Origin of the sequence: Paenarthrobacter nitroguajacolicus (assembly GCF_029952445.1) — a bacterium.
Lineage (GTDB): Bacteria > Actinomycetota > Actinomycetes > Actinomycetales > Micrococcaceae > Arthrobacter > Arthrobacter nitroguajacolicus_B.
The window spans coordinates 115344-171394 of record NZ_JAQPPK010000004.1 but is presented as its reverse complement, the minus strand read 5'-3'; the positions used below and the strand labels follow the sequence as shown (position 1 = coordinate 171394).

57 protein-coding genes and 1 pseudogene (2 of these 58 cut by a window edge) are annotated in these 56051 nt (G+C 63.1%); 27 read left to right on the top strand and 31 right to left on the bottom strand.

The features are described from left to right. The 3 genes in view from PJL15_RS04420 to PJL15_RS04410 are tightly spaced (at most 4 nt apart) and all read left to right on the top strand, a layout consistent with a single transcriptional unit that may run on beyond the window. Positions 1-1415, top strand: partial view of a CHAT domain-containing protein gene (locus PJL15_RS04420; protein ID WP_281449997.1) — the 3' portion only. Its footprint begins 1126 nt before the window's first position; only the last 1415 of its 2541 coding nucleotides appear in the window; its start codon lies off the left edge, out of view; the stop codon is at positions 1413-1415. Further along, a complete protein-coding gene (locus PJL15_RS04415) occupies positions 1412-1771 on the top strand; it encodes a CU044_2847 family protein (RefSeq protein WP_281449996.1) in 360 nt (119 codons plus the stop codon). Before PJL15_RS04420 ends, PJL15_RS04415 begins: the two co-directional genes overlap by 4 nt. A gap of 4 nt (positions 1772-1775) precedes the next feature. Beyond that, positions 1776-2282, top strand: coding sequence for a universal stress protein (locus PJL15_RS04410; RefSeq protein WP_281449995.1), 507 nt, complete (start codon positions 1776-1778; stop codon positions 2280-2282). A 326-nt stretch (positions 2283-2608) separates the two neighbouring features. Here PJL15_RS04410 and PJL15_RS04405 read toward each other — a convergent pair whose 3' ends face one another. Genes PJL15_RS04405 through PJL15_RS04390 form a run of 4 tightly spaced genes read right to left on the bottom strand, consistent with a single transcriptional unit; the run spans position 2609 to position 7615 of the window. Beyond that, the gene (locus tag PJL15_RS04405) at positions 2609-4000 is read right to left on the bottom strand and encodes a GntP family permease (RefSeq protein ID WP_281449994.1); all 1392 of its coding nucleotides are present in this window, start codon (positions 3998-4000) and stop codon (positions 2609-2611) included. A 23-nt stretch (positions 4001-4023) separates the two neighbouring features. Beyond that, positions 4024-4659 carry a bifunctional 4-hydroxy-2-oxoglutarate aldolase/2-dehydro-3-deoxy-phosphogluconate aldolase gene (locus tag PJL15_RS04400; RefSeq protein WP_281449993.1) on the bottom strand — a complete coding sequence of 212 codons (636 nt, stop codon included), beginning with the start codon at positions 4657-4659 and terminating at the stop codon, positions 4024-4026. Next, positions 4656-6293 (bottom strand): N-acyl-D-amino-acid deacylase family protein, encoded by a 1638-nt coding sequence (locus PJL15_RS04395; protein WP_281449992.1) that lies wholly within the window; start codon positions 6291-6293, stop codon positions 4656-4658. Before PJL15_RS04395 ends, PJL15_RS04400 begins: the two co-directional genes overlap by 4 nt. A gap of 8 nt (positions 6294-6301) precedes the next feature. Then, complete coding sequence (locus PJL15_RS04390) at positions 6302-7615, bottom strand: alanine racemase (RefSeq protein ID WP_432443793.1); 1314 nt, start codon at positions 7613-7615, stop codon at positions 6302-6304. A 166-nt stretch (positions 7616-7781) separates the two neighbouring features. Between PJL15_RS04390 and PJL15_RS04385 the strand changes: the two genes are divergently transcribed. From PJL15_RS04385 to PJL15_RS04375, 3 genes are read left to right on the top strand one after another with little or no spacing between them, the layout of a single operon-like run. Next, positions 7782-8795: a sugar kinase gene (locus PJL15_RS04385; RefSeq protein WP_281449990.1), complete on the top strand. Its 1014-nt coding sequence runs from the start codon at positions 7782-7784 to the stop codon at positions 8793-8795. Next, complete coding sequence (locus PJL15_RS04380) at positions 8792-9553, top strand: IclR family transcriptional regulator (RefSeq protein ID WP_281449989.1); 762 nt, start codon at positions 8792-8794, stop codon at positions 9551-9553. Before PJL15_RS04385 ends, PJL15_RS04380 begins: the two co-directional genes overlap by 4 nt. Then, positions 9550-9954, top strand: coding sequence for a RidA family protein (locus tag PJL15_RS04375; protein WP_281449988.1), 405 nt, complete (start codon positions 9550-9552; stop codon positions 9952-9954). The genes PJL15_RS04380 and PJL15_RS04375 overlap by 4 nt, the downstream gene beginning before the upstream one ends. Before the next feature lie 248 nt (positions 9955-10202). Here the strand turns inward: PJL15_RS04375 and PJL15_RS04370 are convergent, their stop codons facing one another. The 3 genes from PJL15_RS04370 to PJL15_RS04360 form a co-directional block, all read right to left on the bottom strand. Continuing rightward, a complete protein-coding gene (locus PJL15_RS04370; RefSeq protein WP_281449987.1) occupies positions 10203-10961 on the bottom strand; it encodes a polyprenol monophosphomannose synthase in 759 nt (252 codons plus the stop codon). A 224-nt stretch (positions 10962-11185) separates the two neighbouring features. Beyond that, the gene (locus tag PJL15_RS04365) at positions 11186-12505 is read right to left on the bottom strand and encodes an LssY C-terminal domain-containing protein (protein WP_281449986.1); all 1320 of its coding nucleotides are present in this window, start codon (positions 12503-12505) and stop codon (positions 11186-11188) included. Between the two features lie 4 nt (positions 12506-12509). After that, positions 12510-13478 (bottom strand): NAD-dependent epimerase/dehydratase family protein, encoded by a 969-nt coding sequence (locus PJL15_RS04360; RefSeq protein ID WP_281449985.1) that lies wholly within the window; start codon positions 13476-13478, stop codon positions 12510-12512. Between the two features lie 214 nt (positions 13479-13692). Between PJL15_RS04360 and treS the strand changes: the two genes are divergently transcribed. Continuing rightward, the gene (gene treS / locus PJL15_RS04355) at positions 13693-15999 is read left to right on the top strand and encodes a maltose alpha-D-glucosyltransferase (RefSeq protein WP_281449984.1); all 2307 of its coding nucleotides are present in this window, start codon (positions 13693-13695) and stop codon (positions 15997-15999) included. Positions 16000-16083: 84 nt separating this feature from the next. On the opposite strand, the gene PJL15_RS04350 is transcribed toward treS, so the two are convergent. The 11 genes and pseudogenes from PJL15_RS04350 to PJL15_RS04295 form a co-directional block, all read right to left on the bottom strand. Beyond that, on the bottom strand, positions 16084-16791 hold the full coding sequence (locus tag PJL15_RS04350) for a hypothetical protein (RefSeq protein ID WP_281449983.1): 708 nt from the start codon (positions 16789-16791) through the stop codon (positions 16084-16086). Next, on the bottom strand, positions 16788-17285 hold the full coding sequence (locus PJL15_RS04345) for an RNA polymerase sigma factor (protein WP_281449982.1): 498 nt from the start codon (positions 17283-17285) through the stop codon (positions 16788-16790). Before PJL15_RS04345 ends, PJL15_RS04350 begins: the two co-directional genes overlap by 4 nt. A 181-nt stretch (positions 17286-17466) precedes the next feature. Further along, on the bottom strand, positions 17467-18003 hold the full coding sequence (locus tag PJL15_RS04340; protein ID WP_281449981.1) for a GNAT family N-acetyltransferase: 537 nt from the start codon (positions 18001-18003) through the stop codon (positions 17467-17469). A 20-nt stretch (positions 18004-18023) separates the two neighbouring features. Further along, entirely contained in the window at positions 18024-19034 is a 1011-nt protein-coding gene (locus PJL15_RS04335) for a YdcF family protein (protein ID WP_281449980.1), read from the bottom strand. Between the two features lie 9 nt (positions 19035-19043). After that, the gene (locus PJL15_RS04330) at positions 19044-19706 is read right to left on the bottom strand and encodes an alpha/beta fold hydrolase (protein ID WP_281449979.1); all 663 of its coding nucleotides are present in this window, start codon (positions 19704-19706) and stop codon (positions 19044-19046) included. A gap of 14 nt (positions 19707-19720) precedes the next feature. Beyond that, positions 19721-20119: a rhodanese-like domain-containing protein gene (locus PJL15_RS04325; protein WP_281449978.1), complete on the bottom strand. Its 399-nt coding sequence runs from the start codon at positions 20117-20119 to the stop codon at positions 19721-19723. Beyond that, positions 20116-20931 carry an IclR family transcriptional regulator gene (locus PJL15_RS04320; protein WP_281449977.1) on the bottom strand — a complete coding sequence of 272 codons (816 nt, stop codon included), beginning with the start codon at positions 20929-20931 and terminating at the stop codon, positions 20116-20118. Before PJL15_RS04320 ends, PJL15_RS04325 begins: the two co-directional genes overlap by 4 nt. Beyond that, positions 20932-22542, bottom strand: coding sequence for a beta-N-acetylhexosaminidase (locus PJL15_RS04315; RefSeq protein WP_281449976.1), 1611 nt, complete (start codon positions 22540-22542; stop codon positions 20932-20934). It abuts the gene before it with no gap. Further along, positions 22539-23434, bottom strand: a pseudogene (locus PJL15_RS04305) (carbohydrate ABC transporter permease). Before PJL15_RS04305 ends, PJL15_RS04315 begins: the two are co-directional and overlap by 4 nt. Then, a complete protein-coding gene (locus PJL15_RS04300; protein ID WP_281449973.1) occupies positions 23431-24414 on the bottom strand; it encodes a carbohydrate ABC transporter permease in 984 nt (327 codons plus the stop codon). Before PJL15_RS04300 ends, PJL15_RS04305 begins: the two are co-directional and overlap by 4 nt. A gap of 34 nt (positions 24415-24448) precedes the next feature. Then, positions 24449-25741: an extracellular solute-binding protein gene (locus tag PJL15_RS04295; RefSeq protein WP_281449972.1), complete on the bottom strand. Its 1293-nt coding sequence runs from the start codon at positions 25739-25741 to the stop codon at positions 24449-24451. Positions 25742-26044: 303 nt separating this feature from the next. Between PJL15_RS04295 and PJL15_RS04290 the strand changes: the two genes are divergently transcribed. The 3 genes from PJL15_RS04290 to PJL15_RS04280 are packed head-to-tail and all read left to right on the top strand — an operon-like array spanning position 26045 to position 29023. Beyond that, a complete protein-coding gene (locus PJL15_RS04290; RefSeq protein WP_281449971.1) occupies positions 26045-26410 on the top strand; it encodes a metal-sensitive transcriptional regulator in 366 nt (121 codons plus the stop codon). A gap of 49 nt (positions 26411-26459) precedes the next feature. Continuing rightward, entirely contained in the window at positions 26460-26693 is a 234-nt protein-coding gene (locus PJL15_RS04285; RefSeq protein ID WP_281449970.1) for a heavy-metal-associated domain-containing protein, read from the top strand. A gap of 8 nt (positions 26694-26701) precedes the next feature. Continuing rightward, positions 26702-29023 (top strand): heavy metal translocating P-type ATPase, encoded by a 2322-nt coding sequence (locus PJL15_RS04280; RefSeq protein WP_281449969.1) that lies wholly within the window; start codon positions 26702-26704, stop codon positions 29021-29023. Between the two features lie 18 nt (positions 29024-29041). Here PJL15_RS04280 and PJL15_RS04275 read toward each other — a convergent pair whose 3' ends face one another. Further along, positions 29042-29314 carry a DUF2277 domain-containing protein gene (locus PJL15_RS04275; protein ID WP_281449968.1) on the bottom strand — a complete coding sequence of 91 codons (273 nt, stop codon included), beginning with the start codon at positions 29312-29314 and terminating at the stop codon, positions 29042-29044. 158 nt (positions 29315-29472) lie between these two features. Between PJL15_RS04275 and PJL15_RS04270 the strand changes: the two genes are divergently transcribed. Further along, on the top strand, positions 29473-29736 hold the full coding sequence (locus tag PJL15_RS04270; RefSeq protein ID WP_018779397.1) for a WXG100 family type VII secretion target: 264 nt from the start codon (positions 29473-29475) through the stop codon (positions 29734-29736). A 59-nt stretch (positions 29737-29795) separates the two neighbouring features. Here the strand turns inward: PJL15_RS04270 and PJL15_RS04265 are convergent, their stop codons facing one another. Then, the gene (locus tag PJL15_RS04265) at positions 29796-30827 is read right to left on the bottom strand and encodes an EamA family transporter (RefSeq protein WP_281449967.1); all 1032 of its coding nucleotides are present in this window, start codon (positions 30825-30827) and stop codon (positions 29796-29798) included. A gap of 71 nt (positions 30828-30898) precedes the next feature. On the opposite strand from PJL15_RS04265, the gene PJL15_RS04260 reads away from it, so the two are divergent. Continuing rightward, positions 30899-31447 carry a CGNR zinc finger domain-containing protein gene (locus PJL15_RS04260; protein ID WP_281449966.1) on the top strand — a complete coding sequence of 183 codons (549 nt, stop codon included), beginning with the start codon at positions 30899-30901 and terminating at the stop codon, positions 31445-31447. A gap of 74 nt (positions 31448-31521) precedes the next feature. On the opposite strand, the gene PJL15_RS04255 is transcribed toward PJL15_RS04260, so the two are convergent. Then, on the bottom strand, positions 31522-31944 hold the full coding sequence (locus PJL15_RS04255) for a hypothetical protein (RefSeq protein WP_281449965.1): 423 nt from the start codon (positions 31942-31944) through the stop codon (positions 31522-31524). Between the two features lie 198 nt (positions 31945-32142). Here PJL15_RS04255 and PJL15_RS04250 point away from each other — a divergent pair, with 198 nt between their 5' ends. Continuing rightward, entirely contained in the window at positions 32143-33144 is a 1002-nt protein-coding gene (locus PJL15_RS04250) for a hypothetical protein (protein WP_281449964.1), read from the top strand. On the opposite strand, the gene PJL15_RS04245 is transcribed toward PJL15_RS04250, so the two are convergent. From PJL15_RS04245 to PJL15_RS04235, 3 genes are all read right to left on the bottom strand, one after another. Beyond that, positions 33141-33488 carry a hypothetical protein gene (locus PJL15_RS04245; protein ID WP_281449963.1) on the bottom strand — a complete coding sequence of 116 codons (348 nt, stop codon included), beginning with the start codon at positions 33486-33488 and terminating at the stop codon, positions 33141-33143. The two genes, PJL15_RS04250 and PJL15_RS04245, sit on opposite strands and share 4 nt — an antisense overlap. Positions 33489-33556: 68 nt before the next feature. Beyond that, positions 33557-34129 carry a hypothetical protein gene (locus PJL15_RS04240; protein ID WP_281449962.1) on the bottom strand — a complete coding sequence of 191 codons (573 nt, stop codon included), beginning with the start codon at positions 34127-34129 and terminating at the stop codon, positions 33557-33559. A 9-nt stretch (positions 34130-34138) separates the two neighbouring features. Then, a complete protein-coding gene (locus PJL15_RS04235) occupies positions 34139-35479 on the bottom strand; it encodes an MATE family efflux transporter (protein ID WP_281449961.1) in 1341 nt (446 codons plus the stop codon). Between the two features lie 41 nt (positions 35480-35520). On the opposite strand from PJL15_RS04235, the gene PJL15_RS04230 reads away from it, so the two are divergent. Continuing rightward, positions 35521-36087: an antibiotic biosynthesis monooxygenase gene (locus PJL15_RS04230; protein ID WP_281449960.1), complete on the top strand. Its 567-nt coding sequence runs from the start codon at positions 35521-35523 to the stop codon at positions 36085-36087. 68 nt (positions 36088-36155) lie between these two features. After that, positions 36156-36590, top strand: a complete 435-nt coding sequence (locus PJL15_RS04225; RefSeq protein ID WP_281449959.1) for a DoxX family protein — start codon at positions 36156-36158, stop codon at positions 36588-36590. Between the two features lie 135 nt (positions 36591-36725). On the opposite strand, the gene PJL15_RS04220 is transcribed toward PJL15_RS04225, so the two are convergent. From PJL15_RS04220 to PJL15_RS04200, 5 genes are all read right to left on the bottom strand, one after another. Then, positions 36726-37364, bottom strand: a complete 639-nt coding sequence (locus PJL15_RS04220) for an HAD family hydrolase (protein WP_281449958.1) — start codon at positions 37362-37364, stop codon at positions 36726-36728. A 52-nt stretch (positions 37365-37416) separates the two neighbouring features. Continuing rightward, positions 37417-38460 carry an NAD(P)-dependent alcohol dehydrogenase gene (locus PJL15_RS04215; RefSeq protein ID WP_281449957.1) on the bottom strand — a complete coding sequence of 348 codons (1044 nt, stop codon included), beginning with the start codon at positions 38458-38460 and terminating at the stop codon, positions 37417-37419. A gap of 29 nt (positions 38461-38489) precedes the next feature. Beyond that, positions 38490-39257 carry a carbohydrate ABC transporter permease gene (locus tag PJL15_RS04210; RefSeq protein ID WP_281449956.1) on the bottom strand — a complete coding sequence of 256 codons (768 nt, stop codon included), beginning with the start codon at positions 39255-39257 and terminating at the stop codon, positions 38490-38492. Positions 39258-39382: 125 nt separating this feature from the next. After that, entirely contained in the window at positions 39383-40243 is an 861-nt protein-coding gene (locus tag PJL15_RS04205; protein ID WP_281449955.1) for a carbohydrate ABC transporter permease, read from the bottom strand. A gap of 81 nt (positions 40244-40324) precedes the next feature. Continuing rightward, positions 40325-41707 (bottom strand): ABC transporter substrate-binding protein, encoded by a 1383-nt coding sequence (locus PJL15_RS04200; protein WP_281449954.1) that lies wholly within the window; start codon positions 41705-41707, stop codon positions 40325-40327. A gap of 97 nt (positions 41708-41804) precedes the next feature. On the opposite strand from PJL15_RS04200, the gene PJL15_RS04195 reads away from it, so the two are divergent. After that, positions 41805-42746, top strand: coding sequence for a sugar-binding transcriptional regulator (locus PJL15_RS04195; protein ID WP_281449953.1), 942 nt, complete (start codon positions 41805-41807; stop codon positions 42744-42746). Positions 42747-42786: 40 nt separating this feature from the next. Here PJL15_RS04195 and aztD read toward each other — a convergent pair whose 3' ends face one another. Then, positions 42787-44100: a zinc metallochaperone AztD gene (gene aztD / locus PJL15_RS04190; protein ID WP_281449952.1), complete on the bottom strand. Its 1314-nt coding sequence runs from the start codon at positions 44098-44100 to the stop codon at positions 42787-42789. Positions 44101-44196: 96 nt separating this feature from the next. Between aztD and PJL15_RS04185 the strand changes: the two genes are divergently transcribed. The 5 genes from PJL15_RS04185 to PJL15_RS04165 all read left to right on the top strand — a co-directional run bounded on the left by PJL15_RS04185 (position 44197) and on the right by PJL15_RS04165 (position 48763). Then, entirely contained in the window at positions 44197-44607 is a 411-nt protein-coding gene (locus tag PJL15_RS04185; RefSeq protein WP_281449951.1) for a hypothetical protein, read from the top strand. Beyond that, positions 44604-44936, top strand: a complete 333-nt coding sequence (locus PJL15_RS04180) for a PEP-utilizing enzyme (RefSeq protein ID WP_281449950.1) — start codon at positions 44604-44606, stop codon at positions 44934-44936. The genes PJL15_RS04185 and PJL15_RS04180 overlap by 4 nt, the downstream gene beginning before the upstream one ends. Continuing rightward, a complete protein-coding gene (locus PJL15_RS04175) occupies positions 44933-45502 on the top strand; it encodes a hypothetical protein (RefSeq protein ID WP_281449949.1) in 570 nt (189 codons plus the stop codon). Before PJL15_RS04180 ends, PJL15_RS04175 begins: the two co-directional genes overlap by 4 nt. Before the next feature lie 37 nt (positions 45503-45539). Continuing rightward, positions 45540-46514, top strand: coding sequence for an acyl-CoA thioesterase (locus tag PJL15_RS04170; protein WP_281449948.1), 975 nt, complete (start codon positions 45540-45542; stop codon positions 46512-46514). A gap of 233 nt (positions 46515-46747) precedes the next feature. Next, on the top strand, positions 46748-48763 hold the full coding sequence (locus PJL15_RS04165) for a twin-arginine translocation signal domain-containing protein (protein WP_281449947.1): 2016 nt from the start codon (positions 46748-46750) through the stop codon (positions 48761-48763). Between the two features lie 36 nt (positions 48764-48799). Here PJL15_RS04165 and PJL15_RS04160 read toward each other — a convergent pair whose 3' ends face one another. Continuing rightward, entirely contained in the window at positions 48800-49984 is a 1185-nt protein-coding gene (locus tag PJL15_RS04160; protein ID WP_281449946.1) for an ROK family transcriptional regulator, read from the bottom strand. Between the two features lie 137 nt (positions 49985-50121). Here PJL15_RS04160 and PJL15_RS04155 point away from each other — a divergent pair, with 137 nt between their 5' ends. The 6 genes in view from PJL15_RS04155 to PJL15_RS04130 are tightly spaced (at most 24 nt apart) and all read left to right on the top strand, a layout consistent with a single transcriptional unit that may run on beyond the window. Continuing rightward, a complete protein-coding gene (locus PJL15_RS04155) occupies positions 50122-51150 on the top strand; it encodes a hydroxyacid dehydrogenase (protein ID WP_281449945.1) in 1029 nt (342 codons plus the stop codon). A gap of 3 nt (positions 51151-51153) precedes the next feature. Then, positions 51154-52509 carry a sulfatase family protein gene (locus PJL15_RS04150; RefSeq protein WP_281449944.1) on the top strand — a complete coding sequence of 452 codons (1356 nt, stop codon included), beginning with the start codon at positions 51154-51156 and terminating at the stop codon, positions 52507-52509. Between the two features lie 7 nt (positions 52510-52516). Further along, positions 52517-53806, top strand: a complete 1290-nt coding sequence (locus PJL15_RS04145; RefSeq protein WP_281449943.1) for an extracellular solute-binding protein — start codon at positions 52517-52519, stop codon at positions 53804-53806. Between the two features lie 24 nt (positions 53807-53830). Next, positions 53831-54769 (top strand): carbohydrate ABC transporter permease, encoded by a 939-nt coding sequence (locus PJL15_RS04140; RefSeq protein WP_281449942.1) that lies wholly within the window; start codon positions 53831-53833, stop codon positions 54767-54769. Further along, positions 54766-55626, top strand: coding sequence for a carbohydrate ABC transporter permease (locus PJL15_RS04135; protein WP_281449941.1), 861 nt, complete (start codon positions 54766-54768; stop codon positions 55624-55626). The genes PJL15_RS04140 and PJL15_RS04135 overlap by 4 nt, the downstream gene beginning before the upstream one ends. After that, positions 55623-56051: the 5' portion of a Gfo/Idh/MocA family protein gene (locus tag PJL15_RS04130; RefSeq protein ID WP_281449940.1), read on the top strand. 591 nt of this gene lie beyond the right edge of the window; 429 of the gene's 1020 nt are visible here — the first part of the coding sequence; it begins with the start codon at positions 55623-55625; its stop codon lies beyond the right edge, outside the window. The genes PJL15_RS04135 and PJL15_RS04130 overlap by 4 nt, the downstream gene beginning before the upstream one ends.

Here is a 56051-nt window from a genome sequence, read left to right as displayed (position 1 = left end):
CAGCGGAAACCACGACGGCGGCACGCACCGCGGCGGACACCGGCACCTCACGCGTCGGGTACCCGACGCCGTCGGCCGGGTCCGCTGGCACGGACGCCTCCCGCGAGCCAAGCCCGACGCCGGCCGGAGGCACCGCTGGCACGGCAATCCCCGCTGGCCAAACCCTGAGGCACGCCCAACTCCGGGCTTTGTACGTCCAGGCTTCCGCGGAGTTGCGGGCACGGCGCTACGAGCAAGCCGTTGAGTTGTTCAACGACCTCCTCACGCTGGAGCCCGGCTACCGTGATGCCACCGGTCTCCGGGATACTGCGCAGAAGCGGCTGGAACTTTTCCGGGCATATCGTGATGCCTTGGCCGCCGAGGAAGCCGGCGACTGGTTGGCTGCAGCAGATGGATTCGCCGCTGTCCAGGACGACCCTGCCTACCCCGACGCTGCAGCCCGGAAGCAGGATTGTGAGCGAAAGCAACGAATCTCTGATCTCCAAGGCGAGCTGCGCTACCACTCATCGTTGGGTTCGTGGGAGACGGTGCTGGACGTTTCCCGGGAGCTGGCGACACTGGATCCCGGAGCCGCCGACCCCGATGGACTCGCTACCGCTGCACGGGCCGAAACCGAACGCGCCCGGCGGGAAACAGCGAAGCCGACGGCAGCCTCTGACGAGGCGGTCAAACCCCGCGGCTCGTATACCTCCGTCGCCTCGCCTGAACCCCCTCCCGCGCAGGTCCCTCAGCCGCGGACGCCCCAACCACTGGCTCATGCAGCAATCCCGCAACCAAGCGGGACCCTCGCACCCGGGCAAGCACCGCCGTCGAACGCTGCACCCAACCGGCTCCTAGCCGGGGCCGTTGCCTGGATGCCGCTGGCGTGGGGCGGGACTGCTTTGGCGCTGGCCGGCGGGGTGGGCGCAGCGTTTGTGGTGTTCTTCCTGTGGTTCGACGAGAGCTCCTGGCAGGACAATGGCGGCGACATCGTGCTCAGGATCCTTTACGGCCTGGTGACACCGCTCGGGTACCTGCTCGTCCTGGTGGCGGGCCTGCCGGACAGGACCACCCGCGCTCGACTGGCCATGGGCGGCGTGATGGTTTCGCAGGCCGTGTTTGGCCTCGCCGGCCTGAACTACGCGGTGGAAGCGGCCGCGGTGGTTGCGAGCTTCCTTGTGGCGGTCTTCGGACTGTGGGCGGGAATTCTGGCTTTCCGCGCCTGGAATGCGTCCGGCGTCGCCTGGCTCCTGCTGCTGCCCACCGCGCTGCAGCCCATCATATGGTTCCAAAAAACGGGAGTATTCATGCAGACCTGGTACATGTCGCAGGCGTTGTCCCTGCTGTTCCACCTCACGCTGCTATGCGCGATAGGCGTGGCGTTCCTTGTGATGGCCCGCCGGCTTCGTCCGGCCGCTGCCGGGACCACGACATGACGCACCTGGTGGAGTTCCCAACGGACGACGGCGGCACGGTTGTTGTGGAGGTGGCGAGCACGGCCGGGAGCCTGGTGACCCGGGGTGGTGATCACTCGGCTGATCATTCCGGGGTTTTCGCGCGCGCCCAGGAGACGTTCCAACGGGCACTCGAGCATGTCCGTCCCGCAGTCCAGGGCGTCATTGACGAGTTGCTCAGCCTGGAAAACCGCCCCGATGAACTCAGCGTGGAATTCGGGATAGACCTGCATGCGGAGGCGGGTGCGTTCATAGCGTCGGCCAGCACGGCGTCCAACTTCAAGGTCCGGCTGACGTGGAACAAGCCTGTTCAACAGCCCCGCGCGGCGCAACAATAAGGGTATGGCTGACGAGGCTTTCAGCGGCCCGATCCCTTTGGTGGTCGGCGTCCTTCCGGACCAACACGTGGAAGTGCTGCAGACTGCCAGGACCCTCGCCGAACAACTCGGCGTCCCGTTGGTGTGCGCCTACGTGGACGAGGCAAGCTACTTGGTGGAGTGGGACCCCTCCAGAGAGGCCCACAGGATGTCGCTGCACCCGGAGAAGGATGATGCCGAGGTGGAGGCCGTCCGCGGAGACCTCGGGAAGGTGATCGCTGAGGCTATGGACGGTGGGACGGCCGATTGGACCCTGCGTCTCTTGGCCGGCGACCCTGCCCGCGCCTTGGGCAGGTTGGCCTCGGACATCAATGCTTCCATGATCATCGTGGGCTCGCCGGAACCCGGTTTGGGGCACCGCATTTCCGAGGCCCTGAACGGCTCAGTGGCTGCGTGGCTCAGCCATCACCAGCGCCGGCCGGTGCTGATTGTGCCCCAGAAAAAACGCCACGACGCGGCCCGGAGAAACTAAAGCGAAAGTACTTATTCGAGGTGGTGGCAATGGGGTCCAACGCAACGTAGAGTGATGAGTGCAGGAAGCGAGAGCGCCTGCTCAAAGACCGCTCCGGAGTGCGTATCCCCCAATAACGCACTCCGGAGCTCTTTGCTTTAACGCGGGGGTTGGACCGCGTGCGGCCACCACCTTCTTTGACGCAAAGAACGGCCCCGACACACCCTGTTACAGGCGTGTCGGGGCCGTTTTGATTTCAAAGTGGGTGGCGACGGTACAAGCTCACGACGCCGGCACCCGGCTTGGGTGCCGGAACCTCACCAGCCGGAACCTCACCAGCCGGCACGTCACCTCACGAACGTGTACAGCAATGCCGCCATCCCGAAGCCCACAATGGACAGCACCGTTTCCAGGACGGTCCAAGTCTTCAGGGTGTCCTTGACGGACATGTTGAAGTACTTGGAGATGATCCAGAATCCACCATCGTTCACATGGCTGGCAATGATGGAGCCTGAGGAGATGGCCACCACGATCAGCGCGAGCTGCGGCTGCGAATATCCGGTGGCGAGGCTCGGGGCGAGGATGCCGCCGGTGGTCACGATTGCCACGGTCGCCGAACCCTGGGCGATGCGCATGCCCGCACTGATCACGAACGCGGAGAGAATGATGGGAAGGCCGGCTTGGGCCAGCGAGTCTGCCACCGCCTTGCCAACACCGGTGGCGGAAAGGACAGCGCCGAAGAACGCACCGGCGCCGACCACCAGCAGGATCATGCCCACGGGACGCAGCGAGGAGCCCGTGATTTCGCTGAGCTCGGCGGAGGTCATGCCGCGGCGGATGCCCAGCAACCACATGGCCAGGAGCACGGCCACGGTCAGCGCGATGGCAGGGTTGCCGAAGAACTGGAGGACGTCGCGGAACACGCCTGCCGGAGCAAAGATGTTGCCGAAGGTGCCGCCGAGGATGAGGATCATGGGCAGGCCGATGGCGAGCAAAACCAGGCCAATGGAGGGCTCGTTGCCCTTGGCGGTGTCGGCTTCGGCCACGATCCGGTCTTCCGGAACGGACACCATCACGCGCTTGCCGATGTAAGTGCCCCACAAGATACCGGAAGCGAACCACGCCGGAATACCGCAGATGAGGCCCATGAGGATGATCCAGCCGAGGTCCACGTGGAACAGGCCGGCAGCGGCGACGGGGCCGGGGTGTGGAGGAAGGAAGGCGTGGGTCACGGAGAGGCCGGCCAGCAACGGAAGGGCGTACAAGGCCAGGGACTTGCCACCGCGGATGGCAGCAACGTAGACCAGCGGCGCAAGGACGAAAATGCCGATATCGAAGAACACCGGGATACCCAGCACGAAGCCGGTGATGCCCATGGCCAGCGGCGTCCCCTTCTCGCCGAAGATCTTCACCAGCCGCCCGAGCAGCACTTCGGCACCACCGGACCGCTCCAAAATGGCACCCAGCACGGTGCCCAGGCCGATGATCACAGTGATGTGGCCGAGGATGCCGGCGAAGCCCTTCTCAATGAGGGCGTCGCTGCTCTTGGTGGCCGAACCCACCAAGGCCTCCACCGAGATGCCACCTACCAGGGCCACGATCACACCGGTCCCCACCAAGGCGATGAACGGTTCGAGCTTGACCTTGATGATCAGGAACAGCAGCAACGCGATGCCCGCGCCTGCCAGGAGGAGCAGGCCGGCGGTGTCGTGCCGCAGCCATTCAAGAAATTCATTCATGGGCGTTTCTTTCTGGGTGAGTCCTACTTGAGGGTGCTGGTGAAGGCTGCGGCACGTGCCGCGATGTCTGCCCAATCGCCTGCAGCGACTGCGGCGGGCGGAACCACACTGGTGCCGCAGCAGACTGCGGCAGCACCGGCGTCGAGGTAGCTCTTGGCGTTGGAGGCGTCGATGCCTCCCGAAGGCAGCAGGCGGATTCCCGGGTACGGGCCCTGCAGGTCCTTCAAATACGCCGGGCCGAGCTGCCGGGCGGGGAAGATCTTGACGGCGGCGGATCCCAGGTCCAGGGCCTGCGCCACCTCGGTAGGCGTCATGGCGCCAAGGCTGAACGGGATCCCCGCCGCTGCAGCAACTGCCGCGACCTCAGGCCGAAGCCCCGGGGTAACCAGGAACTGCGCACCGGCGTCGATCGCGGCGCGGGCTTGGTCGCCGGTCATCACAGTGCCGATTCCGACGGCGGCACCATGGTCCGCGGCCGTCTCGGCGGCGCGCTTGACGTGCTTGAGTGCGTCCGGCGTTGTGAAGGTCAGTTCGACGCTGCGGATGCCGCCGTCGGCCAGTGCGCGGCAGAGATCCGCGGCGTCCGTGATGGAGGGAGCGCGGACCACAGCCAGGGTGCGGTCGGCCTCGAGCTGCCGGACGAAATCTTCGGGGGTCATTGTTGTCCTTCTTTGGTGAGGCCGTCGCTGTGGCGGCGGAGGGCACGGCCGGCACGAGCGCCGGTGGGTTGGCCGCCGTCGACCGCTGCCGTGCCGTTGACGAACACGAACTCGATGCCGCTGGTTGCTTGGCGGGGATTCTCGAAAGTGGCGGCATCGCGGATGGTTTCCGGATCGAAAAGTACGACGTCGGCGGCGAACCCTTCGCGGACCAGTCCCCTGTTGTGGAGCTTGAGTCGTGCGGCGGGGCGCCCTGTGAGGTGGTGGACCATCTCTTCAAGGCTGAGGAGTCCGAGGTCGCGGGAGTAATGCCCGAGGTAGCGCGGGAACGTCCCCCAGGCACGGGGGTGAGGTTTGGCACCGACCAAGAGTCCGTCGCTGCCGCCTGTGTGGGTGCGGTGCTTCATGATGGCCTGGACGTTTTCCTCGTGGCCCACGTGCTGCAGGATGCCGGTGCCCAGGCGGTCTTCGGTGAGGATCCTGACGAACACCTCGAAGGGCTCTTCTCCGGTTTCCGCTGCAATGTCCTTGATGGTTTTGCCCACGTAGCCTGCGAGCGCCGGGTTCTGGACACCACTGATCTCCAGGGTTTCCCACTCCGCGACGACGCCGTGGCAGCCGTCCGATCCGTAGATTTCCACGGCTTCCCGGATGCGGGCCCGGGTGTCCGGGTCCGCCAGGCGGGCCAGGGTTGCCTCCGTTCCGCCGGACGACGCCCAACTGGGCAGGATCGCAGAGAGGGTAGTGGCGCCCGGGAGATACGGGTAGGTATCCAGGGTGATGTCGACGCCCTGGTCCAGTGCCTCATCGATGAGGTCCAGGAGCTCGCCGGCCCGTCCCTTGTTTTCCGCGAAGTTCATGGTGGCATGTGACAAGTGGAGCGCGCAGCCCGTGTCCCGGCTCAGTCCGATCATCTCCGCGTAGGCATCCAGCGCGCCCTTGCCGTAGGAACGGTGATGCGGGGCGTAGAAGCCGCCGAGTTCGCCAACGGTCCGGCAGAGTCCGGCGAGCTCCTCGGTCTGCGCGTACATCCCTGGCGTATAGGTCAGGCCCGAGGACATGCCCACGGCGCCTTCCTCCATCGCGGTGCGGATGACGTCCTGCATCTGCTGCTGTTGTTCCGGGGTGGGGTCGCCTTCGGCGAAGCCCATCACCATGGCGCGGACGGTTCCCTGGGGTACCAGGTACGCGGCGTTGGTGGAGATGCGGCCGCCGTCTTGCTGGGAGTCGAGCCGGTCGAGGTACTCCCCCACGCTCCGCCAGTTCCAGTCGAAGTCCACTGGATTGTCGTTCCAGCCGGCGATCTTCTCGCGGACGCCGGCCAGCGTGGTGTCGTCCACCGGAGCGTAGGAGAGCCCATCCTGTCCGAGCAGTTCCGTGGTGACGCCTTGGCTGAGCTTGGCGTAATGCTCCCGGTTGACCAGCAGTTGCAGGTCCGAGTGTGCGTGCATGTCGATGAACCCCGGGCTCAGGACCAGGCCGGTGGCGTCAATGATGCGATCGGCGGCCGCGGCGGTGAGGCTACCGGCGTCGACGACGGCGGCAATCACCGGGCCGTCCAGCAGGACGTCCGCTGCACGGCGGTCCGCTCCGGTTCCGTCCACCAGGGTGGCGTTGCTGATGAGGGTCTTCATGGTGGGTCCTAGAAGAAGGTATGGATGAGGTCGACGACGGTTTGGTCGCCCGGGCGTTCGGCGGATCCGGTGCTGGCGAGCACTGGGATGACGGTCCATTTGTCGAATGCGGTGCACGGGTGGGACAAGCCCAGCCGGACCACGTCGCCGGGACGGACCGTGGTGGTTTCGGGGTTGAAAGTCATGAAGGAATGCTGGTCGTTGACCGAGGTTATCTCCGCGCCGACCAGGGGCTCCATGGCTCCGCCGAGGACCGGGCCGATGAACTGCGGTTCGGGCAGTCCCTCATCGAATGGCAGGTCACGTTTGCCGGCGTCGAGGATCGCCAGCCCGGGTTCCGGCTGCGACACAACCCGCGCCCAGCCGTACATTCCGGGGGTGAAGGGCTCGTTGCCTTCCCGGGAGAACGGCGAGATTCCGCGGTAGAAGCCGTCGTCATGGATGATGTAGGCGCCGCTGCGGATCATCACATCGACTGCTGGATCGCCCATTTCCGCGCCTGTACTGATGCAGGGTGAAAGCACTGTCACGACGTCGTCGAAGTATGCGCTGCCGCCCGCGGTGATGAACACCGAGGCTGATCCGTACAGCCTTGCCGCGAGCAGTTCCTCGTGGAGCAGCCGCATGTCGGCGAGATAGCCACGAACGGCGGCCAGGCCGGCGTCGTCCGCTGTGTGCGCGAGCGAGCCTTCATACCCGCTGACGCCCACCAGGCGGAGGTGCTCCGCGGCATCCACGGCCCAGGCGACCTCGAGCGCGGCATCCACGCCGCGGGCTCCTGTCCGGCCACCGTGCGCACCGAGTTCCACCAGGACATCGAGCACCGAGTCCGTCCCGGCCAAGGTGCGTTCGATCACGGCGACCGTCTCCACGGAGTCAACCCAGGACAGGATGGTGGAGTCCTGGTCCGCTACCCAGCGAACCGCGTGCGGGTCCGTGAGGCTGTTGGCGAGCTGCAGGTTCTGCACACCGAATTCGCGGGCCACGCGGAGCTGCGCGAAGTTGGCCAGGGTGATGCCCCAGGCTCCGCGGTTGAGCTGCTCGGTCCAGAGCTGCGGGGACATAGTGGTCTTGCCGTGGGGAGCGAGCAGTACGCCCTTATGGGCGCACCAATCCGCGAGGCGGTCAGCGTTGGCGTCCAGTGCCTGGGCATCGAGCGTGAGCAGAGGCGTCTGCAAATCGGCCAGCGTGTGCCGGGCAGCCAGGAACTCTGCGTGCGTGTTCCCGTTGGCGTTTGCGGGGACGGCCTTGTGACGCCAGTCGAGCCGGCGGTCGGCCAAGGCTGCCACGGCGGTTGCCGAGATGGCTTCGGAAGTGTCCACGCGTTGATTCCCTTCGCGGTGCTGCGGCGTTGAAGCTGCGTAGTGGGTCATTTTGCTTGCGTTGCGTATTTTGCAACGCTGGTTGCAAACCTGCTGGTGATATGTCTAACATGGTGGCGGATCGAGAGTCAAGGCCGCTGCGAAGCGCGTGAACATGGGAGAACGAGTGCTTTCAGCTGTATGTATTGGCGAAACCATGGCCATGCTCACCCCCGTCAAGGCAGCCCCCTTGCACTTGGCCACGGAGCTTCACTTCGGGATCGGCGGCGCGGAATCCAACGTCGCAATGGGCTTGGCTGCCATGGGCCTGGAGACACACTGGGTCAGCCGGGTGGGCCACGACGGCTTCGGCACGCGCATCCTCCACGATCTCCGCGACCACGGGGTGGGAGTCTCCGGCGTCGAGGTCGATAACCAGCGGCCCACCGGCCTCTACGTGAAGGTCCCCGCCCAGGAGTCAGACCCCGACGGCGGCAGCTCGGTCCTGTACTACCGGCAAGGATCCGCGGCCTCGGCCATGGGACGGGACACGCTCGCCAATCCCGCAGTGTCTTCCTTGCTGGAAAATGCTTCACTCATCCACTTGAGCGGAATCACCGCAGCGCTCTCCCCCGATTGCCTTTCCCTGCTGGAAGCGATCCTCACGGCACCCCGGAACGGCCGGACCATCAGCTTCGACGTCAACTGGCGGGAAGCGCTTTGGGCAGGCCAGGACCGCGCCGTCCTGCAGCGGTTGGCGAATCTTGCCGACGTCGTGCTTGTAGGAAAAGACGAGGCCGAGCATGCTTTCGGAACCACCGACGAAGCTGAACTCCGCCGCCTCATGCCTGATCCCAAGGTGCTGGTCATCAAGAACGAGGCGATCAGCGCAATCTCCTTGAACCGGAACGGCACCCGGGAAGAGGTTCCCGCGCTGTCCGTGGCCGTCGTCGAGCCCGTTGGCGCCGGCGACTCCTTCGCCGCCGGCTACCTCAGCGGAATGCTGTTCGGGCTCGGGCAAAAAGAGAGCCTGCGCCGTGGCCATGTCGCGGCCGCGTGCACGCTAACGGTCCCCGGCGACCGCGGCCCACTGCCCGCACCGGACGAGCTCGCCGGGATCCTCGATTCTTCGGATGCCGTTTGGGCTGCTATCCATGTTGAAGACGGACAATTCAACACCAACCGGAGCGTGACACCTTGAGCCAGAGCCTCATGCGGGCCATCGACCTGCTCGCCGAACTCGCCGCGAAGCCAGCTACCCTGGACGAGCTCTCGTCCAAAGCGGCCGTGCACAAGACCACCGTGATGCGACTCCTGCACACCATGGAGGAAAAGCGTTTTGTGGTGCGCGACGAGGAGCAGCGGTTCATGCTCGGCTCAAAGCTGTTCGAACTGTCCTCGCTGGCACTGGAACAGCGCGACATCCGCAAAGTGGCCCACCCGCACCTGGCCGAGCTCAACGGCAAGACCGGGCACACCGTGCACCTGGCTGCTTTTGAAGGCAGCGAAGTGGTGTACATCGACAAGTTCGAGTCGCACCACCCCGTCCGCATGTACTCGCGCATCGGCCTGACTGCATCGCTGCACTCGGCCGCTGTGTCAAAAGTCCTCCTCGCCGATATGCCGCGCAGCCGGCAGGAAAAAATCGCGGCGGGACTGGACTACATCAAAGTTACCGAGAACACCCTGACCTCGCCGGAGGCCTTGCTGGCCGAACTCGAACAGGTCAAGGAACAAGGCTGGGCACACGACAACGCCGAGCACGAAGCCTTCGTGCACTGCATCGCGGCCCCCATCCGCGATGCCAGCGGAGCCGTTGTTGCCGCAGCCTCTTGTTCGGTACCGGTAGTGATGCTCAGCTATGAAGGCTTGCTTGAGCTGCTGCCCGATCTCAAAGCCAGCACCGAGGCCATCTCCAACGACCTCGGCTGGATCAGCCACGAAAGGAACCCAGCATGAGTGAAAAGACCGTAGTACTGACCGAGAACGCCCCCGCCCCCGCGCACGTTTTCTCGCAGGGAATCAAGAAGGGCGGCATGTTCCAGGTGTCCGGCCAGGGCCCCATGGATCCCGCCACCAACCAGTACATCGGCGAGGGCGACGTCCGCGTCCAGACCCGACAGACCCTGGAGAACGTCAAGGCGATCCTTGAAGCCGGCGGATCCTCCGTTGAAGACGTCATCATGTTCCGCGTCTACCTCACCACCCGCGACGACTTCGCCGCCATGAACGAGGTCTACGGCGAGTTCATCCGCGAAAACGTCCCCAGCGGCCAGCTCCCCAGCCGCACCACCGTGTTCGTGGACCTGCCGCACGAGGTCATGCTGGTGGAAATCGACGCCTTGGCCGTCACCGCGTAACTCCCCAATTTGGGATGGTATGTGAGAGAGGGCTCCCCACTTTGGGGTGGTACGTGAGAGAGCGTCCGTCAACCACAAACCCTCTCGCACATCCGCGCCGTTTGAGCCAAACCCTCTCGCACATCCCACCCGCTTCAGCCAGACCCTCTCCCACATCCGCGCCGCTTGAGCCAGACCCTCTCGCACATAGCGGAGCCCGACGGCGGCACTCACCTGGAGTGCCGCTGTCGGAACCTTAAATCAGGGCCTTAAGAGACGGTCATCCGGGCGGGCGTGTCCGCCTTCCGGAAGCGGAGCTTCCAAGGAGTGAGCGCCGACTCAAGCTGCTCGCGGAGATTCATCTTGGAGGCCCCTTCCACGCGCTCCTCGAAGTGGATGGGAACCTCCATGATGGTGAGGCCATGCCGGGCTGCACGGTAGTTCATCTCGACCTGGAATGAGTAGCCGTCGCTTTGGATGGACGCTACATCTATCTGGCGCAGGGCAGATGCCGTCCAGGCCTTGTATCCCGCCGTCGCATCTTTGACTTTCAAGCCCAGGATCACGCCCACGTAGAAGTTCGCCCAGGCCGAGAGCGCCTTCCGGTGCCACGGCCACTCCGCAGCCGTGGAGCCGCCCTGGACGTAGCGCGAACCGATCACAAGCGCGGCCCCGGAAGTCCCGATCCGGTCAAGCATGGTGGGGATGGCTGAGACAGGGTGGGACAAATCGGCGTCCATTTGGATGATGACGTCGGCATCAGTGTCCAGCGCCTGGGTCATTCCGGCCACGTACGCCCGGCCCAGGCCGTCCTTTTCTTTCCGGTGGAGGACGGACACCGCGCCCTGGGAGCCTGCTGCCAGCTGATCTGCCACCGCCCCGGTCCCGTCGGGTGAATTGTCGTCAACTACAAGGACGTGAAGTTGTGGAATGGCCAGTGCTTGAAGTTGGGCGACGAGGACCGGCAGGTTCTCCCGCTCGTTGTAGGTGGGCACAACAACAGTTATTTTCGGATGTACAGCAGTCAAGACGTGGGTCCCCAATTCGGTATTCGTTGATCACCGGGGCTCAAGCGCAGTATGAAGCGCAGTATGAGCAGCCTCCGGGCAGGGCCAGTCTATTGATCCAAGCTGGAAGTCCGTACCGCCACGACCCACTTTGAGTTGCGGGAAGCGCTGACACGCCGTATTTTCCGGCGACTTCGGCGGCCCGGCAATCCAAAGGAGGTGGCGGAGGTACGGCTCAACACCGGTCAGCGTTCAGCTTGCAGGCGCTTCGGGGCAAGCGTTGGCGGAACCGCCGGAACCCGCTGCCGTTTGGCATAGACCCTGGCCCTTTGGCTAGAGAGTGCCAAGAGGACCAGAATGTCCGTGGCAAGGCCGGAGAGACCGGCTTCCAGGGTGATGTTGGTGCTTCCCGTGAAGTAATCAATGGCTTGGACCACCACGGAAATGGAACTAAGGCCCATTGCGATCACCCGAGCACCATTGCTGCCAAGGAAAATCCGCCAGGCAAGGAAAACTTCCCCCAGCCCGAACAGCAGGACAACTGCGGCAATAAAGGTGACAACCGCCGTCGTGGTTTGCGGGTCAAGGGGGTCGCCGTCCGTGGTGAGTTCCGCGACAACGTCGGAAGATGTCAACAACGTGACCGCCAGGACGAAGGCCGCAATGGAACGGGCAACCACCAACGCGGCGCCCATCATGGTGGGGGCCGGCCGCCTGTCGCGACTATCCGTCGGGCGTGTTGGCTGACTGGCTGGGACCAGCACCCGGCGGGCGTCGATGATGGGAAGGTCTCCGTCGGTGGAGATGGAATCCCCGCCGCCGTTGCGGGAGTGGTATCCGGTGGAGAAGTCCTTGATCACCTGGACGGACACGGCGGGCCCGGCGTCGGAAACCGTCCGCACTATGTGGTCCCGCTCAACGTCCGTGTTCTGCTCAATCTTGTGCGTGATCTGAAGGGTGAAGAGCGAGAAGCCGACGCTGCGGTCGTAGGTGCCGGCGGCGAGCCAGTCCACTTTGTGTCCGCCGGGCAGGAGCCAACCCTCGGGGCAGCGCCAGAACCGAACGTGATGGCGTTTGCCGGGGTTGTTGTCCACTTCCTGCTGGTAGGCGAAGTCCTGCTGCCGGTCGAACAGGTACAAGGGACTGACAGGCGCTTCGGCGTAACTCCGCCGGAAGATCGTTGAACTGATGATGCGGCGGCTGCTCCCCAACGTAACGTCGTCCGCCTGGGTCCAGCCGGCGGCGCGCATGATGGCGTGGAGTTGCGCCTCGTCGCCAAGCAGGGCGACATTCACGGGATCACCAAGCAGGCCGTCACTGGTCCGGGCGCGCCCGATGAAGTACCCGGGGACGTAAATGGTGGTGAGGATGCGGTGAAGCCGGGGCAAGAGCAAGTAGGCAAGGAACGCCCAGAAGAAGAAGTAGAACCACACCTGGCCCCAACCGAGATGGAAGCTCTCCCCCACCAGCAGGAACGCCAGCCACACCGCGGCCGCGCCGCCAAGGATGAAGAAGGCGTGGTCCAGCCAGGTATCGGTCACTTCCCTGGTCGGCGCCTTGTACACGGGCTTAACCTTCGGCGAGGCTGAGTTGCTTGTTGTCGATGAGCCACTGCACGGACTCATGAACAGCCTGCTCCGGTTCATATCGCGGCGCATAGCCCAACAGCGACTTGGCCTTTTCGATGCTGAAGCAGTGGTTGCGGGACAAGTGGGCCCAGCTCGTTTCAGCGTGCTCAGGCGTAGTGCTCCGGCGGAATTCCTCCCAGCCGACCGTCTCGAACTGTGCCGTCTGCCCGAACCAGGACGCCGCGATCCGGGCGAAGCCGCGAACACTCAGGGCCGTGGGGGCGACGATGTTGAAGTCCTCGCCGGCCGCCTCATCACGCCGCTCGATGGCTTTCGCGAACGCTTGGGCGAGGTCGTCGGCATGGACGTGGTGCATCAATTCCGTGCCGCTACCGGGCATTTGCACTGTCTGCCCTGCTGAGATCTTCTGCCAGATAGAGGGATCGAAATTCCCCAAAGGTCCCACCGGATGCCAGCCTGGCCCCACAATATGGCCGGGGTGCAGGGACGTGGTGACCAAGCCGCCGGACGCCGTCTCTTGTTTCAGCATGCGGGCGATGTCGCGCTTCTGGATGCCGTACTCGTCGGTCGGTTCGTCGGCAGAATCCGAGCCCTCGGCCAGCGGCAGCTTCATGCTGGCGCCGTACCGCCAAATGGATCCACAGTGCAGGAGATGTCCTGTCTCGCCGCGGAGCCGACTCACCAGCGCCTTGGCCGAGTCGAGCGTGAAGCACACCAAATCAACCACGACGTCGGCGCCCAGTGCCGCGATCCGGTCACCAAAGGTGCCGTCCCGGTCTTCCTGCTCGCGGTCGGCGATAACCTGGCGGACCTGCTTCCACTCAGGGGAGTCCGTGTAGGGCTTGCTGGTTCCGCGGCTGACGTTGATCACCTCGCGCCCTTCACGCACGAGTCTGGGCACGAGGAACGAACCGATATGGCCACTTCCGCCGATGACAACGATCTTCATGGAGTCCCTTCATCTCTTGTGTAGAGCTGGGAGTTCCAGAGTAGCCGGGGGCCTCCGATTAGCCAGCAACCTGACGACTCACTTCTCCCAAGTTCGACAAACCCCATGTCGTCGTGACTAGCATGAATACTCCGGGTAAGCCCGGGTACGTGACCTCTTGAACGACCCCCTCGGACGGTCGGCGCGATGCGGCGACCACGTAAAGGAGAATGCTGTGCGGGAGCCTGTAGTCAACGAGAGCGCGGAAGAAGTCAGCGCCGATCCAACCGAACCGCAGGAAGATACACAGGAAGAACCGCAGGAAGCTGGGGAAGCCGCGGACACCGCAACGGAGTCGCCGGAAATCACGTTCGACGAGCAGTTCTACCCCGCGCGGCCCAAAGCGCTGCGGCCAATCGCCCGCCGTCGTCAATTCTTCGCTGCCCGGCCGTCCCTGGAATTCGACGGCCTGAACTCCACTTACGTCGATTGGCTGCGCAACCAGTCCATGCTCGGCGACGCCAACACCATGGCCCGGCAGCTTTCGGGCCAGGCGAGCATGTGGCAGAACTCGTACGCCCGGCCCAACCCGCGTTCGGCTGTCGAGCGGGCGCCGGTCTGGTTCACGGCCTATCCCCTCTCCTTCATCACCAAGGACGGCCAGTCGTTCCTGTCAGCGCTGGGCGACCCGGAACTGTGGGATGCGTTCAGCCAGATCGGCATCCGGGGCCTTCACACTGGGCCTGTGAAGCTGGCCGGCGGTATCCGCGGATGGTCGCAGACCCCCAGCGTCGACGGGCACTTTGACCGCATCAGCATGGCGATCGACCCCGCGTTCGGCACCGAAGAAGAGTTCCGCCAGATGTGTGAGGTCGCGGTGGACCACGGCGGCACGATCATTGATGACATTGTTCCGGGGCACACCGGCAAGGGTGCCGACTTCCGCCTGGCTGAAATGAACTTCCGGGACTACCCGGGGATTTATCACATGGTGGACATCCCGGAGGAGGACTGGCACCTGTTGCCGGACGTTCCTGAGAACGAAGACTCCGTCAACATCAGCCCTGAAACGGAGAAGGCACTCCAGCAGGCGGGCTACATCATCGGCCGGCTCCAGCGGGTGATCTTCTACGAACCCGGTGTCAAGGAAACCAACTGGAGCGCAACCAAGGCAATCGTCGACACCACCGGCAAGAAACGCCGCTGGGTGTACCTCCACTACTTCAAGGCCGGCCAACCTTCCATCAACTGGTTGGACCCCACGTTCGCTGGCATGCGACTGGTGGTGGGCGACGCACTTCATTCGCTGCTGGACCTTGGGACCGGGGCACTCCGCCTGGATGCCAACGGGTTCCTGGGAGTGGAGAAGAGCGCCGAGGAGGAACCGGGCTGGTCCGAAGGCCACCCGTTGTCGGAGGCAGCCAACCAACTGATCGGCTCAATGATCCGCAAGGTGGGTGGGTTCTCGTTCCAGGAACTCAACCTCACCATTGACGACATCAAAGCCCAGTCGGAGTCCGGACCGGACCTTTCCTACGACTTTGTCACCCGCCCCGCCTACCACTACGCCCTGGTGAGCGGTGATACCGAGTTCCTGCGCCTGACCCTGCGGCTTGCCATGGAGATCGGCGTGGACCAGGCGTCGTTGGTCCACGCGCTGCAGAACCACGATGAGCTAACGTACGAGTTGCTTCACTTTGCCGCCGGCCACAGGGACGACATCTTCGAACTTGGCGGGGAGGAACTTACAGGCGCCGAAGTGGCCGAGAAGGTCCAGGACACCTTGCGGGAGCGCCTTACCGGCGAGAATGGCCCCTACAACGCCGTCTTCACCACCAATGGCATCGCCTGCACCACCGTCAGCTTCATCATGGCCACGTTGGGCATCAAGGATCCGGACGCGATCACGGCAGAGCAGCAAGCCCAGGTGCTGGATGCCCACGTCCTGCTGTCCATGTACAACGCGTTGCAGCCAGGCGTCTTCGCACTGTCCGGTTGGGACCTCACGGGCATCACAGCCTTGGACCGCGAGACCGTCCGCGAGCTGACGTCCCAGGGCGATACCCGCTGGATCAACCGTGGAGCCCACGACCTCATGGGCACCAGCCCGGATGCGAAGACCTCCCTGGCCGGCATGCCCCGTGCGCGCAGCCTGTATGGTCCGCTGCCCGAGCAGCTCAAGGATTCGACATCCTATGCCCGGCGCCTCCAGAAGATCCTCACGGTCCGCGAAGAGTCCGGGATCGCCACCAGTACCCTGCTGGATGTCCCGGAGGTTTCCAACCGCGGACTGCTGGTGCTGGTGAACCAGCTCGCTGACGGAGCAGTGCAGGTAACGGTCCTGAACTTCTCGGACCAGGACATCGCGGGCAGCATCCAGTCCTCGCATCTGGTGCCGGGCGCTACCGTCCACGACCTCTTCAGCGGCGAGGACGTTGGCCAGGTGGACGATCTGGGCAGCTTCTTCCTGGAACTTAGCCCCTTCCAGGGCACGGCCCTCCTCCTGAAGGATCCAGTCGTGGAGGACGAGGTCACCGAATAGAACGCAACCGAACAGAAGGCCCGACGTCGGCACTCACCGCGGGTGCCGACGTCGCGCTTTGGCGTTGCGAGCGTCCCGCAGGGATCAGGGGAGCACGTCCCAGTCCTGGACCAGGAAGGGCGAGCCGCCCGAAGAGCATACGCCCACGTCCGTACCTTCGGGCGAAAGTCCCCCGCCGAACGAAAACTCCTGGCCAAGACTGATGGACGTCCCGTCGGGCAGAACCACTCCCGTCCCGGTGACCTGTGTTCCGCGGGGGAAGATGAGGCCCAGTGACGTGCCGTCGGGGTAGACTCCGGACATGCATTGACCGCTGTTCAGGCCTAGCTTTCCCACGTTGAGGGCGTCCATGTGGAAGTCGGCCTGCTCGTCTTTTGCGACCGCAGCTTTGTTGCCGTTGCCCCCGGTGACGATTTCGGCGTCGAAAGTCGGCATGCGTCCGGTTATTTCGGGCAGCGGTTGGTTGCTCGAGCTATCCTGCGCAACATCGGGCTGCGTGGCGGCGGGGACCGGCTGTTGCACCTGCTGTGAAGACAGCGAGGCTGCGAAAACGCCGGCCACCACAGCGGCAGCCGCTGCCACAAGGCCGACGGCCGCAAACACCCTACGCCGGCGGGTGGGCGGCTGACGGTGGAAGCGTTCCACCGCGCCGCCGACGGCCAGCTGCACCGCATCAGTGTGCATGACCGCAAGGCTCTTTTCCCGGCTCCGGGCCAAGTCATCTTCCGTGACTGCTCGGCCCGGGTCAGCTGCGGCGAGACGTTCCAGGGCAGGCGTTGTTCTTTTACTCATGGCTGCACATCCTCTGTGACTTGATCCGCCCCAAGCAGTTGGCTGAGTTCTTTGCGGGCCCTGTGCAGGCGCATCCGCACTGCTGTGGCCGGGATCTGCAGCAATTCCGACACCTCGGCCGAGCTGAATCCGTCCCAGTACGTCAGGAGCAGAACCTCCCGCTGCTGTGGTTTGAGCCGGTCCAATGCCTCACTCACGGAGTCGTCACCCACCCCCAACTCGTGGCTTCTTTGTAGCTCCATCTGCTGGGCGAGGTTGACGGACCGGATGTTTGAACGGTTGTGGTTCCGCAGGACGTTCCGGGCTATGCCGAACACCAGGAGCACGGACACTTCCTGGTCCTGGCAGCACTTTTCCCAGGCGATTCGAAAAACTTCGGCCGTAAGGTCCTCGGCTGCCGACGCTCCCTCAGTCCGCCGCCGGAAATAGCGGTATACCTGGTCATGGCAGGCCGCGTGGGCTGCCAGGAAACGTTTCTCCCTGGCTGCCTCCACGCGATCTCCTTGGTCCATCTTCACCCTCATATCCGGTTAATGTCCGGCAGTCAGAAGAATGTAACGGAACTTTCAGGAAAAGCGCACGACGCCGGCGTCTTTGTCCTCGTAGTCGAATTGGTTGAGGAAGTAGGGTCCGAGTCGGTGTGCAGGAACGAAGTGGCTAGTGGGTTCGCGTCCGTCATGCGAGCCTCCTGCTGACCTCGATCCAGTAGCGACGGAACGGGCGACCATCTGCATCCGTCCGCTTATCTTCGAGCAGCCCGCCCGCCCGTTCGATGGTCTTGGCAGAAGCAAGGTTGGTGTCATCGCACGTCAGCAGGACACGGTCGGGTTCTTCCTGGGCTGCCAAACGCTGGCACAACTCCTGCAGAGCCCAGGACGCAGCACCACGCCCACGATCCGACGGCCGGATCCCGTAGCCGATGTGACCACCCGAGTTCAAGAGCGCAGGAGTGAGGTGGTGCCGGAAAGCAATGGCCCCCACATAGCGTGTGCCCTCGGTAATCCAGAGATAGGTGCAGGGAACAATGCCCTGCTTCTCCTGAACGCCTTCTGCATCCGTCAGTTGCTGTATCCAGGCCGCGAACCCTTCAGCTGTGGATACGTCGTTAGCCATGAAGACTCCGGCGCCGTCCTGATGGACGCCACCCCATTCCTTGTGGGATTCCAGGAATGACTGGTGGTAGGAGACATCCGGAGCAACGAGTTTGAACATGCAGACGAGCCTAGCCGCCCTCACACCACCGACGAGTTCATTAGTGCGACTGTGATGAGCAGGGCAATCCCAAACATGGGCAGGCAAAGGACGATGTTCGTCCGTCGGTTATCCCGCATCACGGCCACGAACTCGCGAAGGAAGGCGCTGGGGACAAAGTACTTGGCAGTCGGTGCACCCACTACCTCCGCATTGATCTTCTGCCTGCGCGACAGCAACGCGGCGCGGAGGACGTGGTAGTTGTTGGTGCACACCAACAAAGGACCCTGGATACCCTTCTCTGCCAGCAACGCCACGGAATAGGCCAAATTCTCGCGGGTGGTGGTGGCTTTGTTCTCCTCCAGGACGTCCGCCGCCGCTGCTCCCTTCGCCACCAAGTACTCCTTCATCGCAGCTGACTCAGGACGGGGTTCGTCCGGGCCTTGGCCCCCGGAAGGTACCAAAAAGGGCCTGACCGGTGCGACGCCGTCGTAAATTTCCAAGGCCTTGTTCAAGCGCGCGGCGAGCAAGGGCGGCACGTTGCCGTCGATCAGGCCCGACCCCAGCACGACGACGGCGGCCGGGTTCGGGCTGTGGCGCATCCTGGAATACACCAGCGCGTAGCCCAGGAACACCACAAACGCGCAGCCAAGATAGGCGCAAAGGAAGAAAGCAAGGGCTGCGATGCCGGCCAGGACAGGCTGCCCGCTGAGCACGAAAAGGAACGCGGTTACCGGCGCAAGAAAGACCGCCATTCCCACGGCCATCGGCAGGAAGCTGGTGATGCTTGGGCCCTCCCTGCGGACCATGGTGACGCCGTTCGCGAGCAGGAAGCCGGCAAACACGAAGATGCTCACTACCGGTACCACCACGACCACCAGGTTCAGCCACTCAAACCACGGGTTCAGCTCGATCAGGAAGTCCAGGAGGGCCTGCAGCAGAAACCACGCCGCAATCAGCAGAAAAACGCCGTTTCGGAGCCTCCGCCGGTCCGACTGGTAGGAAGCCAGGAAGAGCCCCGCAAAGATGAGGCCAAGGACCAGGTTCAGCATGGTTCAAGCCTATGCGGTGTGGTTACCGCTCGCGGTCTGCCCGGCGAAGTCGATAAGGGCGGCAGCTACAGCGTCCGGATTGCTCAACGGAGCATAGTGACCGCCAGGGATCTCCACAGGTTCGGTGCCCAGCCGATCCCGAATTTGGCGCTTCATGAATTCAGGTGGAAAAAAGAGATCGTCGCGGCACAGAATCCCCAGGGTCGGCACGTCCGGATGCTTGCCCGGCCAGGGATCTGACATCCAGGCACCTTGCTGGTCGCGCCCCCTGTCAGTGGCCTGCTGCGCCAACTCTGCCGTGACAAGATTGAAATATGGCTCTTCGGGTATGTTCTCGCGGTCGTGGCCCGTGTTAGTCCACCAGTCGCCGAAGGTCTCGCCCGGCATCGGAATCATTGCCGAGAGGTACACGAGCCCATCCGAGTGGAGCGCTTCGCAAACCAGGGGTGCCGTGAAGCCGCCCAATGAGTGCCCCACAACGATGGTGTGCCGCGCAGCGCCGACTGCGTCCATCGCTGCGCGGGTGTAGTCCTCAAGTCCCGCCCCGGCATCTTCGATGGGCAAGTCGACGGCCACCACTCCATGCCCGGCCGTTTCAAGAAGCGGGGCTACCAAATGCCAGTCCCATGCCGTGGAACCACCACCGTGAATCAGAACGAAAACCGCCATCATTCCCCCGTTTCAACTCACGCCGTGTGTGCTGTCACCAGCGCATCCGGCTTACTTTGAACGACGCCCCCGGCAGTTTCAACAGGGAGACCGTTCCGGATCCAATACTCGATGCCCCCGATCATTTCCTTCACGGAGTAGCCCAGTTCTGCGAAGGCGAGCGCGGCGAACGTGCAGCCGTTGCACCCGGGACCCCAGGAGTACACCACCACCCGCGAATCCGCCGGGACCAGATCAGGAGCCAAAGAAGGGACCTGGGCCGTCGGAATATGTACCGCACCGGGAATATGTCCGTGGTCCCATGAGGATTGCCGACGCGTATCCACCACAACAAGGGATCCGGGAGCTGCGTCCGCCACGTCCATCACGTCGATTTCGAACTGGAGCTTGGCCCGGAAGTAGTCCGATGCGCTCATGCCAGCCTCGCCAGTTTCGCAGACGCGCGGCGGGAGCCTAGCTTGGCGGAAATCCGGAGGCTCGTCTCGGCAGCCATCGGACCAACCTCGCGTACTCGCTTTGCGGTCATACGCGACGACAACGAAGACACGGACAGGGCCGCCACGACGTGATCGTCATGTCCGAAGATCGGCGCGGCTACACAGCGGACTTCCGGCTCGTTTTCGCGGTCATCAATGGAGTAGCCCCGCCGCCGGATTGCTTCAAAGTCAGCCCGGAGCAGCAAAGGGTCGGTGATGGTCTTGTCCGTGAGCGGCGCGAGGTTGCCGGCGAGGATCGGCCCCACCACTTCCTCCGGACTGAACGCGAGCATGGCCTTGCCGACGGCGGTGCAGTAGGCCGGCATCGTCGCGCCCACTCGGGATGCCATCCGGACGGTCGCCTCGTCCTCTACCTTGTCCAGGTACACGACGTCGTGGCCGGAGAGCACCACCAGATGACACGTTGATTCCGTAGCGCGCATCAATCCACGCAGCTCAGGATTCGCCACGCTTCGCAGGTCCACCCGGTCAAGGTAGGACTGTCCTAGCCGCAAACAGCCGTGCCCAAGCCTGAACTTGCCTGTTTCGTGATCGCGCTCAAGCAGGTTTTCCTCCAGCAGTGGCGCGGTCAGACGCAAAACCGTGCTCTTGTTCAGTCCGGATAGCCGTGAAACTTCAACGAGTGCCAACCCGTCGCCGTTGCCTGGTTCCTCTGCCACCACGGCCAACAACGCCAAGGCCTTTCGAAGCGATGCCGATGAATTGCGGACATCCTTACCTTCAGTAGTCACTCAGTTCCTAACAAGCTGCTCGGCATCGTAGTCGCGTTTCCAACCCTCCACACCCGGGCGCTGCTGCCACGGAGTGGGTCCGGCCAACGGCCGATATTCCACACCCATGGCCTCAAGTCGCGCCAAGTGTGCACCCGTAAGCCGGGTCAGGAACTCATCGTAGTCCCGGGCATCTGGCCGCGACCAGAACACTTCGGAGATGGCGCTAAGGCGCGGGAAAGCTGCAAAATGCACGCGGCGTGGCGAATCAAGGTGTTCCGTCCAGATGTTTGCCTGCGCACCGAGCAAACGACCCCGCAAGCTGTCAGCCGAAATACCGGGCAGCGGATCGAACTCATAGACGGACTGGAGGGTCGTGACGAACCCGACGGGCACGGGCTCCTCGTCGCCCTCAGCCTGGCGGTGGTCGAGGTAGAGCTTGTGTTCCGGGCACATGACCACGTCATAACCTTTTCGGAGGGCGTCCACACCGCCCTCGTACCCACGCCAGGAGGCCACGAGAGCGCCGTCCGGCAGGCCGCCGTCGCCTATTTCGTCCCACACGGACGTGGCTCGGCCATGACTGGCCAGATGTAACGCCAACTGCCCCACGAACCAGCTATGCAGGCCCGACACATCGTCCAAGCCAAGCTCGGCGACCTTCGCCCGCGCCTGCGCGCTGGACTGCCACTGGGCAAGCGGAACTTCGTCGCCACCAAGACTTATCCATGGGGAGGGGAAGATTTCCATCACTTCGTCCAGCACGTTCCGGTAGAACTCCAGCGAGGTTTCGGACACTTCCAGGACGGTCTCGTTGATGCCCCAGCGCGTCCACACCTCCACAGGCCCGTCACCAGAACCGAGCTCCGGATAGGCCGCGATGGCAGCCTGGCTATGACCGGGAACATCGATCTCGGGGATGACGGTGATGTGTCGGTCGGCGGCGAAGGCCACGATCTCGCGGAGGTCATCCTGCGTGTAGAAGCCGCCATGCGGGCGGCCGTCAAACACCCCTGCACGCCAGGAACCAAGCGACGATTCCCGGCGCCACGCACCGGTTTCCGTCAGCTTGGGATAGCGGTGGATCTGGATCCGCCAGCCCTGATCGTCCGTGAGGTGCAGATGCAGGACGTTGAGTTTGTGCATGGCCATCACCTCGATGAACCGGAGCACGTTGTCCTTTGGCATGAAGTGCCGGGCAACGTCCAGCATGGTCCCTCGGTAGCCGAAGCGCGGCTTGTCCTCCACAGCTACCCGCGGCACCGGCCACGTTCCAACCGAAGCGACCGGAGCCTGACGCAGCGCAGCCGGTCCCATCAACTGCAAAAGCGTTTGCGCACCGTAGAACGCACCTGCGGCACCACCGGCAGAAATCACGACGGCGTCCCTCACCTCCAGGCGGTAAGCCTCGGCGTCGAGTGAGGGGTCGAGCAGGAGGCGGATTCGGGCCTCTCCGGCCGGGGCCGGAAACAAGTCCCAAGCGGTGACGGCGCCCAGAGTCCGGGCCAGCCAACGCCGGGTATCTGCAAGGGAAGGGTCGGCACCCAACGTAGTTCCGGCGTCGAGCGTTAATGAACCGGACAAGGCCGTAAAGGACCACGGCGCCGGGACCAACTGATGTAGCGCGCTCATCCCTTGACCGCCCCAGCCAGGCCGGATACGAGCTTTCGTTGAACGGCGATGAAGAAGATCAGCACCGGAATGGTCATGATCACGGAGCCTGCCATGATGGCACCCCAATCGTTTTGGTCCGGCTTGAAGAACGTCAGCAGTGCCATGGGCAGCGTCTGGTTTTCCTGCGCGGAAATGATGAAGGTCTTGGCGAACAGGAAGTCGTTCCACGTGGAAATGAACGAGAACACCGAACATGCCACCACACCCGGCGCCACCAGTGGGAACAGGATGGAGCGAACGACCGGAAGCTGCTCGCACCGTCCAGGCGTGCGGCTTCTTCGACTTCCAGCGGAACCGCCGCCACGAAGCCGCGAAGCATCCAGATGGCGAACGGAATGCTGAACCCAACATGCACCAGGACCAGCGAGCCGAGCTGGTTCAAGCCCACCAGGGGGATGGCCTCGCCGGCGTTGCGCAGCAGGAAGAAGAGCGGAATCGTCAGGGCCTCAACAGGCACCATCTGCGAGACCAGAATGATGATGAGCAGCTTGGTGCGCATTTTGAAGTTGTAGCGGGTCAAGGCAACGGCCGCGAGGAACGCCAGGACAGTGGAAAGCACCACCACAACCAGCGCCACAATCACGCTGTTCAGGAAGTACTGGCCAAAATTGTTGACGCCCAGGACGCGCCCGAACGAGTCCAGCGACGGTTCCAGTGTGTACGGCGCCGCATCACCGGCGTCGAGCGCTGTTTTGGGCTTCACCGCAGACAGCACCATCCAGAACAGCGGGAACGCGACGATCAGCGCGATGACAATCGCCGCTGTATCAGCGCCGAAACGGCGCCGCCCGTTCTTGCGGAATTTCTGCGGAGCGTCCCCTGTGAGGGGTGAAACGTCGACGGCGGTCACAGGGCTTCTCCTGTTCTCTTGAGGATGCGGAGGTAGACCAGCGTGATGACCATGAGCAGTGCGGTCATGATCACGCCGAGCGCGGACCCGAGCCCATAGAGGCTCGCCGCGAACGCCTGCTGGTAGCCGTACACGTTCAGCACCAGGTTCTGCCCGGCGATGCCGCCCCCGTTGGTCATGATGTAGATCTGCGAGAAGATCTTGAAGTTCCAGATGATCGACTGGATGGTCACCACAATGACAATTGGTCGCAGCATTGGGAGCATGATGCTGCCAGCGATGCGCGGCATGGAGGCGCCGTCGATCCTTGCGGCTTCAATGACTTCCGTGGGGATGGCCTGGATGCCGGCGTACACCGTGACAAGCACGAATGGGAACGAGCACCACACCACCTCGCTGGCTACGAGTCCAAAGCCAGACCACTTGTCGTACGTCCAGGAGTAACCCTGAAACTGCGTGAGTCCGATGCCCACCAGCGTCTTGTTGACCAGGCCAAGCGTGGGGTCGAAGAGGAAGAGCCACACGGCGCTGCCCGTAACGGCCGGTGTGGCCCAAGCTCCGAGCGACACCACAAACAGCATCGAACGGACCCATGGGCGCAGCCTTGTGGCGAGTACAGCCAGCGAACTCCCAACCAGCAACGTGAACACCACGCACACGGCAGCGAACAGCACGGTATTGCCAAGAACGGTCCAGAACTGCGGATCGGCGAAGAGCTTCTGGTAGTTCTCCAGCCCCGTGAACTTCAGCGGGGCTTTGCCGCTCACCTGGGCCTGGCGGTAGTCATACAAGGAGACGTTGACCAGCTGGAAAATCGGGTAGCCGAGCAGGGCGATGAGGACTATGAACGCCGGCGCCAAATAGAACCAGGGTTCAAGGCGGGCACGACGGCGGATCTTGCGTACCGCCGTCGTTGGTCCTTTGCTTGGGGTGCTGGGGTCGCGTGGCGATTCGGGTCGCACCGGGGCGAGCGCGGTCATGGCGTGCCCTTCGTAACTGGGTGTTTTAGGTGCATCACTTGGAGCCAAACGCCGTGTTCATGGCGGCAGCGGCCTCGGTGGTGGCTGTGTTGACGTCAGCCTTGCCCGTGACCACCTTCTGGTACATGCCGGTGAAGACACCCTGAGCGTCGATGGTTGACCAGGTTTCTGTGACAGGAACAAAGTTGGTGCCGGCGCGGAGGGTGTTGATGAACGGCTCAACCTGCTTGTTGTTATCCGCCACGGACTGCTGGACGTCGCTGAAGGTGGGGAGGTTTCCCATGGAGTCGAACATCTTCTGCTGGTACTTCTTGCTGGCCAGCAGCTTCACGAAGTCGGCGGCGAGCGTGTGGTGCTTGCTGCTGTTGAAAACGCCCAGGTTGTTGCCGCCGGCGAAGGCGGGAGCGATGGAACCGGCGGTCTTGCCCGGCACGGGAACCACGGCGAACTTGTCCTTGATGGCACTTGCCGAGACGGCCTTGTAGTTGAAATCGCCGCCAATGGTCATGGCCGACTTGCCCGCGATGAACTGCTGCACGCTGGCATTGCCGCCGAATTCCGCGCAGGTCTGCGCCGGGCAGATGTCGTCCTTCAGGAGGCGGGTGTAGGCGGCGACTCCTTCACGGGACTCAGTGGAATCCAGCCCGGAAACGAACTTGTCGCCTTCCTTCGTGGCGATCTCACCGCCGTTCGCCCACAAGTACGGCATGGCGGAGAACTGGGCGGCGCCGCCGACGGAGATGCCCAGCAGGTCCGGGTTTGCCGCACGAACAGCACGGGCAACCGTTTCTACGTCATCCAAGGTCTTGGGAACCTCAAGGCCCAGCTGCTGCAGGAGATCCGTCCGGTAGTAGAGTGCGCGGACACCGACGAACCACGGGACACCGTAGTTCTTGCCATCGATTTCGGTGGTGTCCAGGATCTTCTGGTCCAGGTCCTTGGACTCGTCCCATGCCTTGATGTCTTCAGTGACATCGGCCAAGCCGCCGGAGGCGACGTAGCTGGCCAGGTCCGTGTTGCCGAATTCCGCAACGTCAGGAGCGCTGGAAGGATCGTTGAAGGCAGCCTTGAAACGCTCGGCGCGGCTGTCAACGGGGATGTACTGGACATCGATCTTGGCACCACTGTGTGCCGCCTCGAATTCAGTGATGGCTTCCTTGACCACAGCCGACTTTGGATCCTGGTTGACCTCCGAGAAGAGCCAGACGCGGACGGTGCCGGTCTGCTCGTCCGAGCTGGAGGCTGCGTTGTTCGACGTGGGCGGGGCGCAAGCGGTCAATGCGAGCGCTGCGATGGCTATGGCCGCGGCGGAGCGTGCGAGTTTCAAGTGTCCTCCAAGGAGAATGGTGGGTTCCGCGGGATTTCCCCCTCCGCGGCTATGAGACCAAACACTATGAACGCGGGGGTGTGGGCGGAAGCACATTTCCCAAAAGGTTTGCAGTGCAAAACAAGAATCCAATTTTTGCTCATTTTGGTCTATACCAAGTTCCGCATTTCAGCTCCACTCCGCCCTTGGACCTGCCCTCGATCGACCCGGGCGGCTTCAACCGCGACGGCGCGCAAGACACGAGTTCGCCATACCCCCTGGGGGTACTTGACCTTATACCCCCTACGGGTATATCTTCAGGTTATGAGCACGCCTGACCTGAGCTTGAGCCATCCCGACGCACCCGTCATTGAGGTGGACCTGGAGCACGTCGCACCCCACGGGTACACCAGCAACAAGGACGCCTATCTCAAACGTTTGAAACGGATTGAGGGGCAGGTACGCGGCATTGCGCGCATGGTGGAGGACGACAAGTACTGCATCGACATCCTCACTCAAGTAGCCGCTGCCACCAAGGCCCTCCATGCAGTCAGCCTGGGACTCGTAGAGGAGCACATCGGCCATTGCGTCGTGGGCGCTGCCTCCGAGCCCAACCCCGAAGCCCGCGCCGAGCAGATCGACGCCAAAGTCAAGGAGGCCACCGATGCCATCGGGCGCCTGCTGCGGTAATTCCGCCACCACTCACCACACCATTCAACTCATCACCAAGGAGAGCACCATGAGCCAGACCGTCCAGACCAACGTCAACGTTTCGGGTATGACCTGCGGCCACTGTGTCTCCAGCGTCAGCGAAGAACTCGAAGCACTTAGCGGCGTCCAGGAAGTCGCGGTCGACCTCAATCCGGGTGGCCTGTCCACCGTCACCATCACGTCCACCAATGAGCTCTCGCCATCGGAAATTGGCGAGGCTGTGGCAGAAGCCGGCTACTTGGTGGTAGCCAACGAAGCATAGGAGCTCCCTTGAGTAGCCAGGAGACCTTCAACCAACCCGCACAACGGATGATCGAACTGGACATCGAGGGCATGACCTGCGCCTCGTGCGTCAATCGAGTGGAACGGAAACTGGGCAAACTCGAAGGCGTCGAAGCAAGCGTCAACCTGCCCCTCGAATCTGCCCAAGTCACCGTTCCGGCAACCGTGACAGACCAGCAAATCCTGGACACCGTCAATGCGACGGGCTACAAGGCGACTCTTCGGCAGGCCCCCGCGCCGCACTCCCGCCCCGACCAAGCCCACGAGCACCACCAGGTAAGCGAGGCTCCTGAAGCAGAGCACGCCGGGCACGAGAATCACATGGAGCACGGACCCTCCGCATTAACGCTCCGCCCTCGCCTGATCACCGCAGCCATACTCACCATCCCGGTCTTCGCAATCTCCATGATTCCGGCCCTCCAATTCGCCAACTGGGGCTGGGTTGCCGGCGCACTGGCACTGCCGGTGGTCAGCTGGGCAGCATGGCCATTCCATCGGGCTGCGGCCATCAACGCACGGCATTTCGCATCAACCATGGACACGCTGGTTTCCATCGGTGTCATCGCCGCGTACCTGTACTCGGCATGGCAGTTGTTCGCAGACCCACGAATGACCGAACACCCCGGCATGGAAAGCATGTCCGGCGGCGGGCTGTACTTCGAGGTCGCCGCAGTGGTCACCACGTTCCTGCTCCTGGGTCGCTATCTTGAAGCGAATGCAAAGGCCAAGGCCGGCAACGCCCTCAAGGCGCTACTGAACCTGGGCGCAAAGGACGCAACCATTCTTGTAGACGGCGCGGAGCGCAAGATCCCCGCCGATCAGCTTCTTGCGGACGACGTCTTCGTGGTGCGTCCGGGCGAGAAAATCGCCACCGATGGCGTGGTCACGGACGGCGCTTCCGCCGTCGACGCCTCATTGGTGACAGGCGAATCGGTTCCCGTGGAAGTAGGCCCCGGCAGTCTGGTCACTGGTGCGACGATCAACACCTCAGGCCGGCTGCTGGTGCGCGCAACGCGCGTCGGCTCCGACACGACGCTGGCGCAGATGGGCCGCTTGGTGAGCCAGGCGCAGACCGGAAAAGCGCCGATTGCCCGGCTGGCGGACAGGATCAGTTCGGTCTTCGTCCCCATCGTGCTGGTCGTCGCCGCGGTCACGTTTGTGCTGTGGCTCTTCTTCTCCGGCGACCTCAATGCGGCTTTCACTGCCGCCGTCGCGGTCCTGGTGATCGCTTGCCCCTGTGCCTTGGGCCTTGCGACTCCCGTCGGACTGCTGACAGGTACGGGCCGCGGCGCGCAGCTGGGCATCCTCATCAAGGGCCCCCAGGTCCTTGAGGACACGCGCCACGTGGACACCATCCTGCTGGACAAGACGGGCACTGTAACCAGCGGCAAGCTGGCCGTGGACCACACCGTGGCCCTCAACGGCCACTCCCCCGCCACCGTCCTGATGCTTGCCGGAGCTGTCGAGTCGGCGTCGGAGCACCCGATCGCCCATGCCATTGCGGCTGCTGCCAAGGATGCAATGCCCGACGCCGGGGCGCTGCCTGCCGTTGACGGCTTCAGTTCCGCCCCCGGTGGCGGAGTGCGGGGAACCGTAGCGGTGGAAGGTGCGGCACGGACCGTTGTGGTCGGACGTTCCGGCTGGCTCGGGGAGAACGGAATCTCCCTCGATTCCGAGCAACGTCAGGCCCTGTCCGTTCAGGAAAACGGTGGAGCCACGGCCATCTGGGTTGCAGTGGATGGCCAGCCCGCAGGCATCGTGAGCCTGAGCGACACCATCAAGCCCGGCTCGGCGGCGGCAATCCAAAAACTCAAGGATCTGGGCATCCGCCCCATCCTCTTGACCGGAGACAATGCGGCGGTGGCCGCCCAGGTGGCCGCCGCCGTCGGGATTTCACCGGAAGATGTTTTCGCTGGTGTGCTGCCGGAAGGCAAAGTGGAGGCGGTCCGTAAGCTTCAGGCCTCCGGGGCAACCGTCGCAATGGCAGGTGATGGCGTCAACGACGCCGCAGCTCTGGCGCAGTCGGACCTGGGTATCGCAATGGGTTCCGGCACGGACGTTGCCATCGAGGCCTCGGACCTGACAGTGATGGGCAGCGATCTGGGTCAGCTAGTGCAGGCGATCGAACTGTCGCGGAAGACTCTTTCCACCATCAAGACCAACCTGTTCTGGGCGTTCTTCTACAACGCGATCGGCATCCCCGTAGCCGCGCTGGGGTTGCTGAATCCGATGATCGCGGGTGCAGCGATGGCGGCCAGTTCGGTTTTGGTGGTAGCCAACTCACTGCGGCTGCGCTCGTTCGGCAAGTAATTACGAGCAGGGCCTGGGCTAAGCAGTCCCGAACCGGACTGCCGCCCGGGCCCTTGCCTTTGCCGCTTCCTCGTCCCGGTTCTTGGCGGGGCCGTGGCTCACCAAGGAGTCCAGGAGATGCTGCGTGATATGGGCGATCTCGTGAACGGCCTCCGCGAAGGCTTCCTCGTTGGCCTTTGAGGGCTTGGTGGATCCACTGATTTTCCGCACATATTGGAGGGCAGCGGCCTCCACCTCATCGCTGGTGGCATGCGGTTCGAAGTTATGCAAAGTCCTGATATTCCGGCACATAACCCCATGCTAACCATGGGCAGTGCTGCATGGGGAGGGGTGCCCATCGACGCATTTGCGATTCCCGGGATAGGTTTTAGCTATTGGATCTTCCGGATGAGCCGGAGGCCGCTGGGGATGCCGAAGAGCTCGGGTCCGAACAAATGAAGGAGAATCTCATGGCTATTTGGGGTGCAGATGTTGATCAGCTTCGTCAGCTCGGTAACAAGCTGAAGGCAGGTGCCGAGCACATCGAGCAGCAGCGTTCACAGCTGAAGGGTGCTCTTGACGGCACCGACTGGAAGGGCCCTGACGCTGACAAGTTCCGCGGCGAGTGGGACAGCCAGCACGCTTCGAACCTGAAGAAGGTTGCCGACGCTCTTCGCGAAGCCGGCGATCGCGCTCAGAAGAACGCTGAGCAGCAGCAGCAGGCCTCCAACTAAGACAGTTGGGAAAATGCCCGGACGCGCAAGCGTCCGGGCATTTTTGCGTTAAGTTCCAGTCAGTCCCGAGAAGCGTCGGCGACGGACCCTGAAGGGACGGGTTCGACGTCGTTCGGGTGATCCAAAGCCTTGGTGCCCGCGGCAGCTGCCCGCCGGCCTCCACGCAGTTCGTCCACGCGGACCAGGACCACACCACCCACAATCAATAGACCGCCCAGGAGCTGGATCGGGCCTGGAAGTTCGCCGAGCAGCAGCCAAGCCCAGATCACCGCGAAGAGAACCTCAGTCAGTGACACGAACGAGGCTACCTTGGAACCAAGGCTCCGTGCCGCCATGATTCCGGAGACGTAGGCCAGGACCGTTGCCAGGATGATCAAGCCGACGGCGGACACCCACCAGGGCACTGTCCACGGACCCAGTGTTGTATCTGCGCTACTGAACGTCATGGGAAGCAGGCCAAGCAAGCCCACGAGCCACATCACCAGTGCGCCCACCATCAGACCACCCGAAGCCAGGACCAACGGGGGAAGGGTGTCATTCTCCTTGGCTGTGATGAAGAAGTAGATCACCAGGCACACGGCCGCCGCCATGCCCCAGAGAACGCCAACAAAGTCCACCTTCACGGCACCGGTCAGGTCGAGCACCAGGACCAGGCCGCCCAGCGACAACAGTGCGCCGGCGGCGGTGAGGGCGCGGGGCTTGCGTCGGCTGGAGATCCATAGCCACAGCACGATCATCACCGGCGCCAGATACTCAAGCAGCAGCGCCACGCCCACAGAGAGCCGGGCCACCGCGTTGAAATAGAAAAGCTGGCAGCCTGCGACACCGATGAGGCCGAAGAGAAGGATAGTGAGCCAGTTTTCCTTTAGTTGGTGCCAGCGGCCGCGGAGAACCACGACGGCGGGAATCGCCAGGATCAGCGCGGCGCCGGTAAGGCGCACGGTAACAGCGGCGCCAGGTGACCAGCCGGTTTCCAGCATCGACTTGGCAAAGGAGCCAGAGGTGCCGAAGACGGCTGAAGAAAAGAGTGCGATGCCGAGTCCTGATGCCAGGAAACTCTTTGCATCAGCCTTCGTCGTTGGAGCTGACACAGCAGCCTCCTGTCAGGAGTAAAGTGGGCTTATGGTCATGACAGTACTCCCGAAATATGTAAGGAGTCAAAGTGCTTTTTGCGCCTGACACCGAAGTTGCCCTCCGCAGCGCGGTCAACCTGATCAATACGGCCGCCAACGACGAAGAGCTGCTGGCCACCGTGGAAGACCTGAACTCGTTCCTGGATGCCGAGGAGTTCACCGGCTCCCGCGTCAATTCCCTGGACGAGCTGAGCAGCATCAAGCGCCTTCGGAGCGAGCTCACAGCACTCTGGAGTTCGGACGAAGACACCGCAGCCAAGTCCGTCAACAAGCTGCTCGCCGACGCGAAGGCAATGCCGCAACTGGTCAAGCACGACCACTGGGATTGGCACCTCCACGCCACCACCCCCGAGGCGCCGCTGGCAGACCGCATGGGCACCGAGGCCGCCATGGCGATCATTGATGTGATCCGCAGCAAAGAGATGGAACGCATGCGGGTGTGCGCGGCGGATGACTGCGACGCCGTAGTCCTTGACCTAAGCCGCAACCGCTCCAAGCTCTATTGCGACACCGGCAATTGCGCCAACCGCACCCACGTGGCCGCGTACCGGGCACGGAAGGCAGCCGAGGGCGAGTAAGCCGGGCAAGACCGCCGGGCCTCCCTCGGAAGACCAGGCACCTCCACTAACTCAGCCCCAGCTGGCCTCCCCCATCAACCGTCAGCCACAACTTTGGAGGCCGCGAGAATATCCTGACGGGCCGTGTAGGTGAGGCACTTCAGGCCAACTTCCGTGCGCTCAACGAGGAAGTCGGAGATCAAATCAAGGTGAGTAACACGAGAATCTTGCGTCAGAGTGAGGCGCCAACTGCCTGTGACGAGCGCATATGCCGGTCCCAGCTCGATCACTTGCGTGCCCTGATGTTCAAGGGCATCGCCTTGGTAGGCGGCACTTTTTGCACGTTCACGGATCCCTGCCAAGAAGGCTGCCGATGGAATGATGCGGGCTCCTGCGAGATCCCCGACAACAATTGAGTCGGCCAGATGACTGTCACCGGTCGACGCCATGAACGCTTGAAGGAATTGATCAGCCTGCTCAGACAGGCAATTTGATTCAGGGTTATGTTGTAAAGACATAACACTTAATTTTATCAACTAGAGCTGGGAATCCCCTGAACCAGAATTGCGAGTAAAGCTCGAAGGATCCATCAACGCGAGTAAGCCGGGCATAATGACGTCATGGGGGAACAATCAATAACGGGTGCTCAAAACTACAAGGTCGTCCCCCCAGCGATTCCAAATGGCGGCTGGGTGCGGCCACCGGATTGGCCCGACATGGCTCCCATCAGCCAACTCGCTATCGCATTCCCCTTCCTGGCCGCACTGTGGCTTGAGTGCGTGATGGCCGCAAGCCCAGGGTATGAGTTCCTGGGAACTCTCCTTTTCCTGATGGTTGGCCCCATCTTCGTGATGGGCGTTGCCGTGGCCGTGGGACTGCCCCTTCGCCTGAATCGCCGGCTAAGTCGTTGGTGGTCGGGCAACGTTCTCATCTACATTCTTCTTGCCGCCGTCGGTACAGCCCTCGTTGTTGCCGGGTTCAACACGCCCGAACACCAGGTAGGCGATCGATGGGTACCACTACGACGTCGTCACGCGCCACACCGGGTTTCTCATGAGCGGCTGTTTCATCGTCACGTTCCTGGCGGTCAACGCTTCGTTCCCGCTCCGGTTCAGAAGGCGTCCACGCAAAGGGACCGCGCCACAATGACCAACCCTTTCAACGAGCCGCCCACGGAACGGCCCGCCATGACACTGCGCGACCTCCCCCGGGAACGGTACGGCACCACGGACATGCCCAGGTTTGGCCAACTGGCGCTTGCGTTCGCGTTCCTGGCGCCGTCCTGGATCATTCTGCAGGTGCAAACCATGGCCGATTACGACGGCATAGGGGTGATGTTCGGTTTGGCGCTCGGCGGCCTCCTCGTCCCCGCAGCAACCATCTCCCTTGCGGTCATGCTGGGATTGCCGCTGCGCCTTATCCCACCGATCAACCGCTGGTGGGAGGGCAACGGCCGGATTTACGTCCTCACAGCTGCCGCCGGCTTGGCCCTTATTGCCTCCGGGTTTCTGAATCCCACGCCTGAAGTCGTGGGGCCCAATGGGGTCGACCACATTGCTTCGGCCCCCGATAGCGGACTCATCATGGGTGGCTGGTGTGTTCTCGCGTTTCTCCTGGTCAACGCATCACTTCCCCTCCGCTGGCCGATCCGGCAGCTCACCCCTCCAGGCACCAAAAAGCGCTCCCCCACCCAAAGTGGAGAAGCGCTGGAAGGTTAGTGACCGGCGTCGGGCGTTTCAGGTCCGTCAGTCGAGTCCGCAGCGGTTGACCCGCCATGCGGACGCTTGGAGCTGAGGTTGACTCCCGATCCCTTGCCGAGGTGGTCGGCATTCTCCTTGTAGCTCATGGACAGCATGGCCGCCACGACAAGGCTCACAATGAACGCAATGCCAGCGCCGGTGAACGCGAGATCGAACCTCGGGACGCGCGCGCTGCCGCCGGAAGCGAAAATCAGCACCGCCACGAAGGCCAGCACAGCGAAGAAGGCGGAGAACATGAGGGGTCCCTTGACCGAGGTCCGCATCTTGCGCGGTTCTCCTGGTGTCTGGTCTGCCACGGTCATTCCTCCAATGATGGCGGTACGTGTCCGCCGGTCTGCAAAAGTTCTACAACGAGTAGAACGTCCAACTACTAGTTTACGGCCTCCGGCGAAGCACCGGGCGCAGTGGTCTGCGCACCAGTGCGGGCATCATGCCGCAGCGACAATCCGGACAGCATCCACAGAACACCGGACAGTATCGCGCCGCCGCCTGCAACACCCAACAGCGCGTGCGCACCCAGCGAGGTGAAAAACGGCAATGCGATGGCTGTGCCTACCGAAATGACACCGGAGACGAGCCAGTCGCGGGCCAGGGAATCGCGCTTCCTGAGACCGTGCATGAACTCAAGAAGCCCCAGAACCAACAGCGCGAGCAACGCGGAAAGGGCCACACCCTCGTCGGACTGCGTGACAAGGGCGCCAATACCGCCCAGGGCAACCACTGCCGGCACTGCCACCGGCAACGCGCGCGACTGCCACACGGCCGCCGCGGTTCCCAGGAGATAGAGCCCAACAGCCCAGGCAAGGACCTGCACGGACGGAGCGCTCCAGAAGATGGTCACCAAACCGAACACCACTGCAACCGTTGCACGGATGAGCACGGGTTTCCACAGTCCCGCCGGAGGGGCAGAAGGAGTCTGGGCGGGAGTCGATGGAAGAGTCACCCGTCCAGTTTAGTGCGAACCCAGCACCATCCACCGATCGGTCCGCGCCCGCAGCCCCAGCGTCACCGCACGGGCCAGCATGTAGCCCAGCGCGAACGCCGCCCACAACCACAGGAGCCCCGCCTCGCCGTCGGGCTTGAGTTGGTGGACAGCCACCAACAGCGGCAGGTAGACCGCCAGATTTACGACGCCGGCAATCGCCAGATAGCGCCCGTCGCCGGCGCCAATGAGGACACCGTCAAGGACGAAAACGTACCCGGCAATGGGCTGCCCCAGCGCGAGAACCCAGAGCGCAACGGTCAGGGCTGACCGGACACCGGAGTCGGAAGTGAAGATGTATCCCGCCCAGGGAGCTGCCACCGCAAGGAGTGCGCCGGTGACAACGCCGAATCCCAAGCCCCAGCGGATCATGGTCCGGGTCAGCTCGCGGGCCTTGGCTGCGTTCCGGGCGCCGAGTTCCTTGCCGATCAAGGCTTGCGCGGCGATGGCCAGTGCATCCAAGGCGAATGCGAGGAACGAGAAGATGGTCATGGCCAGCTGGTGCGCCGCCAGGTTGACGGCACCCTGGGCCGTCACCACCACAACAGTTGCCAGGATGGCCAGGCGAAGGCTCAGCGTGCGGAGCATGAGCCACGAACCAACCTTGGTCATGGCGCGGATGCCGTGCCAGTCGGGCCGGAGTGAGACGCCATGCTGCCGCGCGTTCCTGCCCACCATCACCAGATAGACGGCAGCCATGGCCCACTGCGCGATGCTGGTGCCGATCGCCGATCCCGCAACGGACAGGTGCAGCCCATAAACCAGGAACCAGTTGAGGGCTATGTTCAGCGCGAAACCGGCAGTTGCCACAAGCAGCGGGGTGCGCGTGTCCTGCAACCCGCGGAGAACACCTGTACCGGCGAAGATCAGGAGCATTGCCGCCAGACCGGGCATCGACCAGCGAAGATAGTCAACGGCGAATCCGCGCACGTCACCGGTCGCCCCCATGAAGCCAACCAAGGGCTCAGCCGCGACAAAGCCAATCACAGCGAGGACCAGACCCAGCAGCAGGGCCAGCCATACGCCGTCGCGCCCTGCAGCCAAAGCCTTCCCCAGCTTCCCGTCGCCGATCGCGCGGGCTACTGCCGGCGTCGTCGAATAGGCGAGGAAGACCATGAGCCCAACTGCGGTGTGCAGGATGGTGGACGCGAGTCCGACGCCGGCCAGCTGGTCCACGCCCAAATGCCCCACGATTGCGGAGTCGGCCAGGAGGAACAGCGGCTCGGCGATCAGCGCGCCGAAGGCGGGTACGGCCAGGCGGAGGATTTCGCGCGCGTTGGAGCGGGCGGGAGCGGTTGTGGTTTGAGGCACTAAACAAGCCTAGTCTGCTGGGAGGCGGGTACATTTGGGCCGTGTCATATGAGCATCCCGTCACTGTTTCCGTTGCCCGCACCATCCTTCCGGGCTACACCCGCCAAGCCAACGCCTGGGCCCATGCCGGCCAGGAACTGGCACGGGAGTGGCCGGGCTACCTGGGCTCAGGCTGGGTGCGCAACGGCGTGGACTCCACCGAATGGCACATGCTTTACCGATTCGCCGATGCCGAATCCCTGCAGGCCTGGGAGGACTCCGAGGAGCGGCGCTGGTGGATCGATAGCGCCAGGGAAATGATGGAGACCACGCGAGTGGAGCGTCACACGGGGATTGAAGGATGGTTCTCACGGCCGGGCGACGTCTCTGTGGTGGTCCCGGAAACCGTAGTGCCACCGCGCTGGAAGCAAGCCGTCAGCATCTTCCTGCCGTTCTTCCCGCTCAGTCTGCTGGCCAACTTCCTGCTCCACCCCGTGACGCAGAGCTGGCCGCTGGTTTTTGCCGTCCTGCTCAACATCGTCATCCTGACGCCTCTTATGACGTACATTTTCCTGCCGATCACCACCCGGCTGCTTCAGCCGTGGCTTCAGGCGAAACCTCGTAGCTAGCTGGGAATTCCTTGGATGCGCGCTGTGATTAGTTGACACTTCAACTAATCACCTGCGAGGGTTGAAGCATGAACAAGTCCAGCTTGACCACCACAGCCCTGACCATCCTGCGCGTCATTGCAGGATTTCTCTTCGCCGCGCACGGTTGGCAGAAGTTCAACGAATTCACCATCGCCGGAACCCAGGCGTCCTTCACGCAGATGGGCGTACCTGGCGCCTCCGTAGTGGCGCCCATCGTGGCGACCCTGGAACTCGTGGGCGGCATCGCACTGATCCTCGGCCTCCTGACCCGCGTCTTCGCAGTGCTCCTGGCCGTCGACATGCTGGGAGCACTTTTCCTGGTGCACGCTCCCGCCGGCATCTTCGTGGGTAACGGCGGGTACGAACTGGTGCTGCTCTTCGCCGGGGCCGCATTGGCACTCGCATTGGCGGGCGCGGGCAGGATTTCGGCCGACGCCGCCCTGTTCGGGCGCTCCGGCTCGAAGCTCCGCGTCCTGGCGTAGCACCCCCGCCCCCTCCTGCCGGACGCTCTCTCACATCCCACCCCCAATCCCCCGACGCTCCATCACTCTCGTGGAGAGAGTGATGGAGCGTCCGCCGGAAAGGGGTGGGACGTGATGGAGGATCCGCACCCCTCCTCATGTGGTGTGAAGCCGCACCCGCAGACTGCCATCGTGTCCAATGACGACGGCAACCTCGGCCAATGTGGTGATCACCGCGTCTGCATGGGGACGGAGTTCCACTGCGGTCGTAGTCCCCACGAGACCGACCGTCCGGCAACCGGCGCTACGTGCTGAACGTAATCCGGCGACAGTGTCTTCAAAAGCAACAGGCGGCACGCCGTCCCGCGCCCAACGCGTGCCGGCCCGGTAAGGCTCGGGATCCGGCTTGCCGCGGGAAACGTCGTCGCCTGTGATCAGCAGGGCAGGCGGCGTAATCCCACCGGCGGCCAGCCGGGCTTCGGCTACGAGGCGCGCGGCTGAGGTCACCACTGCACACCTGTCGCCGGGAACTGCAGCCAACAACTCGCGTGCCCCCGGCAGGGGGGTCACTGGAGCCTGCGGGTTCTGCTCAATTTCGCTAAGTCTTTGCAGGGCGGCCGGTATGCGTTCTTCAGAAACAAATGCCGAAGCCAGGTCCCGGGACGTACGTCCGTGGAATGACTCCCCCTCCGGGATTGTCACCCCCTCCTCGGCCGCCCACTCATGCCACGCCTGCTCCACCGCCGCGATGGAGTCCAGGAGCGTTCCGTCCATGTCGAAGAGGAACTCGCTCACTTCCCATTCGATAGCCCTTTTGTTGTCAGTCCGGTTCAAAGCAATCGTCCTGCTAGCGCTTTGCCTGCGGGCCGGGGATGACCATCGTTTTGATCGCCAGGGGGTCCTTCTTGGCCTTCATCAACGACTCTTCAACGTCCTCAAGCCCGTATCGTCCTGTGACGATCCCTTCCACATCCACAGCTCCGGATGCCAACAGTGCGATGGCGGTCGGCCACGTGTTCACGTACCGGAACGTCCCGGTCAGAGTGATCTCGCGATGTTGGATCATAGCGATGGGAACATTGAGCTCATCTCCTCCCATCCCCACCAGACAGGCAGTTCCACCACGCTTGACCGCGGGAAAGGCCGGCAAAATGGCCCGCGCGTTTCCGGAAGCATCGATGTAGACATCGAAGTACTCTGCGTAGTCGTCCAGACCGCTTGTGGTGGGGTCGAGGGCGAGGTCCGCCCCGTGGGCCAAGGCAAACTCCCGCCGATGAGCAATTGGGTCACTGATGACCACCTCGCTGGCGCCCAAGGCCTTGGCGACCTGGACATTCATGACCCCAATCGGTCCTGCACCCGTAATAAGCACCTTGTGGCCGGCTTTCACGCCTGCCCGTCGGGCTGCGTGCACGGCCACTGACAACGGTTCGAGGAGGGCTGCCTGCTCATCGGAGATCGACTCCGGAACAGCATGCGCAAAGTCGTCGTCCACGATGACGTACTCCGCAAAGGAGCCATCTACGGGCCAAGCCCCGTAAAAGAGAATGTCCCGGCACAAGTGGTAACGGCCCGTCTTGCAGTAATCGCACTTGCGGCAAGGAGTTTGTGGCTCAACCGCCACTCGCGTTCCCACGCGGCTGCTGTCGACACCAGGTCCGACGGCGACAATCTCACCGGCCGTTTCGTGCCCAAGCACGATCGGACCCTCGACGACAATGTCACCGATGGAGCCAGTCTCGTAAAAATGGGTGTCCGAACCGCAAACGCCCACGGCCGTCACACGGACAAGCACCTGGCCCGGCTGTGGTTCAGGAACTGCGACTTCCTGCAGTTCTATGGTCTTGTGTGAGGTCAGGACGCTGGCGCGCATCGTGGAAGGGATTGACATGTGAATGTCCTTTCAATTTCGGGGAGTGATCAGCCCTTGACCGTGCCGGCAGTGAGGCCACCGACGATCCAGCGCAAGGAGAAGAGAGCAAAGAGGATGCCCGGGACCATGGAGACGACAGTGGCCGCCGCCATCGGACCCCAGTCAATGGACTGATAGGCGATGTACTGCTGAATGCCGGTGGTGATCACCTGCGTGTTTTTTCCGCTCAGAACAAGGGGCAAGGTGTAGCTGTTCCACGCCCAGATGAAAGAAAGCATCATGCTGGCGCCAAGACCCGGCGCAATCAGCCGGAACAGCACGTGCCGGAACGCCGTCCAGCGGGTTCCACCGTCCATGGCCACCGCTTCCTCCAGCTCGACGGGGAGATCTTCGATGAAGGAGCGCAGCATCCACACAAGCATCGGCAGCGTCACCAACTGGTACGCCAGGATCAAGCCAAGATAGTTGTCGTACAAACCGATCTTTTGAAAGATCAGGTAGAGCGGCAGGATGATTAGCAGCTCCGGAGCGAAACGCAGGGACAGGATGCTGAAGGCAATGTTCTCGCGGCCCCGGAATTTGAAGCGGGCCAGGGCATACGCGGTCGGCAGGCCAATCAGCAAGGTCAGCACCAGCGAGCCCAGTGTGACGATCAAGGAGTTCACAAACGGTGTCATAAACGCGCTGCCACTGAGCACCTTCACGTAATTATCCAATGTTGGAGCAAAGAAGAACTTGGGCGGATAGACCACGATGTCGCCCGGCGTCTTGAACGACATCAGCAAGATCCAGGCAATCGGCGCCAACGCGAACACGGTCCAGAGTGTCAGAACGATGATTGCGGCTGAACGTCGAAGCTTTCTGGACCTTTCCCGGCGGGAAGTGCCGGGAAACGTGGGGGTTGCTTGGGCGCGGGCCGCAGACTCGACAACTGTGCTGCTCATGAAAATGCCTCCTTACGACGGGCCTTGAGCAGGAAAAAGGAGATGAGGTAGCAAAGAAGCCAGAGGACGATCAATGCCGCCATTGCCGCACCGAAGTTCAGGTTGCGTATGCCGTCCAGGTAAGCCATGACGTGCAGGTTGGTGGTGGCGTCCACGGGGCCACCCTTGGTGGTGGTGTAGATAATGTCGAACATCTTCAGGGAGTCGATGCCCCTGAAGGTGACAATCACCACCAGGACAGGCATGAGCATCGGCAGAGTCACGGAAACAAAGTTTCGAACAGGCCCTGCCCCATCCATCGCGGAAGCCTCGCTGAGTTCTTTCGGAACGCTCTTCAGGCCTGCTTGCGCCAGCAGCATGACGAAGGGCGTGAAAATCCAGACGTCGATGAGTACCACGGACCAGAGGGCACTGTCTGGTCCGTTGAGCCAGAGCAGCTTCTGGGACCCGACCGCCTCCAGCAACCAGTTCACAACACCGTTTTCGGTCAGCATGACCTTCCACATGAGAGCCGCGACCACCGGAGGCAACAACAACGGGAGAACAATGAGCAGCCGGAAAGAGTTTCCGATCCGGCCCACGTAGTTCAGGAGCATCGCCAGGCCGATCCCGAACAGGCATTCAAGAACCACGACGACGACGGCGTAGCCGAGCGTTATGCCGATTGCGTGCAAGCCCTCCCCGCTTGAAAAGAGGTTCAGGAAGTTCTCTCCCCAGTTGGGCACCGGAGCGCCACGGTTAAGCCGGTAGGAGGTGAACGACCACCACGCCCCTGTGAGGAACGGGTAGAGAATTGCCACCAGCAGGGCCAGCGCGGGTAAGAGTAAAAGATAGGGAAGAGAAGGTTTGTGTTTCATTTGTTCCCTTGGGTAAGGCAACTCTGCCCATCGGTCGACGCAACAGCGCGCCAGAAGGGACCGCGGGAAGTGTTAGCAGGGTTACTTGATAACGGCGTCAATTTTCTTTGCTGCATCGTTCAGGGCGTCTTCAACTGACGCCTGCCCCAGGATTGCGGACTGGATGGCCGTGGCCCAGATGTCCCCCGCGTTCGTCCAACTGGCCGACGGCGAGTAAGGCCAGGACGCGTGCTTCGACAGGATTTCCGTCCACGTCTTGTTGTAATCACCCCACCCAGCGGTGGCCTGGACCATCTCCGGGCTGTTGGCGACGGACATGCGGGTTGGATTCATGTTCCCGGCCGCAATCGCCGAGGTCAGGAGTTCTTTGGATGTGGCCCACTGCATGAACTGCCAGGCTGCACCCTTGGATTTCGACGCCGAGTTCATTCCCAGCGACCAGAGCCACATGCTCGAGGAGCGGCCCTTGGGACCCTCAGGTGGCAGGGCGTAGCCCACTTTGCCGGCGATGGCGCTGCCTGTCTTCTCAAAATCCGGGGCCATGTGGTCGGCGTCGATGTAGAACGCCGACGTACCCGCCAGGAAGTCCTGCTGTGCCTCATACCAGGTGTAGGTGCTGGCCGCTTTGGGTGCCGTCTTCATCAGTTCCACCCATTTGCTGGTTGCTTCAATGCCCTCCGGTGAGTTGACGGTGGCCTTTCCGTCGGTGATGTCCTTAACTCCGTAGGCGCCGGCGAACGTGGAGAAGGGATTCAGCGTGGGGTAGGTCTTGTCGCCACGGCTGACGAAGCCTGAGATCTTCTTCCCACCGAATTCGACTCCGTTGAGCTTCTGGGCTGCGGCGATGAGTTCATCGATGGTTTGCGGCACTTCGACGTTGTTGGCCGCAAGAATGTCCTTGCGGTAGAAGAGCGCGTAGCCTTCCTCGTTCGCGGGAATGGCCCACAGCCCACCTTTGCCGGCACCTCCGAAGTTGGTTTTGTCCCAGCGTTCAGCGCTCAACAGGGCCGGGAAGAAGTCGTTGATGTCGTAGTCCGGGGCAGTGTGCTTGGAATTATCCACCCAGGGTTGCAGGTCTTCGATCCAACCTGCGGCCGCGTATTGGTAATTCATGGGCTGCGAGGTCATGAAGACGTCATAGGCGCCGGAGCCGGACTGGAGTTCAGTCAGGATCTTTACCATGTAGTCAGCCTCACTGAGGGTCTCAAGGTTCACCTTGATTCCGGTCTTTGTCTCGAAGTCACTCAGCTGCGGCTTGATTGCTGCGGAGAGCGGGTGCTCGCTCATCAAAAGATTGAGGCTCTTTCCCTCGAAGTTCCGCCAGCCGAATGAATCGACGTCGACCGTGGAATCTGCTCCGCCTCCGGGCGAGCATGCGGCGAGCGTGGCCGTTGCGGCTACTGCTGTCACCGCCATTTGCATCACGGTGCGTCGGCTGGGGCGGAAACGCTGGACTTCCATCATCTACTCCTAGGACTCGCGGCAACCCGGCGGCGTCGGTGTCACCGGGTGTAGATGAAAGACTAATGAGAGCGCTCACAAACTGGTTTATGATGCTCAGGTGAGCAAGGAATTGAGTTTGGAAGAGCAGCTACGCCACGTCTACGCCGCGATGCAGCACCTTAAGTTCGGGCGCCCAACAGTGGACATAGCCGAGGAGTTGGGGGTCTCCCGCTTTGCCGTAGGTCGAATGGTGAAGTACGCCCGGGAGCAGGGGCTGGTGGATGTCACACCACGCCTCCCCGATCCCATCGACGCCACGCTTTCCAAGACACTGGCCTCCTGCTACGGCCTGGAATCGGCCATTGTCTGCATTCCCGCAGCTGAGGGTGACAAGGCTGCGCGCGCCGCAATCGCCGCCGTCGCGTCGAAGCTCCTCTCGGAGCTCATCGAAGAAGATGACATCTTTGGGCTGGGCCCGGGCAGAACCATCTTGGAGACCTGCGCTCGTATCCAGACGGCACCGAACTGCGATTTGGTGCAGCTCACGGGCGTCGCATCGACGGACGATGACAATTTGGAGGTCATCATGGAGTTGCGCCGTGTGGCACAGGGGCGGATGTACCCGCTTCATTCGCCAGTCATAGCGACGGATCACATTGCCGCGCAGGTCATCCGGAGCCAGCCCGGGGTTCGCCAGGCTCTGAAGCGGATGGACTTACTGGACAAGGCCGTATTCACCGTGGGCGGGTGGCCACACAGCTCACTCCTCGCGAGCCTTCTGGACGAGGCCGGTGAGCTGGACCCTCTGCTGGAACAGGGCGTAGCTGCGGAAATCGGCACCACCCTCCTCGATGCCCAAGGCAGGGAGCTTCACCTTCTTGACGACCGCATGATTGGAATTACCACTCAGCAACTGGCGTCCGTCCCAGTCAAGGTGGCCCTCGGGGGCGGGCCCGGCAAGAAGCGGGCAGTCATTGCGGCGCTGAAATCAGGGCTTGTGGACACTCTCGTCACTGACGTGGACACAGCCAAGGCGGCCTTGTCGGCCGCCAAGACGTGATGGAGCGTCCACCGGAAAGGGGTGGGACGTGATGGAGCGTCTAGCCCGTGACGCCAGTGAGCTCGTTCGGCGTGTGCTCAAGCTTCGCCGACTTCGCCACCTTCCCCGTCTTCAGGTCCACAGCGTGAAGTGACTGTGTGGCAGGTTCAGTGACGAACGCCGTCGAGCCTTGGACAAAAAGGGTGGGCCGTGGGTCCTGCCAAGTTGCCGACTCTTCCCACGGGGCCACCACGGGGATGGTGGATGTGACCGCGCCGGACAGTGGATCGATCACCCGGAGCCCGCCATCGGTACCGAGCACCAGCGCTTCACCCGAAGGTCCACGGCCCAGCGAGCGGAACGAGTAGCTGGTGCCGATATCCACAAGCTGCATGGCGGCCGTTTCGGTGTTGACCAACGAGATCCGGGTGGGCCGCTCAGGCTTTGCTGCCTTGTCCACCTTGTAGTCGCCCAAGATGACTGCAGACTTTTCCGATCCCGCCTGGTTACCCAAACGGCCATAGGCGTCGGGGCTGGAGACCTTGGTGATAACGCCGTCCTTGTAAATCAGCATGCCGTTTTCGCACCCGACCACCACGGCTTCACCCGCGGCGACGGCCTCGCCGTGGACTCCCGGGCAGTCTTCGTTGCGCACGATCTCCTGCCGCTCCTGACCCTTGCCAGCCGACAGCACCGCGATTCCAGACCGGCTTTCCTCGTTGCCAAGGGTCACCAGCAGCTTGCCGTCCTCAAGCTCAACAGCCACTCCATGGTGCGCCTCAGGCGTTGTGTAAACGTCCGTCGCGGGCAGCTTTCCGTCTTCAACTGCGGCGCCGAGCGCGGCGCTCTTGAAGCTCTCCACCTTCCCGGATCCGTCATTGAACAGCACGGTGCGGCCGGCATGCAGCACCACGTGGCCGGCCTTGTTTGCCTCAAAGGCAAACCCGGTCAGTCCGGGCTCTGCAACGTAATGGTGGCTGTGATCCCCGTGCGGTTCGGACCAGGCACCGGCGTCGAAGAGCCGGAAGGCATCTCCGGTGGACACGAAAACATGCCTTCCGTCACCCGCGGGGTTAAGGCGGTTGAAGCCCTCCAACTCCGCCGTTCCCACCTGCTCAAGCGAGGTGGCATCGAGAACTCCGATGCCGCCGTCGTGCGTGTAAACCAGGCGCGGCGTCGGCGCACCTGCCTCTTTGGGACTGGGTGTTGAGGTGCTCGACGACGGAGCGCCGGCCTCGTTGCCGGCGGAACCACCGGGGGCGGCGCAGGCGGCGAGCAGCAAAGCTGAAAGCCCGACGGCGGCAATCGGCCAGGCGGGGAGGCGACGCTTTTGGGTGGACAGGCGGGAAGGAGTGGGGTTTGGGTGATGAGACATGGATTAAATGATATTGATTCTCATTTAGAGCGCAAACCGGAGGCGATAATCAACAAAATATTGACAACAAAGTGTTGATGGTGGACGCTCGGAGTCATGAGCACGTCACCCCCGTCCCGCGACCACGAACTTGCAGAGCTCCAGTCCCAGGCGGCCCGTTTACTCCTGGAACGCGGCGCCGCTGAACTCCCCCAGCGCCCGTGGCTCCACGAGACGCAGCCGCCAACGGCCATGGACTTGATCCAACACGCGCTGTGGCGCTCCCGGAGCCAACAGGGCGATCAAACGCCGGATGCCTCTGACCTCAGCGCGGCCCTCGCGCTGGTTCCGGCCGCCAGAGGCGAGATGGACGCCGTCGAAACCGCACTCTTGTTCCTGGCCCGGGCCGAAGGGCTGACCTGGCCGCAGATCGCACAGAGCCTCGGCCTCCGCTCGGCGCAGGCTGCGCAGCAGCGGCTGGATCGGCTCTCCGACCGTCCGCGCACAGCAGCAGGAAACGGACAATGAGGCTGGTCCTGACGGGGACCGCGGCGAGCGCCGGTAGCTTCAGCGGAACGGCGCGCCTCATTCAAGGTCCCGACGAATTTGACCGTTTTCGCACAGGGGATGTGCTGGTTTGCCGTACCACCGATCCCGCCTGGACACCTCTTTTCGGCATCGCATCGGCAGTAGTCACTGAGACCGGTGGAATGTTGTCGCATGCCGCGATCGTCGCCCGTGAGTATGGAATCCCGGCGGTCCTGGGCGTTCGGTCTGCGCTGGAGCTGGTGATCGACGGCGGCTTTTTGACGGTCGACGGAACCACAGGAACCGTCACCTTGGCGGAGACCCAATGACTCTCCTGGCCTTGCACGCCGTGCGCCTGTTGGGTTTCGCTGATACCGAAGCTGTAGCAGCGCGGTTCGCCCAGGACCCCAACGTGGTGGAGTCCGTCCTCATCGACGCCGGCAGGAACGGCTTGGTTTCCCGCAGCAGCTTCGCCGGAACCAGCGGCTGGCTCTTGTCCACGTTGGGCCGGGCAGAGAACGAGCGACTGCTTTCCGAAGAACTGGAAAGGGCGGGCGCCCGAACCGTTGTCATGGCCGCGCATGATGACTTTGCAGAGTTCAATGACGGAGTGGTCGGCGCCTGCAGCGCCATCCAGTTGGGAGCTCCGGGCAGTCGGGAAGAAATGGATGTCCTCATTGGGGCCGTGGCGGCCTGGAGGCCGCTGGAAGCTCAACTTACCCGGAGGTTGCCCCGGTTCGAGGGCTACTCAGGGCGTCTGCTGCTGGCACTCAAGCGTTCGGTACAGGATTCGGCATGGCTGACCGGCACAGACCGCGACTCTTTCCATCGCGTCTGGTTCGAACTCCACGAGGACCTCATCGCCACACTGGGCCTCCGGCGAGCGCAGTCTTAGTCACGTAACAGAAACATGCCGCCAGTAAACTTCCAGCATGAGCGACGACGCCGGCAACTCCGTGACACTCCGTTTCCTGGCAGCCCCAACCGACGTCGGGCACAGCGGATCCGTCGATGCCGGGACCGTCCTCGAATGGGTGGACAAAGCGGCTTATGCAGCGGCGGTCGGGTGGGCCAAGTCCTACTGCGTCACAGCTTATGTGGGCAACATCCACTTCACTGATCCCGTGAACAGCGGGGACATGGTGGAGGTGACGTCCACGATTGTCTATACCGGCCGCTCCTCCATGCACATCCATACGGTGGTCAGCTCCCGGGACCCCAAGGGCGGTCCGGAGACGATGCACAGCCAGTGCATGGTGATCTTCGTGGCCGTTGGACCCGACGGCAAGCCCATCCCCGTCCCACAGTTCGAGCCCTCCACGCCCGCCGAGATTGAGGCCCGGGACCACGCCTTGGCCCGCATCGGGGTCCGCGAACAGATCGTCAATGCGATGAACGCCCAGGAATATACCGACGCCGGTACAGCCGAGCGCGTGACGCTGCGGTTCATGGCGTCCCCCACTGATGTGAACTGGGGCGGCAAGGTCCACGGTGGGATCGTGATGAAGTGGATCGATGAGGCTGCCTACGTTTGCGCCTCACGATACTGCGGCAAGGACACCGTGGCTGTGTTCTCCGGTGGCGTCCGTTTTTACCGGCCCCTGCTGATTGGCCACGTGGTGGAAGTCGAGGCACGGCTTGTTTACACCGGCGCAAAGGGAATGCACATCGCGGTCCACGTGCGGTCCGGCGATCCCAAAACCCGCGAGATGAACCTGACTACCTACTGCCTCACGGTGATGGTGGCACGCGATGAAACGGGCACGGCCGTGCCGATTCCCGAGTGGATCCCCGTGTCGGACGAAGACAAGAAGCTGCACGCACATGCCCGCGAACTCCTGGAAATCCGCGGTCGGGCACCGGGTAACCGACTTCCGGACCACTTATTGAAGGCTGCCGGGCAGTAGGAGGGCCGGGGGCTAGCCTTAACCGGCCCCGGTGGGAACACAGGACCTGATCTTCACGGGATCCCCGTCTTCGACATGAAGTCCTCGAAGTGTCGAGTTTGAAAATGTTCGAATTCTGGAATTCGCACGCAAGCGGCTGGGACACTGATCGCAGGTGCCCTGAACGTATCCGGAACGTCTCGGAAGCTACCACCCCTGGACCCCCAACGGGATACTCAATGAGGAGACCTTCCATGTCCTTTTCCCTGAATCGTCGTCAGCTGTTGCAGACCAGCGGTGTGGCCGGATTGGCCGCCGCTTTTGCCTCCATGTCCAACGGAAATGCCAACGCGGCCAAGCCCTTGGCAGCGTCCGGTCCGCAGATAACCGACCTGGGACCCGCCGTCGTGCAGTTCTCGCTCATGAGTTCGCTCCTGGTGGGCGACACTGTGTACATCGGTTCGCGGAACCTGAACCCTGTCCGCATCATCGGGTTCCATCTACCCACCCAAACCATCACGTCGCGGACCGATCTGGGCTCGGGCTACAGCATCCAGGCTTTGGCCGCGGACCCCACTGGACGCTACCTGTACGCCGGAGTGCTGCGCGACGGCATCGACGGCAAGCCCAACATCTACCGCTGGGATCTGAGCACGCCCGCCTCCCCGGCCGTGGGGGTGGGAGAGACCGGAGACCGCGACATCCGGGCCTTGGCGGTGGCTCCCGACGGCAAGGTCTACGCAGCAGGCGGCGGCCTCACCAGCAATGCCCCGTCCCTTTGGGAGTACGATCCCGGCACCAACGCCACAACCAGCTGGGGTGTCCCGGACCCGGGAGCAACGATCGCCCAGGCGGTCGCGGCTACGGCCAACTATGTGTACTTCGGAACCGGCAGCACGCTGGGTGGCGGCAACGGATCCAGCCCCGGCAGGCTCTTCGCGTTCGACCGCGCCACTAGGGCCTTCACGAATATCCTCCCTGCCGAGGTCGCTGCCGGGGTGTCGGTCACCTCGCTCAGCGTCCTGGACGGACAACTCGGCGTGGGCGTGAAAGGTCCAGGCAAGTCAGTATTGATCAACCTCGCGGACCACTCGAAATACACCATCATCCCCAAGACCGGCGTCATGTTCAGGCAGCTCGGGAACCAGGTGTTCTTCGTCAAGGAACCCGGAGTGTGGTCCTACAACATGGCCACCAAAAAGATCACGCAGATCCTCACCGAAGACGTTGGCGCCATGTGGGGCCTGGACGTGTACGGAAGCAAAGCCCTGACTGTTTCCTCCTACGACGTCATTGAGATAGATCCCGTTGCCAAGACGGCTGTAAAGCATGACCTCACCACCGCGGGAGCACCCGGCGGACCGCAGCTGTGCATGGGCCTCGCCGCTGGCGCCGGGGATGTGTACGTGGGTGGAACCGGAGTCATAGCGCGGCACCAGTTGGCGGCAAATACCGTCAGCTATCTGCGCGCCACAGGCGAAGCCAAGGATGCCGTGGTGGTGGGCGGCGTGCTGTTCACTGGACAGTACAACTCCCGGGGGATACTCGCCTACGATCCCACCACCGGGCAACTCCCCTACCAGGTAGCTGCGCTCCCCGCTGGCCAGAACCGTCCCCTGGATGTCTGTTGGGATGCTGTCAACGGGCTGGTGATTGCAGGCGCCCAGAACGACACCGGCGGCGGTGGTTGCTTTGCGGCCTACAACCCCGCCACCACGCAGGTGATCACCAAAGTGAACCCGATCGACACCCTCCAGATGGTTCGCGCGGTGGCAACGAAGGACGGCGTAGCCTACCTTGGCGGCGACAACATCTACGCGGACGGTCCACGCAGCACCGTGGTTGCCTGGGATCCGGTGGCCAACCAGGAACTGTGGCGACTCGACCCGGGCCAGAGCGCCGGTATCGCTGCCATGGCCATCCAGGGCAAATATCTCTACGGCATGTCCCGGCGCGCGGCCGGTCTCTTTGTCGTCGATCTGGAAACGCGCCAAGTGGTCCATCGCGGCGACCTCAGCAGCGTGTGCACCGACTTCGGTGCCCTGCAGGTCAGCCGGGGCATTGTGTATGGCGTCTCCGACACCACTGTTTTCCGTATCGACCCCATCACGTTCGCCGTGTCAGTGGTGGTGGCCGGCATCAACGGCGGCTGGTACAGCGGCCCGCATATCACCGCGGACGAAGACGGTTTCCTGTACACGCTTCAGGGCCCCAACCTGGTCCGGATCGATGACACCGGGGCCATGCAGCTGATGCGGAAAGCCGGCTGATCCTCAGCTTGCGGGATCGCCCGGGGAGAGTTGCAGTCAGGCCGTCTCGGCGGCCGGCTGCAACTCCTCCGGCTGCAACCCTTCCGGCTGTGAATCCCTCGCAGTAAACAACCCCGCCAACACCGCGCATGCCGCTCCCCTGGCAACAGCGGCATGGTCCGTCGTGACCGCTTCAACCCCGGGAGGAGGAGTATTCGCATGCTGGTACTCCACCAGAAATGCCTCTTTTGCCTGTTCAGCAAACGTGCCAATCCAGGCCTCAGGCGCAAAGCCGACCACAACCTTCTCCGGCCCCAGCGCCTTGGCGAGGTTCGCCATGCCGATTCCCACGTGCCCGGCCGCCCGGGCAATCAGTTGGCTGTCGGCGTCGGAATTGATCTCCCGATTGAGGCCCTGGCGCTGCAGTTCCTGTTGGAGGCCCCAGAGGCTGGCGCGCGTTTCCAGGCAGTCGTCCGCGCCGCAATGGCATCTCCTCGGCGGACCGCCGTCGGTGATCGCGCGCGAGTGCGCAAAACCGCCGGCGGAACCGTTGAAACCGCGCTGGATGCGGCCTTCAACCACGACGGCGGTACCCAGGCTCGTGCCGACGCTGAAGACCAGCATCTCCCGGCCTTTGAACCCGCCGTCGAACAGCAGGCCGCGGGCGTAGGAGTTGACGTAGCTGTCGATCACCACCGGTTCGCCGGCGGCTTCCTCAAGGATGCGTTGGAACGGCACGTCGGCCCACTCCATGGCTCCGCTGTGCCGAACAACGCCACTCGCCTGATCCACAACGCCGGATATGGCTACCCCAAGGCCTATGACACGCGGCTCCATGCCGGACGCCGCTTTTGCGACGGCCCGCGCCACCGCCGCAGCTGCGTCGCCGGGCTCCAGGGTGGTCAGGGGCTCGGCATGCGTTGCCACAACAGTGCCGCGCAGGTCGACGACGACTGCGAGCGCCCCGGAACCGGACAACCGCACCCCGGCAGCAAAAACACCTTCGCGGCCCAGTTCAATGAGCCTTGCCGGACGCCCTCCCGTTCCGCGCACAATTTCGGTTTCGATCAGAAGGCCCGACTGGACCAGTTTGCCGGTAATACCAGTGACGCTGGCAGCACTCAGCCCTGTTTGGGCAGCGATGCGGGCGCGGGATACGGGCGCTTGGGTTCGAACGATATCGAGCACCAGGGCCTCGTTGATCTCACGGATCAGGGCCTTGCTTCCTGCGCGGGGCTTCATTGCACGGGTCTCCTGGGATTACGTCGCTGTGGACCTTCCCTATTGTGGCATCGGAGCCGGATGGGACGGTTCTCCATCATCATTTCCATTAGTTTAGTCATTGACAAAACTAATAAACAATCAGTAGCGTCAACCGCATGAACTCCAACAACGCCGTTGTTCAGTCACCCGCCCTGAAGATCCTCCTCAGCGTTCCCGAGGCGGAATTCGACTCCTTCTTTCCACCCTCGACCCTGGCTGCACTTGCGGAATTGGGACACGTGACCGTGGTGCCACCCGAGGCGCTCCAATCCAGCAAGGCTTTTGCCGAGGTGGCCGAAGACGTCGAAATCGCCATAACGGCCTGGGGGTTCCCCCGCCTGGACGCCACGCATCTGGCTCTGGCCCCCAAGCTGCGTTGCGTACTTCACGCAGCTTCCTCCGTTCATTTCCTGGTGAGTGAGGATTTCTGGGAAGCAGGCATTCCCATTTCCCAGTCCGGAGCGGCAATGGCACCCGCCGTTGCCGAGCTCTCCCTCACCTTCACCTTGGCGTTGCTGCGCCGGGTCGAACGCCTTGACCACAGCCTCCGCTCCGGCCGGACCTGGGAGGATGCCCGCATGGCCCCGCGAGCAAGGGAGATTTCCGGCGCCTGCATCGGTGTAGTGGGTGCATCGCGGACCGGCCGCCGGTACATCGAAGCCTGCACCGCACTTGGCGCGGAGGTCAGGGTTTACGACCCGTACCTCAGTGCGGACGATCCCCTGGCACGGCTTTCAACCAGCCTGGAGAAGCTATGTGCCGCCAGTGACGTTGTAGCCGTCCACGCGCCGCAGACCCCCGAAACCCGTGGACTCATCGGCAGGGACCAGCTTGCCCTGTTGCAGGACGGCACGGCGTTCGTGAACACTGCCCGCTCCACCATCGTGGACATGGACGCGCTCTACGCCGAGGTATCCTCCGGCCGTATCGACGCGGCTTTGGATGTCTTCGACCTTGAGCCCCTGCCCATCGATGACCGCTGGCGATCATTGCCGAACGCCCTGCTCACCCCGCACATCGCCGGCGCCACAGTGGATTCCCGCCGCCGGGCCGGGCAGATCGTGGTGGACGAGCTTCGCCGCTTCCTTGCCGGAGAGCCGCTGGAACATGCCGTGACCCGCACTGACCTGGAAAAGATGGGCTAGCCGATGCGCAACATCCTTCTCCTTCACTGCCACGATCTGGGCCGCTTCCTGGGAAGCTACGGCGTTGGCACCGTGTCCACCCCCAACCTCGATGCGCTGGCCAGCGAATCGGCCTTGTTCGAAAAAGCCTTCGCCACGGCGCCACATTGCAGCCCCGCCCGCGCGTCCCTGTTCACCGGCACGTATCCGCAAAGCAACGGTGTCCTCGGCCTGACCCATGATCCCTTCGATTGGGACCTCAAGGAGCCCCGCCAACACATCGCACACCGCCTCAAGTCAGTCGGTTACCAGACGGAACTGATTGGCGTGCACCACGAATCACGCGTGCTGCCCGATGACGTGGTCGCCGACAGGCTCGGGTTTGACCGCGCCCGTACAGGGGGTGCGCGGGACGTCGTCGTAAGCCGCGCGACTGATGCGCTCCAGAGGATGGCAGCCGGCGGCCGGCCGTTCTACCTCCAGGTCGGCTTCACCGAACCCCACCGCGTCCCCTCGCAGCACGACCGCCCCGGCGTCATGGGCTTCCTGGCGGACGGCGTCATTCCTGACACCTCCCGCGGGCACAGCATCCCGTCGCACTTGCTGGACGATGCCGGTTCACGCGAGGAGATCGCCGAGCTGCAGGGCGCAGTGAAGCACATGGACGAAGGCGTTGGGCGCATCCTCGCCGAACTGGACGTCCTTGGGCTGCAGGACAGCACGCTGGTGCTGTTCACGACGGACCACGGACTCGCGCTGCCTCGCGCCAAATGCACGCTGTACGACGCCGGACTGGAAGTCGCGCTCATGATCCGCCACCCGCTGAACCGGGCTTGGGCCGGAAAACGGGTTTCGGAAATCGTCAGCCACGTGGACGTGCTGCCCACATTGCTGGACGTTTCCGGCCTCACGGTTCCGGCGGACCTTCCGGGGACCAGCCTCCGGGCGGCGGTGGAACGCGGCGAACCCATCCGCGAACACTGCTTCAGCCAACTGACGTTCCACACGTATTACGACCCCAAACGGTCCGTGCGGACATCCACGCACAAGTTGATCGTCAACTTCTCCAACGCGCCGCGTGCAATGGACCCCACCCAGTCCTGGGTCCATCGCAGCCTGCCCGTGGACCTGGGCGGGCCAACCATAGCCACCAGCCCGGCACTGGAGCTCTACGACCTCAGTACGGACCCGGCGGAACTGGACAACGTAGCGGGGGAACCAACGAACGCGGACACCCTGAGGGAACTGTCCGTCGCGCTCTTCGCCTGGATGCAGGAGACGGACGACCCCCTCCTGAAACCCGAACCTACCCACGCCGCCCGCCACAGCATTGCGCTCAAAAACCTCCAAGACGCCAGCCTCACCCCCAGCAGAAAGTAAGCCGATCATGTTCACACGAAAACTGCGCCCACCCGCAGCCTTGGCCGCCGCCGTCGTTACCGCTGCAGCCCTTGCCCTGACCGCGTGCGGCGGCCCGTCCTCATCGTCGAGTGACGCCGGACCCGCAAGCGGCAAGGTCACCCTCTGGATGTATCCCGTCATCAAGGATGAGACGGCCAGCAAGAAGTTCTGGCAGGACACCGAGGCTGCCTTCGAGAAGGCAAACCCGGGAATCGACCTGACCATCGAACTGCAGACGTTCGACAAGCGCGACGCCCAGATTTCGGCCGCGTTGGCCGCGGGCTCGGGACCCGACGTCGTGCTTATTACGCCTGACCAGGCCGCCACCTACCGGAACGTCCGGGGACTGTTGCCGGTGGACGAAGCCGTGTCCAAGGAAAAAGACTCCTTCTACCCGAACACCCTTGATGCCGCGACCTTCGACGGCGAACTGTTCGGCGTCCCGCTCTTCCAGAACATCAACACCACCGCCTACAACACCAAGATCTTTAAGGATGCGGGCCTGGAACTGCCCAAGAACTGGGATGATCTCCGTTCGGCGGCACCGGTCCTGGCCAAGAAGGGCATCGCCGTCATGGATTACGCGGGCAGTCCTGAACAGACGCTGAACCTGTCCTTCTATCCGCTGCTGTGGCAGGCCGGCGGCAAGGTGTTCAGCGACGACGCCAAGGATGTTGCCTTCGACTCGGCAGAAGGCGAATCGGCCCTGCAGCTCCTGGTGGACCTCAAGAAGGCCGGCGGCTTGCCCGCCGACGCCGCCACCGACGGCCCCAAGGTGGAGGGCGCTCCGATCGCCACCGGCAAGGCCGCGATGCGCGCCACCACCTCCCTCCCGGAACTCAAGCAGATGCGGGCCGCCCTGGGAGCTGACAACGTTGCGCTCGGGGAACCCCTGACAGGCAAGGTCCAGGCCACCTATGGCAACCCCGGGCTCCTCGCCCTGACCTCCATCAACAAGAAAGAGAACCGGCAAGCCGCCTACACAGTGATGAAGTACCTGGGTTCGGCTGAATCCCAGAAAGCCCTCAACGCCGCCGCCGGAAACCTGCCCACCCGCGAAGATGCCGCCGCCCTCGGCGAGGATGCCGATTCAAAGGCCATGGCGGCAGCCCTGAAGACGGCCAATCCAGGCGAATCCTCGCCTGTGGCCCGCCAGGTCATGGGTGCGCTGGCACCCAACATCCAGGCGGCCCTTCGCGGGGACATCACGCCCAAGGAAGCCCTCGCCAAGGCGGCCACGGAAGCACGCGGCATCCTGCAGCGCGCGGCCCGCTGATTCGACCCCGCAGATAGGTTTCCCATGTCAGTGCACACCCAAACCCGTTCCGCGGCCCGGGCGGCAACGCCTCCGCCACCTGCCCCGAGGAAGAAGGTCCGTAACCGCGAGGCCCTTGCCGGCATCCTCTTCGTCCTGCCCACCCTGGTGATCTTCGGGCTCTTCAAGTTCCTGCCGATCTTCGGCGCGGGAGCCATGAGCCTGACGGAGTACAGCCTCAACGGTGATTTCGAGTTTCTTGGCGCCGACAACTACGTCCGGTTGGCAGCAGACCCGAACTTCTGGCAAAGCCTGCGCGTCACTTTCCTTTACGTGGTGATCTTCGTTCCGTTCATCATTGCGGTGTCGCTGGCCGGGGCTGTCCTGCTGGACAAATTGGTCCGCTACACGGGAACCTTCCGGGCACTACTGTTCATCCCGTACCTCAGTTCCTTCGTCATGGCCGGCATCATCTGGACGTGGATCTTCTCCACCGACGGTCCCCTGAATGCGGCGCTCGGCGGGCTGGGCCTGGGACCCGTGCCATTCACCTCCGGCCCACAGCTCCTGGTCCTGCTGTCCCTGGCTGTTGTGTCCGTGTGGAAAGGATTCGGCTACTCCATGCTGATCTTCCTGGCCGGGCTCAAGGCGCAACCCGCCGAAGTCCACGAGGCCGCCCGCATTGACGGTGCAGGCGCCTGGAAGTCCTTCTGGTTCGTGACGTTGCCGCTCCTGAAACCTGTGGTGTTCTTCGTGCTGGTCATTGAGACGATCGTCGGCTTCCAGGTCTTCGACACCATCTACGTGATGACCGGCGGCGGCCCCGCCCGGGCAAGCCACAGCCTCATCTACTTCCTGTTCGACGAAGGCTTCAAGTTCTTCGACTTCGGCTACGCCTCGGCCGTAGGTGTGGTGCTGTTCGTGATCGTGCTGGTCCTGTCCCTGGTGCAGCAACGATTCTTCGAAGGAAAGGACTCCAAGTGACAGCCGTAGTCTCCCCACCCATCCCTCCGGTTTCCATGCGGCCCAACACCGAAAAACGCCGCCAACGGACATTGACCTGGGTCCTCGCCATCGTTTCGCTCTTCACAGTGGCACCCCTGCTGGCCGTGGTGGTCCTTGCGCTCTCCCCTGCCGATGCACCCACCATTCCCTACGCTTGGCCGTCGTCGCTGACCTTTGACAACATGGTCCGCATCTTCAACGTGGGTGAATTCCCGCTGTGGCTCTGGAACTCGTTCGTGTACTCCACTGTCTCCGTGGTGGTTGTCCTCCTGACCGCTTCCATGGCCGCCTATGCCCTGGCCCGCAAGCGTTTCCCGGGACGGAATGCCCTGCTGTGGGCCATCATCGCCACACTCATGGTCCCCGTGCAGGCAACGCTCATTCCCACGTTCATCCTGGTCTCCAAAATGGGCGGCGTGAACACGCTCTGGGGCCTGATCCTGCCCACCCTGGCCAATGCCCAGGCAATCTTCCTGATCCGCCAGTTCGTGAAGGACATGCCCGAGGAGCTCTTCGACGCAGCACGCATCGACGGTGCCGGGGAATGGCGCACCTTCTGGCAGATCGTGCTTCCCTTGATCCGGCCCGTGCTGGCCACGTTGGCCATCTTCGTGTTCCTCTGGCACTGGAACGACCTCCTGTGGCCGCTGGTCGTAGGTCAATCAGACACCGCCCGCACACTGACCGTGGGCTTGGCCACCCTCAACACGGAGACCGCGTCCACCTCCAACATCATGGCGGCCGCGTTTGTCAGCTTCATCCCCTGCCTGGTGATTTTCGCCTTCCTCCAGAAGCACATCGTCGCGAGCATCACGCACAGCGGGGTCAAAGGATGAACTCGCCTACTGTGATTGCCCCGATACGGTTCGGACTGATCGGCGTCGATTCGCCGCACGCGCCGTCTTTTGCCCGCCTCTTCGGGGACGGGTTCGACGGCGCGGTCCCCGGCGGGACGGTGACGCACGCCTGGAAGGGGGTACCGGCGTCGGACTTTCCGCTGGGCCGCGACCGGGTCGATGACTTCGCCGATCAGGTGGCGGCGCTTGGTGTCACGCTGTGCGATTCGCCGGAGGCAGTGGCCGAAGCCTGTGATGCCCTGCTGATCGTGGCCTCGGACGCCCGCATGCATCCGGAGTACTTCAAACGGGTGGTGGGCTACGGCAAGCCTGTTTATGTAGACACCCGATTCGCGCCCACACTGGCGGAGGCCCGGGCCATGCTTACCCTCGCGGACGCCTCGGGGACGTTGGTGCTGGCCGGA

Bases quoted from the DNA above. Each gene is read 5' to 3' on its own strand.
- PJL15_RS04360 (WP_281449985.1), bottom strand. From the start codon at position 13,478: ATGAAGATCGTTGTCATCGGCGGAAGTGGCCATATCGGTTCGTTCCTC.
- PJL15_RS04140 (WP_281449942.1), top strand. From the start codon at position 53,831: ATGTCAGTGCACACCCAAACCCGTTCCGCGGCCCGGGCGGCAACGCCT.
- PJL15_RS04275 (WP_281449968.1), bottom strand. From the start codon at position 29,314: ATGTGCCGGAATATCAGGACTTTGCATAACTTCGAACCGCATGCCACC.
- PJL15_RS04250 (WP_281449964.1), top strand. From the start codon at position 32,143: ATGGCTCCCATCAGCCAACTCGCTATCGCATTCCCCTTCCTGGCCGCA.
- PJL15_RS04205 (WP_281449955.1), bottom strand. From the start codon at position 40,243: ATGAAACACAAACCTTCTCTTCCCTATCTTTTACTCTTACCCGCGCTG.
- PJL15_RS04145 (WP_281449943.1), top strand. From the start codon at position 52,517: ATGTTCACACGAAAACTGCGCCCACCCGCAGCCTTGGCCGCCGCCGTC.
- PJL15_RS04330 (WP_281449979.1), bottom strand. From the start codon at position 19,706: ATGATGGCGGTTTTCGTTCTGATTCACGGTGGTGGTTCCACGGCATGG.
- PJL15_RS04400 (WP_281449993.1), bottom strand. From the start codon at position 4,659: ATGACCCCCGAAGATTTCGTCCGGCAGCTCGAGGCCGACCGCACCCTG.
- PJL15_RS04255 (WP_281449965.1), bottom strand. From the start codon at position 31,944: ATGTCTTTACAACATAACCCTGAATCAAATTGCCTGTCTGAGCAGGCT.
- PJL15_RS04315 (WP_281449976.1), bottom strand. From the start codon at position 22,542: ATGAGCGCGCTACATCAGTTGGTCCCGGCGCCGTGGTCCTTTACGGCC.
- PJL15_RS04405 (WP_281449994.1), bottom strand. From the start codon at position 4,000: ATGAATGAATTTCTTGAATGGCTGCGGCACGACACCGCCGGCCTGCTC.
- PJL15_RS04225 (WP_281449959.1), top strand. From the start codon at position 36,156: ATGAACAAGTCCAGCTTGACCACCACAGCCCTGACCATCCTGCGCGTC.
- PJL15_RS04285 (WP_281449970.1), top strand. From the start codon at position 26,460: ATGAGCCAGACCGTCCAGACCAACGTCAACGTTTCGGGTATGACCTGC.
- PJL15_RS04415 (WP_281449996.1), top strand. From the start codon at position 1,412: ATGACGCACCTGGTGGAGTTCCCAACGGACGACGGCGGCACGGTTGTT.
- PJL15_RS04375 (WP_281449988.1), top strand. From the start codon at position 9,550: ATGAGTGAAAAGACCGTAGTACTGACCGAGAACGCCCCCGCCCCCGCG.
- PJL15_RS04325 (WP_281449978.1), bottom strand. From the start codon at position 20,119: ATGAGCGCATCGGACTACTTCCGGGCCAAGCTCCAGTTCGAAATCGAC.
- PJL15_RS04245 (WP_281449963.1), bottom strand. From the start codon at position 33,488: ATGACCGTGGCAGACCAGACACCAGGAGAACCGCGCAAGATGCGGACC.
- PJL15_RS04300 (WP_281449973.1), bottom strand. From the start codon at position 24,414: ATGACCGCGCTCGCCCCGGTGCGACCCGAATCGCCACGCGACCCCAGC.
- PJL15_RS04200 (WP_281449954.1), bottom strand. From the start codon at position 41,707: ATGATGGAAGTCCAGCGTTTCCGCCCCAGCCGACGCACCGTGATGCAA.
- PJL15_RS04350 (WP_281449983.1), bottom strand. From the start codon at position 16,791: ATGAGTAAAAGAACAACGCCTGCCCTGGAACGTCTCGCCGCAGCTGAC.
- PJL15_RS04410 (WP_281449995.1), top strand. From the start codon at position 1,776: ATGGCTGACGAGGCTTTCAGCGGCCCGATCCCTTTGGTGGTCGGCGTC.
- PJL15_RS04215 (WP_281449957.1), bottom strand. From the start codon at position 38,460: ATGTCAATCCCTTCCACGATGCGCGCCAGCGTCCTGACCTCACACAAG.
- PJL15_RS04150 (WP_281449944.1), top strand. From the start codon at position 51,154: ATGCGCAACATCCTTCTCCTTCACTGCCACGATCTGGGCCGCTTCCTG.
- PJL15_RS04175 (WP_281449949.1), top strand. From the start codon at position 44,933: ATGACTCTCCTGGCCTTGCACGCCGTGCGCCTGTTGGGTTTCGCTGAT.
- PJL15_RS04160 (WP_281449946.1), bottom strand. From the start codon at position 49,984: ATGAAGCCCCGCGCAGGAAGCAAGGCCCTGATCCGTGAGATCAACGAG.
- PJL15_RS04335 (WP_281449980.1), bottom strand. From the start codon at position 19,034: ATGCTGAACCTGGTCCTTGGCCTCATCTTTGCGGGGCTCTTCCTGGCT.
- PJL15_RS04340 (WP_281449981.1), bottom strand. From the start codon at position 18,003: ATGTTCAAACTCGTTGCTCCGGATGTCTCCTACCACCAGTCATTCCTG.
- PJL15_RS04165 (WP_281449947.1), top strand. From the start codon at position 46,748: ATGTCCTTTTCCCTGAATCGTCGTCAGCTGTTGCAGACCAGCGGTGTG.
- PJL15_RS04290 (WP_281449971.1), top strand. From the start codon at position 26,045: ATGAGCACGCCTGACCTGAGCTTGAGCCATCCCGACGCACCCGTCATT.
- PJL15_RS04170 (WP_281449948.1), top strand. From the start codon at position 45,540: ATGAGCGACGACGCCGGCAACTCCGTGACACTCCGTTTCCTGGCAGCC.
- aztD (WP_281449952.1), bottom strand. From the start codon at position 44,100: ATGTCTCATCACCCAAACCCCACTCCTTCCCGCCTGTCCACCCAAAAG.
- PJL15_RS04185 (WP_281449951.1), top strand. From the start codon at position 44,197: ATGAGCACGTCACCCCCGTCCCGCGACCACGAACTTGCAGAGCTCCAG.
- PJL15_RS04395 (WP_281449992.1), bottom strand. From the start codon at position 6,293: ATGAAGACCCTCATCAGCAACGCCACCCTGGTGGACGGAACCGGAGCG.
- PJL15_RS04270 (WP_018779397.1), top strand. From the start codon at position 29,473: ATGGCTATTTGGGGTGCAGATGTTGATCAGCTTCGTCAGCTCGGTAAC.
- PJL15_RS04155 (WP_281449945.1), top strand. From the start codon at position 50,122: ATGAACTCCAACAACGCCGTTGTTCAGTCACCCGCCCTGAAGATCCTC.
- PJL15_RS04180 (WP_281449950.1), top strand. From the start codon at position 44,604: ATGAGGCTGGTCCTGACGGGGACCGCGGCGAGCGCCGGTAGCTTCAGC.